The organism is Streptomyces sp. NPDC001348 (assembly GCF_053597535.1).
In genome coordinates, this window is record NZ_JBSFIK010000014.1 from 99,250 (window position 1) to 153,715 (window position 54,466).

Here is a 54,466-nt window from a genome sequence, read left to right on the forward strand (position 1 = left end):
CGGACGGAGAACCACGGGCCGGCCCCGCCCGTGCGGTGGGGGCCGGATGGGCTGAGGACCCGGGGCCGGGCCCGCCCGTGCGGTGGGGGCCGGATGGACGGAGAACCACGGGCCGGCCCCGCCCGTGCGGTGGGGGCCGGATGGGCTGAGGACCCGGGGCCGGGCCCGCCCGTGCGGTGGGGGCCGGATGGGCGGAGAACCACGGGCCGGGCCCGCCCGTGCGGTGGGGGCCGGACGGGCGGAGAACCAGGGACCGGCCCCGCCCGTGTGCCGGGGGTCGGACGCCGCGCAGGGTGTTCGTCTCGGGCCTACATTGGTCTCACGTCACCGTCGACCGCCCGGAGTGCGTCATGTCGGTCAGCCATACCCTCGAGGCCGATGTCCTGCGGCGGCAGGACCCCGAGCTGGCCGGGATCCTGCTGGGTGAGCTGGAGCGGCAGTCGACGACCTTGCAGTTGATCGCGGCGGAGAACTTCACGTCCCCGGCCGTGCTGGCCGCGCTCGGCTCGCCGCTCGCCAACAAGTACGCGGAGGGGTATCCGGGGGCCCGGCACCACGGTGGCTGCGAGATCGTCGACGTCGCCGAGCGCCTCGCGGTGGAGCGGGCCAAGGCACTGTTCGGGGCCGCGCACGCCAACGTGCAGGCGCACTCGGGGTCGTCGGCCGTGCTCGCCGCCTACGCCGCCCTGCTGCGGCCCGGCGACACCGTCCTCGCCCTCGGCCTGGCCCACGGCGGCCATCTCACCCACGGCTCGCCCGCCAACTTCTCCGGCCGCTGGTTCGACTTCGTCGGGTACGGGGTGGAAGCGGAGACCGGGCTCATCGACCACGACCAGGTGCGGACGCTGGCCCGCGCGCACCGGCCCAAGGCGATCGTGTGCGGGTCCATCGCCTACCCCCGCCACATGGACTACGCCTTCTTCCGCGAGGTCGCCGACGAGGCCGGCGCCTATCTCATCGCCGACGCCGCGCACCCCATCGGGCTCGTCGCCGGGAACGCGGCGCCCAGTCCGGTGCCGTACGCCGACATCGTGTGCGCCACCACCCACAAGGTGCTGCGCGGTCCGCGCGGCGGGATGATCCTGTGCGGCGCCGAACTGGCCGAGCGCGTGGACCGGGCGGTCTTCCCCTTCACCCAGGGCGGTGCACAGATGCACAGCATCGCCGCCAAGGCCGTCGCGTTCGGCGAGGCGGCGACACCGGCGTTCACCGCGTACGCCCACGAGGTGGTCGCCAACGCACGGGTGCTGGCCGCCGCACTCGCCGCCGAGGGCCTCGTCGTGACCACCGGCGGCACCGACACCCACCTGATCACCGCCGACCCGGCCCCGCTCGGCGTCGACGGGCGCACCGCGCGGGGCCGGCTCGCCGCCGCCGGGATGGTCCTGGACTGCTGTGTGCTGCCGCACGGCGACGCACGCGGCCTGCGCCTGGGCACGGCCGCGGTGACCACACAGGGCATGGGCGCCCCGGAGATGACGCGGATCGCCAAGCTGATCGCCGGGGTGCTGCGCGGTGAGACGGATCCCACGGCGGCACGGGACGAGGTGCGCGAAACGGCGGGCACGTTCCCGCCCTATCCAGGCCGTATCCCCGCCGATCGTGGGTAGGCGCACCCGGGTGGACAGCGATGTGCGCCCGGGCACACAGCCACACGTGCAACCATCGTCGCTACCCGTCAGTCCCCACAGTTATGCGCACCTCGCTAGGGTGTGGGGCTGAGATGGCCAGCGAGACAAGTGGGGTTGCCCGTGCGTGAATACCTGCTGACGCTCTGCATCACGGCCGCGGTGACGTACCTGCTGACAGGGCCGGTACGGAAGTTCGCGATCGTGGCCGGAGCGATGCCGGAGATCAGGGCCCGAGACGTACACCGGGAACCCACTCCGCGGCTCGGCGGGATCGCGATGTTCTTCGGACTGTGCGCGGGCCTGCTGGTCGCCGACCACCTGACGAACCTCAACGAGGTGTTCGCGAAGTCGAACGAGCCGCGGGCGCTGCTCTCCGGGGCCGCCCTGATCTGGCTGATCGGCGTCCTGGACGACAAGTTCGAGATCGACGCCCTGATCAAGCTGGGCGGCCAGATGATCGCCGCCGGTGTGATGGTCATGCAGGGTCTGACGATCCTGTGGCTGCCCATCCCCGGCGTCGGCAACGTGGCGCTGACCCAGTGGCAGGGCACGCTGCTGACGGTGGCGCTGGTCGTCATCACGATCAACGCGGTCAACTTCGTCGACGGTCTCGACGGCCTCGCCTCCGGCATGGTCTGCATCGCCGCCGCCGCGTTCTTCCTGTACGCCTACCGGATCTGGTACTCGTACGGCATCGAGGCCGCCGCCCCCGGCACCCTGTTCGCGGCGATCCTCATCGGCATGTGCGTGGGCTTCCTGCCGCACAACATGCACCCGGCGCGGATCTTCATGGGCGACTCGGGCTCGATGCTGATCGGCCTGGTGCTGTCGGCGGGCGCGATCTCCATCACCGGGCAGGTCGACCCGGACGCGCTGGCCCTGTTCACCGGCTCCGAGAAGGCGGCCGTGCACCAGACGGTGCCCGTCTACATCCCGCTGCTGCTGCCGCTGACCATCATCGCCGTGCCGGCCGCCGACCTGGTGCTGGCGATCGTGCGCCGCACCTGGCGCGGCCAGTCGCCGTTCGCCGCCGACCGCGGCCACCTGCACCACCGGCTGCTGGAGATCGGCCACTCGCACAGCCGGGCCGTGCTGATCATGTACTTCTGGTCGGCGCTGATCGCCTTCGGCGCGCTCGCCTACTCCGTGAACTCCGCCTCGATGTGGATCGTGCTCGGGGTGGTCTTCCTCAGCGCGATCGGCCTGGTGCTGCTCCTGCTGCCGCGCTTCACCCCGCGTGCCCCGCGCTGGGCCGAGCACTTCGTGCCGCCGCGTTACCGGCGCCGCCGGGCGGCCGCAACGCACGTGCGGGCACTGGCCGTTGAGGCCGACGGCGAGGCCCGGGACGCGTCCCACGAGGATGCCGGGGAACCCGCCGCGAAGCCTGCCGCGAACCCCGCCACGAAGCCTGCTCCGGTGAGCGCGGGAGTGACCCGGGTCAACGGTGCGACCGCCATCGGAGCCCGTTCCCGCTTCCATGTCGGCGACGGCTCAAGGTAAGAATCTGACTAGAGCATTGCCAAGTCGTGGGGGTAGAAAGCCCCCTAATACCAGACAAATGGGCCCGGTTTTTGCGCAGACGTGCACTGTCACTCTCATGTGTGACAGCAAGCACACCCAACAGGTAAAGACCTCATCAAATAGTTTGTGATACGGTTCACGAGAACCCCGGATAGAGACGAAGGACCGCAGTGCGACGGTCCGGGACCGTGAGGTCTCCAGCACTCGGACCGGGACTACGCTCGTCCATGACGACACCCTGCCCCCTGTGAAAGCGGAGTTGCCGCCATGCCGTCCAATGACGTCCGGATCCTGGCCCAGGCCGCCGTGCCCACGGCTGTCGTCGGTGCGCTCGCCACCGTCGTCAGCGGTGTGGTCGCCGGCGGCAAAGGCGCGATCGGGGCGGTCGTCGCGACGCTTGTGGTGATCCTCTTCATGGGGATCGGGCTCTACGTGCTCCAGCGCACCGCCAAATCGCTTCCGCACTTGTTCCAGGCGATGGGGCTGATGCTCTACGCGGCGCAGCTCCTGCTGATGTTCGTCTTCGTCGCCGCGTTCAAGAACACGACGCTGTTCCACCCCCGGGCCTTCGCCCTCACGCTCGTCGTCGGCACCCTGACCTGGATCGCCGCGCAGACGCGCGCCCATATGAACGCCAAGATCCTCTACGTCGAGCCCGACTCGAGCACTTCTCCGAACGGTGACAAGCCCGAGAAAACAGGGCACTCGTCGTGAGAGGTAGGCCCGGGATAAAGGCGCACGAGAGATCCTGCTATCGTCCGGTGCCAACTGCGGCATCGCGGGCGCGGGCATCCGAGCTGACGCCTGTTCACACGCGAGGCGAGATGCCCCCCAGCCGCCCCCACATCCGTAACACCAGTCCCGTGCCGAACCGCGGCTCCGTGCCGCGCCGACACAACGAGGTTGCCGTACCCATGCGCCACGATGAAGGAGCCCGCAGTGAGTGCTGACGCGACGCAGTCGCTCGCTTTCGACTCGAGCTGCCACCTGTTCAACGGGTGCGGTTTCGACACCGTCGCTCCGGGCCTGAACTCGTTCCTCTTCAAGCCGCTCTGGGGCGACACCGAGGGCGTCTACTTCAACAAGCCGATGCTGCTGGCCCTGCTGGGCTCCATCATCGTGGTGGGCTTCTTCTGGGCCGCGTTCGGCAAGCCCAAGGTCGTCCCGGGCAAGCTGCAGATGGTCGCCGAGGCCGGGTACGACTTCATCCGCCGCGGTGTCGTCTACGAGACCATCGGCAAGAAGGAAGGCGAGAAGTACGTCCCGCTCGTCGTCTCGCTCTTCTTCTTCATCTGGATGATGAACCTCTGGTCGATCATCCCGGTCGCCCAGTTCCCGGTGACGTCGATCATCGCCTACCCGGCCGTCCTGGCCGCGATCGTCTACCTCGTGTGGGTTCCGCTCACGTTCAAGCGGCACGGTTTCGTCGGCGCCTGGAAGAACATCACCGGCTACGACAAGTCGCTCGGCGGGGTGCTGCCGCTCGCGATGACCATCGAGTTCTTCTCGAACCTGCTGGTGCGGCCCTTCACCCACGCGGTGCGACTCTTCGCGAACATGTTCGCCGGTCACACGCTGCTCGTGCTCTTCACGGTCGCCAGCTGGTACATGCTGAACGGCATCGGCATCGCCTACTCCGGTGTCTCGTTCATCATGACGATCGTCATGACCGCCTTCGAGCTGTTCATCCAGGCCGTCCAGGCGTACGTCTTCGTCCTGCTGACCTGCTCCTACATCCAGGGCGCACTCGCCGAGCACCACTGAGCACCCCTGCTCCGCACCCCAAAGCCGTCCGGTGGCCAACCCCCACCGGTCCGTAAAGAAAAGGAAGAACTGGCATGTCCCAGACCCTTGCCGCTGTCACTGGCTCGCTCAGCTCCGTCGGTTACGGCCTGGCCGCCATCGGCCCCGGTGTCGGCGTCGGCATCATCTTCGGCAACGGCACCCAGGCTCTCGCCCGTCAGCCCGAGGCGGCCGGTCTGATCCGCGCCAACCAGATCCTGGGCTTCGCGTTCTGTGAGGCGCTGGCCCTGATCGGCCTCGTCATGCCGTTCGTCTACAAGTAAGACGAACGACAGCCCTAATCGACGAAAGGCACTGAGATGACCCACTCATGGGTTCAGTTTGCGGCGGAACAGGAGAACCCCCTGGTTCCGCCGTGGCCGGAGCTCGTCATCGGCCTGATCGCCTTCGTCATCGTCTTCGGCTTCCTCGCCAAGAAGCTCCTCCCGAACATCAACAAGGTTCTGGACGAGCGTCGCGAGGCCATCGAGGGCGGTATCGAGAAGGCCGAGGCCGCGCAGACCGAGGCCCAGAGCGTCCTTGAGCAGTACAAGGCACAGCTCGCCGAGGCCCGCCACGAGGCCGCGCGCCTGCGCCAGGAGGCTCAGGAGCAGGGCGCCACGCTCATCGCCGAGATGCGCGCGGAAGGCCAGCGGCAGCGTGAGGAGATCATCGCCGCCGGTCACGCCCAGATCGAGGCCGACCGCAAGGCCGCCTCGTCCGCGCTCCGTCAGGACGTCGGCAAGCTCGCCACCGACCTGGCCGGCAAGCTCGTCGGCGAGTCCCTCGAGGACCACGCCCGCCAGAGCCGTGTGATCGACCGCTTCCTCGACGAGCTCGAGGAGAAGGCAGAGGCGACTCGATGACAGCGCACGGAGCGAGCCGCGAGGCACTCGCCGCCGCCCGGGAGCGTCTCGACGCACTGACGGACGCCACGTCCGTGGACGCGACGCAGCTGGCCGACCAGCTGGCTGCCGTCACGGCGCTGCTCGACCGCGAGGTCGGACTGCGCCGGGTCCTGACCGACCCGGCGCAGTCCGGTGAGGCGAAGGCCACCCTGGTCCAGCGCCTGATCGGCGGCCAGGTCAGCGGCGCCACCGCGGACCTGGTGTCCGGCCTGGTGCGCTCCCGCTGGTCGCAGACCCGCGATCTGGTGGACGCGCTGGAGGAGCTGGCGGCCATCGCCGACCTCACCGCCGCACAGCAGGCGGGCACGCTCGACGACGTCGAGGACGAGCTGTTCCGGTTCGGCCGGATCGTCTCCTCGAACACCGAGCTGCGCGCCGCGCTGACCGACCGGAAGGCCACCACCGCCGCCAAGGTCGAGCTGCTGCACCGGCTGCTCGGCGGCCGGGCCAAGGCGACCACCGAGCGCCTGGTGACGCGCCTTGTGACCGCGCCGCGGGGACGTAGCCTGGAGGCGGGACTCGAGTCCCTGTCCAAGCTCGCCGCCGAGCGGCGGGACCGGGCGGTCGCCGTGGTCACCTCGGCGGTGCCGCTGAGCGACCCGCAGAAGCAGCGCCTGGGCGCCGCCCTCGCGAAGCTCTACGGCCGCCGGATGCACCTCAACCTGGACGTCGACCCCGAGGTCGTCGGCGGGATCCGGGTGCAGGTCGGTGACGAGGTCATCAACGGCTCCCTCGCGGACCGGCTCGAAGACGCCGCCCGCCGCATGGCGAGCTAGCCGCAACTCAACAGCAAGACGTACACGACGGCCCTGGTTGGGCCGTGCAGAGGATTCACCTCTTATTGGGGGGAGTCCCCCAACCCCCCAAGTGAAACTTCGGGCCCAACAAGGAGAGCAGGGAACCCAGATGGCGGAGCTCACGATCCGGCCGGAGGAGATCCGGGACGCGCTGGAGAACTTCGTCCAGTCGTACCAGCCGGACGCGGCCTCGCGCGAGGAGGTCGGCACGGTCACCTTTGCCGGCGACGGCATCGCCAAGGTGGAGGGTCTTCCCTCCGCCATGGCCAACGAGCTGCTGAAGTTCGAGGACGGCACCCTCGGCCTCGCCCTCAACCTCGAGGAGCGCGAGATCGGTGCCATCGTCCTCGGTGAGTTCAGCGGTATCGAGGAGGGGCAGCCGGTCACCCGTACCGGTGAGGTTCTCTCCGTCGGAGTGGGCGAGGGTTACCTCGGCCGCGTCGTCGACCCGCTCGGCAACCCGATCGACGGCCTCGGCGAGATCGAGACGTCCGGCCGCCGCGCCCTCGAGCTGCAGGCTCCGGGCGTCATGGCCCGTAAGTCGGTGCACGAGCCGATGGAGACCGGCTACAAGGCCGTCGACGCGATGACCCCGATCGGCCGTGGTCAGCGTCAGCTGATCATCGGTGACCGCCAGACCGGCAAGACCGCCCTGGCCATCGACACGATCATCAACCAGCGCGACAACTGGCGCTCGGGCGACCCGAAGAAGCAGGTCCGCTGCATCTACGTCGCCATCGGCCAGAAGGGTTCCACCATCGCCGGCGTGCGCCGCGCGCTGGAGGAGAACGGCGCCCTGGAGTACACGACCATCGTCGCCGCCCCGGCGTCCGACCCGGCCGGCTTCAAGTACCTTGCGCCGTACACCGGTTCGGCCATCGGCCAGCAGTGGATGTACGACGGCAAGCACGTCCTCATCATCTTCGACGACCTGTCGAAGCAGGCCGACGCCTACCGCGCCGTGTCCCTGCTGCTGCGCCGCCCGCCGGGCCGTGAGGCCTACCCGGGTGACGTCTTCTACCTGCACTCCCGGCTGCTGGAGCGCTGCGCCAAGCTCTCCGACGAGATGGGCGCCGGCTCGATGACCGGTCTGCCGATCGTCGAGACCAAGGCCAACGACGTCTCGGCGTTCATCCCGACCAACGTCATCTCCATCACCGACGGCCAGTGCTTCCTGGAGTCCGACCTGTTCAACGCCGGCCAGCGTCCGGCCCTGAACGTCGGTATCTCGGTCTCCCGGGTCGGTGGCTCCGCCCAGCACAAGGCGATGCGCCAGGTCTCCGGCCGACTGCGCGTGGACCTCGCCCAGTTCCGTGAGCTCGAGGCGTTCGCCGCCTTCGGTTCCGACCTGGACGCCGCGTCCAAGGCGCAGCTCGAGCGCGGCCAGCGCATGGTCGAGCTGCTGAAGCAGGCCCAGTACGAGCCGATGGCCACCGAGGACCAGGTCGTCTCCGTGTGGGCCGGCACCACCGGCAAGATGGACGACGTCCCGGTCGCCGACATCCGCCGCTTCGAGCGCGAGCTGCTCGAGCACCTGCACCGCAAGGAGCAGGGCCTCATGACCTCCATCAAGGAGGGCGGCAAGATGTCCGACGACACCCTGACGGCCATCGCCGACGCCATCGCGGAGTTCAAGAAGCAGTTCGAGACGTCGGACGGCAAGCTGCTCGGCGAGGACGCCCCGGCCACCTCCGGCAAGTGACGACGGAAGGGACCTGACTCATGGGAGCCCAGCTCCGGGTCTACAAGCGTCGCATCCGATCCGTCTCCGCGACCAAGAAGATCACGAAGGCGATGGAGATGATCGCCGCCTCGCGCGTCGTCAAGGCGCAGCGCAAGGTGGCGGCCTCCACGCCGTACGCGACCGAGCTCACCCGAGCGGTCACGGCGGTCGGTACCGGTTCGAACACCAGGCACCCGCTCACCACGGAGGCGGACAACCCGGTCCGTGCCGCGGTCCTGCTCCTCACGAGCGACCGCGGTCTGGCCGGCGCCTTCAACTCCAACGCCATCAAGGCGGCGGAGCAGCTGACCGAGCGCCTGGAGCGCGAGGGCAAGGAGGTCGACACCTACATCGTCGGCCGCCGCGGTGTCGCCCACTACAACTTCCGCGAGCGCAAGATCGCGGAGTCGTGGACCGGCTTCACCGACGAGCCCTCGTACGCGGACGCCAAGAAGGTCGCGGCGCCGCTGATCGAGGCGATCGAGACGGAGACGGCGGATGGCGGCGTGGACGAACTCCACATCGTCTACACCGAGTTCGTCTCGATGATGACGCAGACGGCGCTCGACGCCCGGCTGCTGCCGCTGCGCCTCGAAGAGGTGGCGGAGGAGAAGCCGCAGGGCGAGATCCTTCCGCTGTACGACTTCGAGCCGTCGGCCGAGGACGTCCTCGACGCCCTGCTGCCGCGGTACGTCGAGAGCCGTATCTACAACGCGCTGCTCCAGTCGGCCGCCTCCAAGCACGCCGCCACGCGGCGCGCGATGAAGTCGGCCACGGACAACGCCGGTGAGCTCATCGAGACGCTCACCCGGCTTGCCAACCAGGCCCGCCAGGCCGAAATCACCCAGGAAATCAGCGAGATCGTCGGTGGCGCGAGCGCTCTCGCCGACGCGACCGCGGGGAGTGACCGCTAATGACCACCACTGTTGAGACCGCGACGGCTACGGGCCGCGTCGCCCGGGTCATCGGCCCGGTCGTCGACGTGGAGTTCCCCGTCGACGCGATGCCGGACATCTACAACGCCCTGCACGTCGAGGTCGCGGACCCGGCGAACGCGGGCGAGAGGAAGACGCTGACCCTGGAGGTCGCCCAGCACCTGGGTGACGGCCTGGTCCGCGCGATCTCCATGCAGCCCACCGACGGCCTGGTCCGCCAGGCCCCGGTCGTCAACACCGGCGAGGGCATCACCGTCCCGGTCGGCGACTTCACCAAGGGCAAGGTGTTCAACACCCTCGGCGAGGTGCTGAACGTCGACGAGTCCTACGACGGCGAGCGCTGGTCCATCCACCGCAAGGCCCCGGCGTTCGACCAGCTCGAGTCGAAGACCGAGATGTTCGAGACCGGCCTGAAGGTCGTCGACCTGCTGACCCCGTACGTCAAGGGCGGCAAGATCGGTCTGTTCGGTGGCGCCGGTGTCGGCAAGACCGTGCTGATCCAGGAAATGATCATGCGTGTCGCCAACCTCCACGAGGGCGTCTCCGTCTTCGCGGGCGTCGGTGAGCGCACCCGTGAGGGCAACGACCTCATCCAGGAGATGGAGGAGTCCGGCGTCCTCGACAAGACCGCGCTGGTCTTCGGTCAGATGGACGAGCCCCCGGGCACCCGTCTGCGCGTCGCCCTGGCCGGTCTGACGATGGCGGAGTACTTCCGCGACGTCCAGAAGCAGGACGTGCTGTTCTTCATCGACAACATCTTCCGCTTCACCCAGGCCGGTTCCGAGGTCTCCACGCTGCTCGGCCGTATGCCGTCCGCGGTGGGTTACCAGCCGAACCTGGCGGACGAGATGGGTCAGCTCCAGGAGCGCATCACCTCGACCCGCGGTCACTCGATCACCTCGATGCAGGCGATCTACGTCCCCGCGGACGACCTGACCGACCCGGCGCCGGCCACCACCTTCGCCCACCTCGACGCGACGACGGTGCTCTCCCGTCCGATCTCGGAGAAGGGCATCTACCCGGCCGTGGACCCGCTGGACTCCACGTCCCGGATCCTGGACCCGCGCTACATCGCGCAGGACCACTACAACGCGGCCATGCGCGTGAAGACGATCCTGCAGAAGTACAAGGACCTGCAGGACATCATCGCGATCCTCGGTATCGACGAGCTCGGCGAGGAGGACAAGCTCGTCGTCCACCGTGCCCGTCGTGTGGAGCGCTTCCTGTCCCAGAACACCCACGCCGCCAAGCAGTTCACCGGCGTGGACGGCTCGGACGTCCCGCTGGACGAGTCGATCGCCGCGTTCAACGCGATCTGCGACGGTGAGTACGACCACTTCCCCGAGCAGGCGTTCTTCATGTGCGGTGGCCTCGAGGACCTGCGCAAGAACGCCAAGGAGCTGGGCGTCTCCTGACCCCCGCGCTCGCTGTGAGAGGGGCGGGGGCGCACCCTGCGGGGTGTGGTCCTGCCCCTCTCGCCACGCCTACTAGAATTGACCCCAACACCCGGCACTACCGCCGGGTGGTGACCCGAGGAGCCTCCCTTGGCTGCTGAGCTGCACGTCGAGCTGGTCGCCGCCGACCGCCAGGTCTGGTCCGGCGGGGCCACCCTGGTCGTCGCGCGCACCACGTCCGGCGACATCGGCGTCATGCCCGGTCACCAGCCGCTGCTCGGTGTGCTGGAGTCGGGCCCGGTGACCATCCGTACGAGTGATGGTGGAACGGTCGTCGCCGCGGTGCACGGCGGTTTCGTCTCGTTCGCGGACAACAAGCTGTCGTTGCTGGCCGAGACCGCCGAGCTGTCGGACGAGATCGATGTCCAGCGCGAGGAGCGCGAGCTCGAGCGCGCGAAGGCGGAGGGTGACGCCACCGCCGAGCGCCGTGCGGACGTCCGACTGCGCGCGGCGGCGGCGCGCTGAATCCAGTACGCCGTGTGATGACGTAACTCAGCCGCGGCTGGGACCGGAGTGATCCGGTGCCGGTCGCGGCTGAGGTGAATCCGGGTGTTTTTTACGTTCCGTTACCTAGGAGACGAGGAGGTCGGTGCCGGTGGTCCTCGCTCTGACTGTGTGCGGGATCGTGGTCGCGCTAGTGGTGGTCGGACTGTTCCTGTTCGGTCTGCGCCGCAGGCTGATCCAGCGCTCCGGCGGCACCTTCGACTGCTCCCTGCGCTGGGACCTGCCGGAGAAACCCGACACGGGCGGCAAGGGCTGGAGCTACGGCGTCGCCCGCTACAACGGCGACCGCATCGAGTGGTACCGCGTCTTCTCGTACGCCTACCGCCCGCGCCGCGTCCTGGAACGGGCGCAGATCGAGGTGTCCGGCCGCCGTCTTCCCGAGGGCGAGGAGGAGCTGGCCCTGCTCTCCGACGCCGTCGTCCTGGCCTGTACGCACCGGGGCACGCGCCTGGAACTCGCCATGAGCGAGGACGCGCTGACCGGTTTCCTCGCCTGGCTGGAGGCGGCTCCGCCCGGTCAGCGTGTCAACGTGGCCTAGCGAATCCTCTTACGAAAGCCCGCTGTTGATGGCGCTCACCAGCTCACCGCTCGCGGTGTCTCCGCTGAACTCCCAGAAGAACGCGCCGCCCAGACCCTGCGACTTGGCCCACGCCATCTTGGTCCCGATGGTGGCCGGGGTGTCGTAGGACCACCAGTTGCCGCCGCAGTGGGCGTACGCCGTGCCCGCGACGGTGCCGGTGACCGGGCAGGACGTCCTGAGCACCTTGTAGTCCTCGATGCCCTGCTCGTACGTACCGGCCGCCGGTCCCGTGGCCGTGCCGCCGGGGGCGTCCTGGGTGACGCCGGTCCAGCCGCGACCGTAGAAGCCGATGCCGATGAGCAGCTTGCTCGCGGGCACGCCCTTGGCCTTGTACTTGGCGATCGCGTCGGCCGTGGTGAAGCCGGCCTTCGGGATGCCGCTGTACGAGGTCAGCGGGGAGTGCGGGGCGGTGGGGCCCTGGGCGTCCCAGGCGCCGAAGAAGTCGTACGTCATCACGTTGTACCAGTCGACGGAAGCCGAGGCGCCCGCGTAGTCGGCCGCGTCGATCTTGCCGCCGGAGGAGCCGTCGGCGGTGACCGCCGCGGTGACCAGGTTCTTCGAGCCGAACTTGGCGCGCAGCGCGGCCAGTACGTTCTTGAAGGCCGCGGCCCCGCTGGTGTCGCAGCTCAGGCCGCAGGCGTTCGGGTACTCCCAGTCGATGTCGATGCCGTCGAAGACGTCGGCCCAGCGCGGGTCCTCGACCAGGTCGTAGCAGGACTGCGCGAAGGCGGCGGGGTTCTTCGCCGCGTCCGCGAAACCGCCGGACCAGGTCCAGCCGCCGAAGGACCACAGCACCTTGAGCTTCGGGTACTTGGCCTTCAGCTCGCGCAGCTGGTTGAAGTTGCCGCGCAGCGGCTGGTCCCAGGTGTCGGCGACCCCGCTGACGGACTGGTCGGCGGTGAAGGCCTTGTCGTAGTCGGCGTAGGAGTCGCCGATCGCGCACTTGCCGCCGGTGACGTTGCCGAAGGCGTAGTTGATGTGCGTGATCTTCGACGCGGAGCCGGACGTCACCAGATTCTTGACGTTGTAGTTGCGTCCGTAGATGCCCCACTCGGTGAAGTACCCGAGCTTGACCTTGCTGCCGCCGGTGGGCGGGGGAGTGGTGCCGCCGGTGGTGTGCACGGCGACCGCGCCGCTGACCGGGCCGGTCTGGTCGGCGGTGTCGCGGGCCTGGACGGTGTAGGAGTAGTCGGTGCCGGCGCTCAGGCCGGTGTCGGTGTACGAGGTGCCGGTCACGGTGGCGACCTTCGACCCGTCCCGCAGGACGTCGTAGTTCTTGACGCCCTTGTCGTCGGTGGCCGCGCTCCAGCCGAGCGTCACCGAGGTGTCGGTGATGTTCGAGGCGGTCGGTGTGCCGGGCGCGGAGGGGGCCGCGTCGCCGGGGACCGTCGTGCCGTCGCAGCTGTCGCCGTTCAGTTTGCAGTTGGAGGGGGAGCCGGAGCCCGCGCCGTTGAAGCCGAAGGAGACGGAGGCGCCGGGGGCGAGGGTGCCGTTGTAGGACTTGTTCTTGGCGGTCCAGTGGGTGCCGGAGGACGTGACGTCGGCGTCCCAGGCGGAGGTGACCGACGTGCCGGAGGGGAAGTCCCACTCGACGGTCCAGGAGCTGATGGCCGTGGTGCCGGTGTTCTTCACCGTCCACCTGCCCTCGAAGCCGGTGCCCCAGTCCTGCGTCTTGGCGTAGGTGGCGGTGGCGGTCGTCGCGGCCTGGGCGGGGCCGGCGAGGCCGACCAGTCCTGCCATGGGGAGCAACAAGGTCGCCAACCCTGCCGCGGCTCTGTGTGCGAAGCGCATGCTGCGCCTCCTCTGTGGGGATGTCAGGGGCATGACTGAGCCTTCATGCCCACGGTGTCGCGAGAATAGAAAGGTCTGGACCATCGGTCAATAGGTCTGGACCACTCGGTCCCGTGCTGCGCTAGAGCCCCAACTCCTGAGCCAGAACGGCCGCTTGGACCCGGCTGCGTAGCTCCAGCTTCGCCAGCAGCCGGCTCACGTGGGTCTTCACGGTCCCCTCGGCCATCTCCAGCCGCGCCGCGATCTGGGCGTTCGACAGCCCCTCACCGACGCACGCCAGCACCTCGCGCTCCCGGCGCGTCAACGCCTCCAGCACCGCCGGTTCGACGGACGGCTCCCGCACCGGCCGGGCGGCGAACTCGGAGATCAGCCGCCGGGTGACCGCCGGGGCGACGATCCCCTCCCCGCGCGCCACCGTCCGTACGGCCTCCAGCAGGTCCCTCGCCTCCGCGTTCTTCAGCAGGAAGCCGGCCGCCCCGGCCCGCAGTGCCCCGAAGACGTACGCGTCGAGGTCGAAGGTGGTCAGTACGAGCACGTCCGCGAGCCCCTCCGCCACCACCTCCCGGGTCGCCGACACCCCGTCGAGCCGGGGCATCTGCACGTCCATCAGCACCAGGTCCGGCCGGAGTTCCCGGGCCAGGGCCACCGCCTCCCGGCCGTCCGCCGCCTCCCCGACCACCTCGATGTCGGGCGCGGTGCCCAGGATGAGCACCAGTCCGGAGCGGACGGCCGACTGGTCCTCGGCGACCAGTACACGGATCACTCGGGGTCTCCTCCGGTCACGGGAAGGGCGGCGCGTACGGTCCACCGCGCGCCTTCGGGCCCGGCTTCGAAGCTGCCGCCCAGCAGCGTGGCCCGCTCCCGCATCCCGGCCAGGCCGGCGCCGGAGCCGGGTGCGCGGGGCCGGCCACCGTCGCCGTACGGGCTGGTCACGCGGACCAGCAGGGTACTGTCGGCCTGCTCGAGGACCACGTGCACGCGGCCCCGCGCGGCATGCTTGAGCGCGTTGGTCAGCGATTCCTGCACGATCCGGTAGGCGGCCAGCCCGACCGGGGCGGGCACCCGGCCGGGGTCGGCGTCCAGCCGGACGTCGAGGCCGTTGGCGCGGGCGCCGTCGACCAGGGCGTCGAGGCCGTCCAGGGTCGGGGTCGCGGCCGGCGCGTCGTCCCGCTCGCGGAGGATCTCGATCAGCCGCCGCATCTCGGCGAGCCCCGCCACGCTGTTCTCGCGGATGACGGACAGGGCCTTGTTCGAGGTGTCCGGGTCGTCGAGGGACAGCGCGGCCGTGGAGTGGATGGCGATCGCCGACAGGTGGCCCGCGACCATGTCGTGCAACTCCCGTGCCATCCGCGCCCGTTCGGCGGTGACCGCCTGGACCCGGTCCATCTCGGCGAGCAGTGCGGTCTGCTCGGCGCGCAGCCGGGCGGCCTCGGCGGCTTCGCGGTGATTGCGCACGACCCAGCCGGTCTCGGCGGGGGCGAGCGCCACGACACCGACGCCGACGCCGATCAGCAGTCCCTGCGGGTCGCGCCACAGCGCGGCCGGCACCACTCCGCCGATGACCGTGAGCAGCCCGGTGATCCACGGGATGCGGCGGGCGGAGGCGGCGCTGCCGTACAGGACGGCCGCGTACACCAGGTCGGTGTACATCACGACCGTGGCGATGCTGCCCCGGGTCACCGTGTCCGCGGCCAGCGCCGCCGTGCCGATCAGCAGTCCGGTCCGGGGCCGGGTGCGGCGCAGCGGCTCGCAGGCGGCGGTCACGGCCAGCGGCACCAGGGCCGCCCAGCGCTCGGGCCACAGCACCAGGCCGTCCGCGGGCACCCGCGGAAAGATGCCGAGCCCCCACAGCAGCAGCCCCCCGAGCAGCCCGCCCACGGCGATGAACACGTCGTCGCGGTGCGGACGGGGGAGCGGCATGGGCATGGCCCCATCCAACACGGGCCACGCAGTGCCCGCGTGCTCCTCCCGAAGGGTTTCCGGCTGCATCTTTCGATTACCGCGGATTCGTCACCGGCGACGACGACCCGCGCGGCCGTCCGGGCGAGCCTGGTGGGGTGAGCGAAGGGAGCGAGCCGTGATCGTCGGACTGGTCGTCGCCTGCGAGGTGGCCTTCTGGGTGCTGCTGGCCGCGGGGCTGGTGTTCCGCTACGCCTTCCGGATGCCCCGAACGGGCCTCGCGCTGCTGCTGTGCGAACCGCTCCTGGAGGTCGTGCTGTTCGTCGTCACGGCGATCGACCTGAAGAACGGCGCCGAGCCCGACTGGCGGCACGGCCTCGCAGCCGTGTACATCGGCTTCACCGTCGGCCTCGGTCACTCCACGATCAAGTGGGCGGACGCCCGGGTCGCCCACCGTTTCGCGGGCGGTCCGCCTCCCGTCCGGCCCCCGAAGTACGGCACGGCCCGCGCCGTCCACGAATGGAGGGTCGCGGGCCGCTGGATCCTGGCCTCACTGGTCGCGCTCGGGTTGCTCCAGGCCGCGGTCTGGTACGTGGGCGGCGACGGTGACATCGGCTCGCTACGGGAGTGGCAGCAGCGGATGCTGTGGCTGATCGGCATCAACGTGGTCATCGCCGCGAGCTACACAGTGTTCCCGAAGCGGGAGCCGGCGCGCCGACGCTGAGGCCTCCAGCCGCCCGAAGTGCGTACATTGGCGGCATGGACGACCCCGTATCCGAGACGGAGTACGACGCGCTGGAGGAAGCCGCCGACGCACTGCTCGCACGCAAGGCCATGCGGACCCTGAGCGAGGAGGGCGACGCGCCGCGTGCCTCGCTCGCGGACGTGCTGGCGGACATTCTCGGACCGCCCTCCCCAGGCGCGGCGTAAGCAGGCCCCGAACCGGCGAGGCGAGAGCTAGCGCTCCCCGCCCGGCACCCACAGCACGTCCCCCGTCTCCTTGTTCGCCGTGCGGGCCAGGATGAACAGCAGGTCGGAGAGGCGGTTGAGGTAGGTGGCCGTGAGCGGGTTCATCACCTCGCCGTGGGCCTCGAGGGCGGCCCAGGTCGAGCGCTCGGCCCGGCGCACGACCGTGCACGCCTGGTGCAGCAGGGCCGCGCCCGGTGTGCCGCCCGGGAGGATGAACGACCGCAGCTTCTCCAGCTGCTCGTTGAAGCGGTCGCAGTCCGCCTCCAGCCGGTCGATGTAGAACTGCTCGACCCGCAGCGGCGGGAATCCGGGGTTCTCCACCACCGGCGTCGACAGGTCCGCGCCCACGTCGAACAGGTCGTTCTGGACGCGGGTGAGGACCTTGACGATCTCCTCGTCCAGGTTCCCCAGCGCGACCGCCGTGCCGATCACCGCGTTCGCCTCGTTGGCGTCCGCGTACGCGGAGATCCTGAGGTCGGTCTTGGCGACCCGGCTCATGTCGCCGAGGGCGGTGGTGCCCTGGTCGCCGGTCCTGGTGTAGATGCGCGTCAGATTGACCATGTGGCCAGCCTAATTACGCTCCGGACGTCCGGAAGACCCGTGTGCCCACCGTCACGGCCGGCGCGGCGAAGCCGACGGCCACCAGGGCGCCGTACAGCATGTGCGCGGTGGCGTACGAACCCACGTAGGCGTCGCGCACCGCGTCCACCAGATAGCGGAACGGCATGAAGTGGGAGAGCACATTCAGCCAGGCCGGAGCGAGGGTCATGGGCAGCATCAGGCCGGACAGCAGCATGGACGGCATGGTCAGGGCGTTGATCGTGGGCCCGAACGTCTGCGGGGTGCGGACCTTCATCGCCAGCGCGTACGACAGCGACGCCAGGGAGATCGTCAGCAGCGCGACGAACGCGAAGCCGACGAGGACACCGGCCAGCGGTGCGCGCAGGCCCATGACCACGGCGGCGAGCACCAGCAGCACCGCCTGGAACACGAAGACCGTGGCCTCGCGCAGCACGCGCCCCAGGAGCAGTGCGAGCCGGCTGACCGGAGTCACCCGCATGCGTTCCACCACCCCGTGGCCGTTCTCGATGATGATCGAGAATCCCGCGAAGGCGGCCCCGAACAGGCCGAGTTGGAGCAGCAGCCCGGGCACCAGCAGCTGCCAGGAGCTGCCCCGCCCGCCGAGCGGCAGACCGGTGAGCAGCGGGCCGAAGAACAACAGGTACAGCAGCGGCGTCAGCACGCCGAAGAGCAGTGCGAAGCGGGAGCGCAGGGACTGGCGGAGGTAGCGGCCGTAGATCAGCGCGGTGTCGTGGAGAAGCATCCTGGTGGTCCTATACGGCTACGGGTGCGGTGTCGGCCGGGGCCGGACCGCGACCGGTGATGGCGAGGAAGGTGTCCTGCAGCGAGGCGTCGACCGAGCCGCCGTACCGGAGCTTGAGCGCGCCCGGTGTGCCCTCGGCCGCGACCACGCCCTGGTCGACGATCACCAGCCGGTCGGCGAGGGCGTCCGCCTCGTCGAGGTAGTGAGTGGTGAGGAAGACCGTCGTGCCGAGGTCGTCGCGCAGGCGGCGCACGAGGGCCCACAGGTCGGCGCGGCTGCCGGGGTCGAGGCCCGTGGTCGGTTCGTCGAGGAAGAGGACCTTCGGGCGGTGGGTGAGCCCCATCGCGATGTCCAGACGGCGCCGCTGACCGCCGGAGAGGGCGCCCGCCTTGCGGTCCAGTAACCCGGTGAGGTCCAGGTCGCGGGCCAGCTCCTCGGCCCGCCGCGCCGCCTGGTGCTTCGTCAGCCGGTAGAGGCGGCCCTGGGTGACCAGCTCCTCGTACACGGAGATCTGCGGGTCGACGCCGCCGGACTGGGCCACGTACCCGCATGCCCCGCGCACCCCGGCCGGGTCGGTGGCGAGGTCGTGGCCGGCCACCGTGGCGGTGCCGCCGGTGGGGGTCAGGAGGGTCGTGAGCATCCGGAGCGTGGTGGTCTTGCCGGCGCCGTTGGGGCCGAGGAAGCCGAGGATCTCGCCCTCGCGGACGGTGAGGTCGATGCCGCGCACGGCCTCCACCGGGCCGCGCTTGGTCTGGAAGGTGCGGGCCAGTCCGGCCGCGCTGATGACTGCTGTCATGCCGACCAGAAAAACAGAGACTCTGAAAATTTGCAATGACCCCAAAAATTAAGTGAGCCCAGCGAAGCTAGGATGGGGGCATGGCCGAGGGACTCAGGGAGCGGAAGAAGCGGCAGACCCGGCAGTACATCTCGGATGTCGCCACGGGCCTGTTCGTCGAGCGCGGATTCGACGCGGTGACCGTCGCGGAGATCGCCGAGGCCTCCGACGTCTCCGTCAACACCGTCTACAACTACTTCCCGGCCAAGGAGGACCTCTTCTTCGACCGCTCCAACGGCGTGGTCGACCGGCTGGCCCGCTGGGTGCGCGGCCGCGGCAAGGGGGAGTCGGCCGCCGCGGCCGTCCTGCGGGAACTGCGCGAGGAGGTGAGGGTGGTTTCACCCCGGGTCGGCCTGATGCCTGGATATGCCGACTTCATGCGGGTCATCGAGGAGGCGCCGGCGCTGCGCTCGCGCCTGTGGGCGATCGCCCAGGAGGTCCAGTCGAACCTCGAGGACGCCCTGCGCGAGGAGACCGGCGCGGCGGGCGACGACAAGCTGCCGCACCTGATGGCCGGTCAGATCGGCTGGATCCACAGCACGGCCATGTCGGTCATCCGGTGCGAAATGCTCAAGGGGCGTAATCCGGCCGAAGTGTCACGAGAGGTGCTGGTGCTCCTCGACGACATGGAGGAGTTGTTGAGCGAGAAGGTGCTCAACTACGCCGTCCGAGGCGAGATCTGACCCCTGTCGGTGTGACGTCCGTCAAATGGGACGTGACGCGCATTACTTACCGGTCACACAGCCCCTCACGAGCGCTATGGTCCGCCGAAGAGGCAACCGTAAACAGCGTGTAAGGGGAGTCGGAGTGGCACGGAAGCTCGCCGTCATCGGGGCCGGTCTCATGGGGTCCGGCATCGCCCAGGTCTCCGCTCAGGCGGGCTGGGAGGTCGTCCTGCGGGACGTCACCGACGAGGCACTCAAGCGTGGCACCGACGGCATCAAGGCCTCGTACGACAAGTTCGTCGGCAAGGGCAAGCTGGAGGCGCACGACGCCGACGCGGCCCTCGCCCGCATCACCGCGACCACAGACCTGGACGCCGCCGCCGACGCGGACATCGTCGTCGAGGCCGTCTTCGAGAAGCTCGAAGTGAAGCACGACATCTTCCGCACCCTGGACAAGATCGTGCGCGACGACGCCGTCCTCGCCTCCAACACCTCCGCCATCCCGATCACCAAGATCGCGGCCGTGACGGAGCGCCCGGAGCGCGTCGTCGGTACCCACTTCTTCTCCCCGGTCCCGATGATGCAGCTGTGCGAGCTGGTGCGCGGCTACAAGACCAGCGACGAAACCCTCGCCACCGCGCGGGAGTTCGCCGAGTCCGTCGGCAAGACCTGCATCGTCGTCAACCGGGACGTGGCCGGCTTCGTCACCACCCGGCTCATCTCCGCCCTCGTCGTCGAGGCGGCGAAGCTGTACGAGTCGGGCGTCGCCAGCGCCGAGGACATCGACATCGCCTGCAAGCTGGGCTTCGGCCACGCCATGGGGCCGCTCGCCACGGCCGACCTGACCGGCGTCGACATCCTGCTGCACGCCACCAGCAACATCTACACCGAGTCGCAGGACGAGAAGTTCGCCCCGCCGGAGCTGATGCGCCGGATGGTGGACGCCGGTGACATCGGTCGCAAGAGCGGGCAGGGCTTCTACAAGCACTGAGCTGGCGTCACCCCTGCGGGTGAATTCGGTATCGGTTCGCTCACAGACGGCAACCTCTGACCGACGAACGCCGTCAGAGGTTGCATCACCAGACAACACCGAGCACGAGACGCACTCACGGGGAGCGCATATGTACATCAGGGGCGACCACGCCGAGCTGGTCGTCGGGGGCCGCCTCGACGTCCACAGCGCGGCGGACGCCCGTACGGTCCTGCACTCGGCCGTCGACGACGGAGCCGGCGACCTGGTGCTGGACCTGTCCGAGCTGGAGTTCTGGGACGCCACCGGACTCGGGGTGATCATGGGTGCCCACCGCCGGGCCGGCCGCTGCGGCCGGCGCCTGGTGCTGCGCGGCGTACCGCCGCAGATGCAGCGCCTGCTGGTGGCCACCCGGCTGCACCGGATCCTGGCGATCGAGGGCGGCATCGGCGTGGAGTCGCTGCCCCGGGTGTGACCCCCCGCCCCCCTGTACGGGACGCCCCGTTCCGGGTGTGAAAACGGCGACGCGGGAGACCCGGCGGACGAGCCGAGCCGCACGTCACACGCAATCCTCACGAGATGGTGACGTCTCGGACCGCGCGGCACCCCGGACTGTCGTAGATACTGTGCGAAGGTTTAGGGTTCGGTCGCCCGCTGCCTCGCAACCCTCGAGCGGGACCGGACCAGAAGCGACAGCGCGGTGTGCTAGGCCGGGAGGGGCCGGACACGGGCACACGACGCTTTTGGGGGGCTAGGAAACCTATGGACCCGATCAACCGGGGACCCGGGGAGCACGGCCAGGACACAACGGACGGCAACGCGCCGCGTCAGCGCCCGCCCAGGGATTCCCTCACCACCGACTTCCAGAACGCGCCCGCACTCGCCCGCACGGTGCGGATCGTCACCGGCGACTTCCTGCTCACCGTCAACCCGGTCGACGGCAGCGAGATAGAGCCCTGCCCGCCGGCGGAGCAGCCGGGCAGTCCCGCGAAGCTCGCCGCCGCCGAGCGCGCCGCCTCCGACCGCGCGGCCCGGCCCGCCGTACCGCCCGGCCCGGCCCAGCCGACGCTGCACCTCCTGGAACGCCAGGACGAGCGCGAGCGCCTGGTCCGTCTGCTCGCCCGCGGCCGCTCCGTGCGTCTCACCGGGCCCGCGGGATCCGGCCGCACCGCCCTGCTCGACCTGGTCGCCGAGGACTGCGCGGACCTCGCCCCCGACGGCGTGGTCCGCCTCACCGGCTTCCACCGCACGACGACCGACCTGCTGCACGACCTCTGCCACGCCGTCCACGACGCACCCCTGCACCGCCCCGGCCCGGACGAGTTGCTCGACCTGGTCCGGGAGATCGGCGCGGTCGTCGTCCTGGACGACATCGAGTTCGGCGGCGCGGCCCTCGACGAACTCATCGACGCCACCCCGGAGTGCGCCTTCCTGATCGCCGCCACCCCGGACGTGCCCGCCCCGTCCGCCGACTCGGCGATCGAGGAGGTGTTCCTCGGCGGCCTGGACCGCGCCGGCGGTGTGGAGATCCTCGAACGCGCCGTCGGACGCGTCCTCACCGAGGAGGAGGCCAACTGGGCCGGCGACCTCTGGTTCGAGTCCGAGGGCCTGCCCCTGCGGTTCGTCCAGGCCGGTGCCCTGCTCAGGCAGCGCGACCAGCTGCGCGCCAGCGCGGGCGCCGTGGACGAGTTCGGGGTCTTCGAGGACGTACGGCACCCCGTCGACGCAGCCTTGGGCGCCCCGCTCGACACGGCCGCCGACGACGGCGAGGACATCCCGCTCCCCTCGCTCGGCGAGGCCGCCGCACCCGCACCGCTGCTCGCCGCCCGGCTGAGCGCCTCCGCCCGCGCCACCCTGCGCATCGCCGTCGCGCTCGGCGGCGAGGTCCCGCACCAGGCGCACCTGCCCGCGCTGGTCGGGGACACCCACGCGGACGCCGCCCTGGGCGAACTCGCCGCCTGCGGACTGGTCACCCCGGTCGGCTCCCGCTACCGCCTCGCGACCGGCGTGCAGACCCAGCTGGAGGCCGCCGGATACGCCGACGACGCCGCCGCGAGCGCCCTCGCCGCCGCCCGGCACTACACCTGGTGGGCCGGTCACCCCTCCGTCACACCCGAGAGGGTGTGCGCCGAGGCCGACGCCGTGCTCGCCGCGCTGACCGCCCTGGTGCCGGCCACCGCCGAGTCCGCCGCCCCGCCCGGGCAGGAGGAGCCCTCGTCACCGCCCGAAGACGGGGACGAGAGCGCCTGCGTCCGGCTGGCCCGCACCGCCGCTCCGGCCTTCGCCGCAGGGCTGCACTGGAGCGCCTGGGAGCGCGCGCTGCGCGCCGGAGCCGAGGCCTCCCGACTCGCCGGAGAGGTCGCCGAACAGGCCTACTTCCACCATGAACTGGGCGTCCTCGCCCTGTGCGGCGGACAGCTCGAACGGGCCCGCGCCGAGTTGGAGACCTCCATCGGGCTGCGCGGCGCCCTCGCCGACAAGCGCGGCACCGTCGCCGGCCGCCGTGCCCTCGCCCTGGTCGCCGACCGCGCGGGCGACGTACCCGGGATCGGCGCCATGGCGGGCGAAGAGGTGCCCGACGCGCGCTACGAGGAGCCGGCGTCGCCCCCGCGCGGGACCCCGGCCCCCTTCCCCCAGCTCCAGCTGCCCACCGACGACACACTGGTCACCCACCGGGCCGCGGCGACCGCGCCGCTGCCCAGGGCCCAGGGTGGCGGCGTCCGGCGGCCGGTCCGGCGCAACCTCGTCGCGACCGGTTCCGGCGTACTGCTCGCCGCGGTGCTGGGCACGATCGTGACCCTCGGCATGACCTCGAACGACGACGCGGACAAACCGGCCAAGAACGTGAGCGTCCAGCCGTCCGCGAGCGAGGACACCGAGGGGGGCGACCTGGGTGCGGACACACCGAGGAGGAACGGCGGCGGGGGCGGCGGTGACACCGGCGTGGCGGTGAGCCACCCGACGGACCCCGGCCCGGGCAGCACCGCGGACGATCCGGCGCCCACCGCCACCGGGGCCCAGCCGTCGGACGACCCGAGCGGGACGAAGGGGTCGGGCGGGGACGGTTCGCCGAGCACACCGTCGAAGCCGACGACGACCAAGCCGTCGACGCCGGACTCGAGCCCGCCGAAGACGCCGCCGACCGGTTCTTCGACATCGCCGACGGGTTCGCCGACCGGTTCGACGACCTCGCCGACCGGAACTCCCACGGGCACGGCCACCTCGACCGCCCCGTCCACGACCGACAGCGCCAGCGGTCCCTCCTCCAGCGCCCCCGCCGCGTCCAGCAGTTCGGCGAGCGCCCCCCGGAGCGGAGGCACGGGCCCGCTGATCTGACGTACGTGAGGGCCGGCCCCACCCGGGGTCCGGCCCTCGCCGACGTACGTACGCCCGCACTCCTCAGAACAGCCGCAGTTTGTCGTCCTCGATGCCCCTGAGCGCGTCGTAGTCCAGCACCTGGCAGCCGATGCCGCGGTCCGTGGCGAGGACGCGGGCCTGCGGCTTGATCTCCTGCGCGGCGAAGACGCCGCGGACGGGGGCGAGATGCGGATCGCGGTTCAGCAGTTCGAGGTAACGGGTGAGCTGCTCCACGCCGTCGATCTCGCCGCGCCGCTTGATCTCCACGGCCACCGTTCGGCCCTCGGCGTCCCGGCACAGGATGTCGACCGGGCCGATCGCCGTCATGTACTCGCGCCGGATGAGGGTGTAGCCCTCGCCCAGTGTCTCGATGCGGTCGGCGAGCAGTTCCTGCAGGTGCGCTTCCACGCCGTCCTTGATCAGACCCGGATCCACGCCGAGTTCGTGCGAGGAGTCGTGGAGGACCTCCTCCATGGTGATGATCAGCTTCTCGCCCGCCTTGTTGACGACGGTCCACACGCCCTCGTCCTCACCGGAGCCCTCCTTGAGCGTGCACGGAGGCGACATCCAGTTGAGGGGCTTGTAGGCCCGGTCGTCCGCGTGGATCGAGACGCTGCCGTCCGCCTTGACCAGGATCAGGCGGGGGGCCGAGGGAAGGTGGGCGGTGAGCCGGCCGGCGTAGTCGACCGAGCACCGGGCAATGACGAGACGCATGGTCGGCAACGCTACTCGACGTCCCGCGCCTCACGCGATTCGCCCGCCCGACTCCCGCCACCGCCGTCAACGGGGGAACTCCGGACCGCCCCTTTTGCTTTGGAAACTCTTGTTCATCCCTGGCCGATTGTGAGCCCAACGGGACCGGCCCATGTACGCATTCTCCTGGTGCGGTCACCGTCCGTTGCCTACCGTAGTGAACGGGAGGTCGCGATACGTGTACTGAGCGTGTCCGGTGTCGCGAACGCCCTTGACCTGTCCGGCAACCCCTGCTGTCCGGGGGTGCGAGAGGAGTACCCATGTCGCTCGACGTCTCACCGGCCCTACTCGAACAGGCCGAGCGAGGCGAGGTCGACGAAGCTGCCTTCGTCGACTGCGTCCGGACCTCCCTGCCCTACGCATGGGAGATGATCAGCTCCCTGGTGGCCCAGCTGAAGGTGGACGGCGGAGACTTCGCCGACAACCGGACGCCCCCGCCGGACGAGCAGGCACGCGGTCAGCTGCTGCGCGCGCTCGCCAGTGACGCGATTCGCGGCGCGCTGCAGCGGCACTTCGGTGTGCGACTGGCGTTCCAGAACTGCCACCGGGTGGCGGTGTTCCCGCTCGACGCCTCGGCCGACGAACGACTGGCCCGCTTCACCTCGATACGCGGTCAACTGCTGAACCAGTCCCCGGAACTCAGGGACTGCTGACGCGGAGCCCACCGACCGCTGACGCGAAGCCCACCGACCGCTGAAGCGGGGCCCGCCGACCGCTGAAGCGGAGCCACGAACCGCTGACGCGGTGAACGCTTGCTTGCCGCTCCACCCGCGGGTGCACCCAGCACCGGAGCGGCAAGCCCTCGCCGGCCGGGGAGGCACGGCTCTCAGCGCAGCTGGGGCAGCACCTCGGCACCCAGCCGCCGGACGTTCTCCTCCGTGGCCGCGAGATCACCCGAGCCCTCGACGAGCAGTGCGAAACGGGAGATGCCGGTGCGCTCCGAGGTGGCCGCCAGGCGGTCGGCGCACAGCCGGGGGGAGCCCACCGGGTGCAGCCCGCAGAGCAGTTCGGTGTAGGCCAGGGGGTCGCGCATCGCCCGTACCCGGCCGTCCACCGTCACATGGGCTTCCAGGCCCTGCTTGAGCCAGCCCGGCATCGCCTTCAGCAGGGTCTCCGCCGCGTCGGTGCGCCGGTCCGCGATCTGGCAGACGCCGGCCGACACATGGGCCGCGCCGGCGATCTCCTCCGCCGGCCGTCCGGCCGTCCGTGCGTGCTGCCGCCACAGGGCGACCATCTCGGCCTTCTCCTCGTCCCCGACGTGCATCCCGAGCAGCATCGGCAGTCCGCGCTCGGCCGCCAGCCGCACGGTCGCCGGGGAGGTGCAGGCGACGACGACCTCGGGGCCCGGGGGGGCGTCGAGCGCCTCCGAGGGGCGGGGCACGACGGGGACCTCGCGGAAGGAGAACCGTTCGCCCGACGCCGCCACCGCCGGTTCGCGCAGCCAGCGCACCAGCAGATCGAGTGATTCCGGGAAGCCCTGCTCGTAGGCCTTCAGGCCCGCGCCGAACACCTCCAGATCCACCCACGGCCCCCCGCGCCCCAAACCGAGCGTGAAGCGGCCGCCGCTGGTCACATGCAGCAGCGCGGCCTGCTCGCCCAGGGCGACCGGGTGGGCGGTGGGCAGCACGCTCACCGCCGTGCCGACCCCGATGCGGCTGGTGCGGCCCAGCAGCAGGGCGGCCAGGGTGACCGCGGACGGGCACGTGCCGTACGGGACGAAGTGGTGCTCGGCCAGCCAGACCGCGTCGAGACCCGCCTCCTCGGAAACCTGCGCCGAGCGGACCGCCCGGTGCAGCGCCTCCCCCTGGCCCTGCCCAGGGAACTGGGCGGCCAGCACAAAACTACCTACACGCATTGCTTTTCCTGCTTCCTCGGCTCCGACGCGGAGCTCCCCCACCGGGCATAACCGTGTGACACGTGCCGAGGACACGGCCTGGCGAAGGGATTTGCGGATTGTCTGCAGAATGAGTCGGCCGACGGCGGGACTTGTGGCGGTTGGTCCCCTACGCGTACCCCTGCCGGTGGCGCGTAGGCTGGTTACAGCCCGTGCTTCCTGTATAGCCCCGTGAGGTGTCCCGTGTCCCCGCGTCGCAACCGTCTCAAGGGCCCCAAGGGCACGGCCGCGTCCGGACGGAGCGCCGAGGACGACCGCTCCGGCCGGTACGGCGGCTGGCAGTCCACGGAGAGCTGGCGGGGCGAGGACTGGAGCGTGCGGCACGTGGCCGGGTCCGGCGCGGAGGGCAAGACGTACCGCTGCCCGGGCTGCGACCAGGTGATTCCCTCGGGCGTCCCGCACGTCGTGGCCTGGCCGGAGCACTCGGGCGTCGACGACCGCCGCCACTGGCACAAGGCGTGCTGGAACGCCAAGGACCGCCGCACCACGCGGGTGCAGCGGTCCCGTAACGCGCCGAGGTTCTGAGCGCTCTAGACGACCCGGGGCCTCACACGTCTCGCTGCTGCAGCAGCGCGAAGGCCGCGGCGGACACGGCGGCCGTCACGCCCAGCATGATCCACAGCGGGTCCCAGCCGGACGGGCCGGACTGGCTGAGGGAGTTGGAGTAGAAGACGCTCAGCTGGTTCGGGATCGAGTACTCGACCAGCTTCTCGCGCACGGACGACAGCGACTCGGAGAACATGAACAGCGCGATCACCAGCGGGGCGAGCACGGCGCCGATCATGATGGTGATGGCGCCCGCCGAGTGCCGGATGATCGAGCCGATCGCCAGCGAGAGCAGCCCGAGGAGGGCGAGGTAGAGGCTGACACCGACCGTGGCCTTCATCCACTCCCCGCCGGACGGGTCCTTGGCGCCGGTGCCGTCGAGCATGGACACCTGGGCCATGGCGACGAGGGAGGCCGACGCCAGCGTGACCACGAAGGCCACCCCGAAGAACACGATGGCCTTGGCCGCGAGCACGCGCCCCCGGCTGGGGCAGGCCACCATCGTCGTGCGGATCATGCCGGTGCCGTACTCCGAGGCCGTGGTCAGCACGCCCAGCGTGATGAGGCACATGCTGCCCAGCAGCAGCCCGAAGAAGCCCAGACCGAGCGGGTTCTGGTTCTCCATGCTCCCGTCGGAGGAGTCGTTCGACACCAGTGCGCCGGCGGCCAGCCCGATGCCGACCACCAGCAGCACGAACACGCCCAGCGTCCAGATCGTGGAGCGCACCGACTTGATCTTCGTCCACTCGGAGGCGAGCGCGTGCCCGAGGTGCGTGCGGACCACCGGGATCGGCGAGGTGTAGCCGGGGTACGAGGCTCCGGGCGCCGCCTGCCACTCGGGCGCGGCGGCTGCTGCCTGCGGCATCGGGGGCTGATGGGTGCTCATCGGGCGTCCTCGGGCTTGGTCGGGTTGGCGGGGGCGGATGCGGCGGGCTCGGGCGACTCGGCCGCCGGGGGCGCGGCCGGCGCCGGGCCCGAGGCCGGCTGCTGCGGCGCGGGCGGGGTCGCCGGGGCGGCGGGCGCCTGCGCGGGCGGCTGGGCGTAAGGATTCGGCCGGCCGGCGCCGGGAGCACCGTAGGCGTGGGGCGCGCCGGGAGCGCTCCCCGGAGTGCCGTACGCACCCGCGGCCGCCGCGGGGCCCCCGTACGGCCCCGCGGGCGCCCCGCCCTGCGGCACCGGCTGCCCCTGGGGCGCCCCGAACGGCTGGCCGCCCTGCTGGGGCGGCGGCGGCGCGTACCAGCCCGGCTGGCCCTGGCCCGGAACCGGCATGGGCGGCTGGGCGCCCGGCGGCAGCGGCTGCTGGAGGCCCGCCTTCTGGTCGATGGTCGAGCGGTAGTCCACGGCGCCCTGCGTCATCCGCATGTACGCCTCCTCCAGCGAGGCCTGGTGCGGCGAGAGCTCCCACAGCCGTACGTCCGCCTCGTGCGCGAGGTCGCTGATGCGGGGCAGCGGCAGCCCGGTTACGCGCAGCGCGCCGTCCTGCTCCGGCAGCACGTGCCCGCCCGCCTCGGTGAGCGCGGAGGTCAGCTTCTCCCGCAGTTGCGGCTCGGTGTCCGGCGTGCGCACCCGGGCGAAGTCGGCGGAGTTGGCGGAGATGAAGTCCGTCACGCTCATGTCGGCGAGGAGCTGGCCCCGCCCGATGACGATGAGGTGGTCGGCGGTCAGCGCCATCTCGCTCATCAGGTGGCTGGAGACGAACACGGTCCGCCCCTCGGCCGCCAGCGCCTTCATCAGATTGCGCACCCAGAGGATGCCCTCGGGGTCGAGCCCGTTGACCGGCTCGTCGAAGAGCAGCACCTGCGGGTCGCCGAGCAGCGCGGCCGCGATGCCGAGCCGCTGGCCCATGCCGAGGGAGAAGCCCTTGGAGCGCTTCTTGGCCACGTCCTGCAGGCCGACGACTCCGAGCACCTCGTCCACCCGCCGGGCCGGGATGCCCGACAGCTGGGCCAGACACAGCAGATGGTTGCGGGCGTGCCGGCCGCCGTGCACGGCCTTGGCGTCGAGCAGTGCACCGACCTGACGGGCCGCGTTGGGCAGCTTGCGGTACGGATAGCCGCCGATGGTCACCGTGCCCGCGGTCGGGTTGTCCAGGCCGAGGATCATCCGCATGGTGGTCGACTTGCCCGAGCCGTTGGGCCCGAGGAAGCCGGTGACGGCACCCGGTCGCACCTGGAAGGAAAGGTTGTACACGGCGGTCTTGTCGCCGTAGCGCTTGGTCAGGCCGACAGCCTCGATCATGCTCCGCACCCATCGAAATGTTCAGGACAGCGGGGCACACGCCCCCGTAAGGGTTAGGAGGATATCCGGGCGCTGACGGTTCCGCCCAAGGGGAAGTAAAGCTGCGTGCGGCGGGAGGGGCCGGCCGGTACGGCGGGACAGGGCGAGGCCCCCTGCCGACGGGGGAGTGGCAGGGGGCCTCGTGGGTGTCCGGGGTTACCGGGACTGCTGAGCCGGGACCCCGCGGGAGATCGGCTCGTCCTCGGCCGGCGACCCGGTGGCGGCCACCGCCGCGCCCGTCAGCGTGGCGAGCATCTCGCGGACGTTCGTCAGCTGGGCGTTGATGCTGTCGCGGCGGTTGGTCAGCGCGGCGAGCTCGCGCTCGGATTCCGAGCGGATCCGGTCGGCCTTGGCGTTGGCGTCGGCCACGATGTCCTCGGCCTGGCGCTGAGCGGTCTCGACCGTCTGGCGGGCGCGGCGCTCGGCGTCGGTGCGCAGCTTCTCCGCCTCCAGGCGCAGCTGCTCGGCGCGGTGCTCGATCTCCGCGAGGCGCTTCTCGGCCTTCTGCTGACGCGAGGCCAGGTCGCGCTCGGACTGCTCGCGGCGCTTGGCGAGGTTCGTCTCGAAGTCGGCGGCGGCCTGCGCGGCCTTGGCGCGGGTCTCCTCGAAGAGGGCGTCCGCCTCCTCGCGCTTGGACTGCGCGTCCTTCTGCGCCTCGGTGCGCAGCTGCTGGGCGTCACTCTTGGCCTTCTCGACGATCCGGACGCCCTCGTCCTCGGCCTTGGCCTTGCGTTCCGCGGCGAACGACTCCGCGTCGTTGCGCACCTGCTGGGCCGCCGACTCCGCGAGCTCGCGGTGCTGCTCGGCCGCGCGCCGGGCCTCCTCACGCAGATCCTTTGCCTCCTCCTCGGCGAGGCGGAGGATCTTCTCGACCCGCGCGCCGAGACCCGCGTACGACGGCTCGGCGTCGCTGATCTGGGCCTGGGCGTTCTGGGTTTCGAGATGGAGCTCCTCGATGCGCTTTTCCAGAGCGGTGATGCGGGCGAGAGCGCTGTCACGGTCGGAGACGAGCTTGGAGATCCGTTCGTCCACCTGAGCGCGGTCGTATCCACGCCGCACAAGCTCGAAGCCGTAGGGGGAAGTGTCGCTCATGGGGTTCCTGTCGAATGAGACCGGTGAGGTGATAGGTGGAATCCTAGGGGCCGAAGCGGTGTGTCATCGAGCGGATACGTGTTTGATCTGGAGAATGACACCTCTTTTGAACATTCGACCCCCGGACGACCAGCCCATCATGTCGCCGAAGACGTGGTCAAAGCACCCAGAAGACATCAGAACCCACCCTGTGCGCTAGCTGTCTGACGACTTGCCACCCGATCGAGGGGGCCCCACGGTGGCGCCCGCCTTGACTCCGTTGTCCTTGCCGGACGACGGGGCCTCGAAGGACTCCAACGCCTCCAGCACGTCCTGGACACGGGAGATCTCGGCGTTGATGTCCTCGCGCCGGCGCACCAGGACCTCCAGCTCGCGCTTGCCCTCCTCGACGGTGCGCCGGGCCTCGCGGATCGCCTCGGCCTTGAGCTCCTCGGCCTCCCTGACGAGCGAGGACTTCTTCTGCTCGGCCTCCTTGAGGAGACCCTCCGCCTTCTTGACCGCGGCGATACGCACCTTGCCCGCCTCGGAGTTGGCCTCCGAGACGATCTCCTTGGCCTTGGCCTGCGCCTTGGCGAGCTGCTCCTCCGCGGCCTTGATGAGCGCGTCGCAGCGGTCGCCGGTCGACTTCATCGTCTCGGCGGCCTCGCGGCGGGCCCGCTCGTGCAGCTCCTCGATCTCGGCCGTGATGCGGTCGCGCAGTTCCTCCGCGCGCTCCCTGATCGCGGTCGCGTCCCGGCGGGCCCCGACCAGCAGCTCGTCCGCGTCCGTACGGGCCTTCTCCACCGTCGAGTTGCCCTCGACCCGGGCCTCGGACACCAGGCGCTCGGCCTCCTGCCGGGCGACGCCCACCATCGTGTCGGCCTGCGACTCGGCGTCCGCGGTGGTCTTCTGCGCCTGCTGCTGCGCCTCGGTCAGCAGCTTGTCCGCCTCGGCGGTGGTCTCCGTGATCAGCTTGTCGACCTGCTCGGCCGCCTCCGAACGCCGCTTGTTGGCGTCCTTGCGAGCCTCGTCCAGCGTCCGGTCGGCCTCCTCGCGGGCGGCCGTCATCAGCCGCTCGGCCTCCGCCTCCGCGTCCGCCCTGACCCGCTGCGACTCGGTGCGGATCCGCTCCGCCTGCTGCTGCGCCGAACCGACCGTCTCGGCCGCCTCGGCCCGCAGCCGCTCCGCGTCGCCGGAGGCGTCCGCGATCAGCCGCTCGGCCTTGGCGACCGCCTCGGCCCGCACCCGGTCGGCCTCGGCGGCCGTCTCCGACTGGAGCCGCTCCGCCTCGGCGATCGTCTCGGTCTGCAGCCGCTCGGCCTCGTTGCGCGCCTCGGTGATGAGGGTGTCCGCCTGGGTCGCCGCGTCCGAACGGATCCGGTTGGCGTCCTCCCGGGCCTCCGCACGGGTGCGCGCCGCGGACTGGTCGGCCTCCGCCAGCGCGTCCGACGCCTCGGTACGCACCCGCTGGGCGTGCGCCGCGGAGTCGGCGCGCAGCCGCTCGGCCTCGGCCATCGCCTCCGCCATGGTGCGCTCGGCGAGCGCCTTCGCGGCCTCGGACTCCTCCTGCGCCTCCCGGCGCAGCCGGCCCGAGTCCTCGCTCGCCCGCTCCCGCTCGGCGTAGGCGTCGGCGCGGACCCGGTCCGCCTCCTCCTGTGCCTCCCGGCGGGTGCGGTCCGCCGCGTGCTCGGCGGCGGAGCGCAGTCCGGCGATCTCCTCCTGCGCCTGCTCGTGCAGCCCGGCGACGGAGTCCCGTACCTGCTGGGCGTGGAGCTCGGCCGCCGACACCATCTCGGAGGCGCGCCGGTCGGCCTCCTCCACCAGCCGGATCGCCTCGGCCTGCGCGTCCTCCACACGCCGGCGAGCGGACGCCAGCAGCTCCTCGCTCTGCTCGCGGGCCCGCTCACGCTCCTGGTCGGCCTCGGCGCGCGCGGCACCGAGCAGTTCCTCGGCCTCGCGACGGCGGCGGGCGGCCTCCTCCTGGGCGGCGGCCAGCGTCTCGGACGCCTCCGCGGCGAGCCGCTCGGCGGCGCCCTGGGCCTCCGCCCGCACCCGGTCGGCGGTGTCCTGGGCCTCCGACTTCAGCCGCTCGGCCTCGGCCGAGGCCTCCGACCGCAGGCGTACGGCGATGGCCTCGCCCTCCGCCCGGGACGCGGACGCGTCCGCCGCGGCCTCGTCCCGCAGCCGCTCGGCCTCCGTCTCCGCCTGCTGCTGGAGCGTACGGATCCGGTCGGCGGCCTCCGCGCGCAGCCGCTCGGTCTCCTCGCCGGCCTCCCGGCGGATCCGCGCGGCCTCCTCCCGGGCGTCCGTCAGCGCCTGCTCGGCGGACGCCAGCCGCGCCTCGGCCTCGCCGTGCAGCCGGGTCAGCTCGGCGGCGGCCTCCGCCTGCCGGGCCTCGACCGCCCGCTCGGTCTCCTCGCGCAGCTCGCGGGCGCCCTGTTCGGCGTTCGAGGTGATGGTCTCGGCGAGCTCCACCGCCTCCTCGCGGGAGCGCTCGTTCTCCGCGCGGGTGCGCTCCAGGACCTCCTCGGCCTGCCGGCGCAGCGTCGTGGCCCGCTCGATGGCCTCGGTGCGGACCTTCTCGCTGTCCGCGGTCGCCTTCTGGCGCAGTTCGTCCGCGTCGGCCTTCGCCTTGGACAGCAGTTCCTCGGCCGAACGGGCGGCCTCCTCGATCTGCTGGACGGCTTCCTTGCGGGCCTCCGCGCGGATCTTCTCGCCCTCGGCGACCGCGTCGGAGCGCAGCTGCTCGGCCTCGCCGCGCAGCCGGCGGGCCTCCTCCTGCAGCTCGACCGTCTTGGCGCGGTACTCCTTGGTGTCGTCCTTGGCGGCGCCCTTGAGCTGCTCGGCGATGTCGTGCGCCTCGGCGCGCAGCCGGTCCGCCTCCGTCTCGGCCTCGCGCCGGATCCGCTCGGCCTCCTCGGCCGCGGCCTTGGTGGTGTTCCGGGCGTCCTCGGCCGCCTTGTTCAGCACGTCCTCGGCGGTCTTCGCCGCCTTGGACAGCTGGGTCGCGCTCTCCTCGGCGGTGAGCGTGCGGGCGTTCTCGGCGGCCTCCGCGACGATCCGCTCGGCCTCGGCACGGGCGTCCGCGACCAGCTGCTCGGCCTCGGACCTGGTGTTCTCGGCCTCCTTGGTGGCCTCCTCGACCAGCCGGGCGACCTGCTCCTTCGCCGTGCGCGTGCGCTGCTCGTTGGTGGACTCGGCGCTGGAGAGGGCCTTGGCGGCGGCCTCCTTGGCCTCCGTGACCAGCTTCTCGGCCTCGGTCTGCGCCTTGCGCAGCGCCTCCTCCGCCTCGGCCATGCGCTGCTCGGCGGCCCGGCTCAGCTCGCCGGCCTGGCGGCGGGCGGCGTCCGACTCCGTCGCGGTGGAGGTCCGCAGCTGCTCGGCGTGGTCGGTGGCCTCCTGGGCCTGGGTGGAGGCGGCGTTCAGCAGCCGCTCGGCGTCCGCGCGGGCCCGGCGCAGCAGCTGCTCGGCCTCCGCGCGGGCCGCCTCGGCGTCGCTCTGCAGCCGCTGGCGGGCCTCGGAGGTCAGCCGTTCGGCCTCCGCGCGGGCCGCGGCCATGGCCTGCTCGGCCTCCGCACGGGACTCGTCGAGGAGCCGGCGGGCCTGGGCCTCGGTGCGGGCGCGCAGCTGCTCGGCCCACGCCACGTTCTCGTTGACGTGCGACTCGACCGTCTGCCGGCGCTCGGCCAGCTCCTGGTCCAGCTGCTGGCGGCGGGCCACCGCCTCGGCGTGCAGCTCGGCCTGCAGCCGGGCCGCCTGCTCGGCGTGCTCCTGCAGGATGCGCTGGGTCTGCGCGCGGGCCTGGCTCAGCTCCCGCTCGGCGTCCTGGCGCAGCTGGTCGGCCTGGATCTGGGCGTTGCGCAGCAACTGTTCGGCCTGGTAGCCGATGTCACCGCCGTCGAACGCGGGCCGGGACATGATGGTGCGCCGCGCCTCGTGCAGCTTGGCGCGCAGCACCTCGACCTGGTAGCCGAGGTCCTCGGCATGCTGGATCGCCTTTTCCCGCTCGGTCTTCAGCCGCTTCATCTCGGCCTCGAACCGAGAGAGGTGGTCGACGTCAGCCGCCGGCTCTCGCTCCTGGCTCTCGTAGCCCCGCACTGCGCGGTCCCATCCGTCCCCTGGTCGCAAGCCTGTCCAAACGAGCTCCGTCCATCCGCCGGACGGGGCCCCCGGGGAATGGTGTCAGATCAACGGCGGAGCACGGGCTGCTGCCCCGACGCTCGTCCCCCGAAACCTGGACCCCGGTGGTCCTGCCCCTGACGGCAGGACCGGGTCGTCCCCTGTTCGGGGACGACCGCCCCCAACCCTACCGGCCCCTTTGTACGAGGGTCAGTGCTCAGGTGTCTCAACGGGCGCGGATGTGACCAGTTCTGTCAGTACGCCATGGCAGTCCTTCGGGTGCAGGAAGGTGATCCGCGACCCCATGGAGCCGCGTCGTGGCTCCTCGTACAGAACGCGTACGCCCTTCTCCCCGATGGCGGCGGCGTCCTGGTCCACATCCGCCGTACCGAAGGCGATGTGGTGGACGCCCTCCCCGTTCTTCGCCAGCCACTTGCCGACCGCGGAGTCCTCGCGGGTCGGTTCCAGCAGCTGGAGGTACGAGGCCCCGCCGTCGGACGTCTCGTTGATCTTGAGCATGGCCTCGCGCACGCCCTGCTCCTCGTTGACCTCGGTGTGGAACACCTCGAAGCCGTACGTGGCCCGGTAGAACTCGACGGTCGCGTCGAGGTCGTGGCAGGCGATCCCGATGTGGTCGATTCGCGTCAGCATGGTGTCAGTGCATCGCTCCTCGGAGGGTTACGCAACGTGCGAGCGATCACACCGACAGCCAGATGACGGGGTGCCGTACCGGTCAGTACATTCGAAGTAAACCCTCGTTCACTCCTCAGCTGGTGCAGCTGAAAGGGGATCCCACCTCATGTCAGGATCGAACAGCACGACCTCCGTCATCGTCGCGGGTGCCCGCACCCCGATGGGGCGGCTGCTCGGCTCGCTGAAGTCGTTCTCCGGAGCCGACCTGGGCGGCTTCGCGATCAAGGCCGCCCTCGACCGTGCGGGGATCGGCGGCGACCAGGTGCAGTACGTGATCATGGGCCAGGTGCTGCAGGCCGGTGCGGGCCAGATCCCGGCACGCCAGGCCGCGGTCAAGGCGGGCATCCCGATGAACGTCCCGGCGCTCACCGTCAACAAGGTGTGCCTGTCCGGCCTCGACGCCATCGCCCTCGCGGACCAGTTGATCCGTGCGGGTGAGTTCGACGTGGTCGTCGCCGGCGGCCAGGAGTCCATGACCAACGCGCCCCACCTGCTGCCGAAGTCCCGCGAGGGCTTCAAGTACGGCGCCGTCGAGATGCTCGACGCCATGGCGTACGACGGCCTGACCGACGCCTTCGAGGGCATCGCCATGGGCGAGTCCACGGAGAAGCACAACACGCGGCTCGGCATCAAGCGCCCCGAGCAGGACGAGATCGCCGCCCTGTCGCACCAGCGGGCCGCCGCCGCGCAGAAGAACGGCGTCTTCGAGGCCGAGATCACCCCGGTGGAGATCCCGCAGCGCAAGGGCGAGCCGGTCGTCTTCAGCAAGGACGAGGGCATCCGCGGCGACACCACGGCCGAGTCCCTGGGCAAGCTGCGCCCGGCCTTCGCCAAGGACGGCACGATCACGGCCGGCTCCTCTTCGCAGATCTCCGACGGCGCCGCTGCCGTGGTCGTGATGAGCAAGGCCAAGGCGCAGGAACTGGGCCTGGACTGGATCGCCGAGATCGGCGCGCACGGCAACGTGGCGGGGCCGGACAACTCGCTGCAGTCCCAGCCGTCCAACGCGATCCTGCACGCCCTGAAGAAGGAGGGCCTGGAGGTCTCCGACCTCGACCTCATCGAGATCAACGAGGCCTTCGCCGCCGTCGCGGTCCAGTCGATGAAGGACCTCGGAGTGTCCACCGAAAAGGTGAACGTCAACGGTGGCGCCATCGCCCTCGGCCACCCCATCGGGATGTCCGGCGCCCGTCTGGTGCTGCATCTGGCGCTGGAGCTGAAGCGCCGGGGCGGCGGGGTCGGCGCGGCCGCGCTGTGCGGCGGCGGCGGCCAGGGCGACGCGCTGATCGTGCGCGTCCCCAAGGCCTGAGCGCACCCTCGGGGTAGGCCCTACCGGTGTAGGCCCTACCAGGTCCCTTTCGCGAACGGAGCTGTGATGCAGGACGTCTCCTCACTGGTGGACCGGGCCAGGGAAGGCCGACCGCGGGCCGTGGCCCGGCTGATCTCCCTGGTGGAGGGGGCATCCCCGCAGCTCAGGGAGGTCATGGCGGCCCTGGCGCCGCTGACCGGGAACGCGTACGTGGTCGGTCTCACCGGCTCCCCGGGGGTCGGCAAGTCGACATCCACCTCGGCGCTGGTGACCGCGTACCGCAAACAGGGCAAACGGGTGGGGGTCCTCGCGGTGGACCCCTCCTCGCCGTTCTCCGGCGGCGCCCTGCTCGGCGACCGGATCCGCATGTCGGACCACGCCTCCGACCCCGGCGTCTACATCCGCTCCATGGCCACGCGCGGCCATCTGGGCGGCCTGGCCTGGGCGGCCCCCCAGGCGATCCGTGTGCTGGACGCGGCGGGCTGCGACGTGATCCTGGTCGAGACGGTGGGCGTCGGCCAGTCGGAGGTGGAGATCGCCTCCCAGGCGGACACCTCCGTCGTCCTGCTCGCGCCGGGCATGGGCGACGGCATCCAGGCGGCCAAGGCGGGCATCCTGGAGATCGGCGACGTGTACGTCGTCAACAAGGCCGACCGCGACGGCGCGGACGCCACGGCCCGCGAGCTCAACCACATGCTGGGCCTCGGCGAGTCCCGCGGCCCCGGCGACTGGCGCCCGCCCATCGTCAAGACGGTCGCCGCCCGCGGCGAGGGCGTCGACGAGGTCGTCGAGGCACTGGAGAAGCACCGCGCCTGGATGGAGGAGCGCGGCGTCCTGTCCGAACGCCGTCTCGCCCGCGCGGCGCGCGAGGTGGAGAGCATCGCCGTCACCGCCCTGCGCGAACGCATCGCCGACCTCCACGGCGACCGCCGCCTCGGCGCGCTGGCCGAGCGGATCGTCGCCGGGGACCTGGACCCGTACCGGGCGGCGGACGAGCTGGTGGCGGGGCTGACGGAGGGCTGAGCGGGGCCCTTTCCGGGGCGCCGTTCCGACGGGGGCAGGGGGCGCCACGCCCCCGGCGGCCTGGCCGGCGGAAACGATCGGCGCTTGCCGCCGCGGCGGGGCGGAGCCCTGAGCGTCCACCGTGTGCCCCGTGCCCGCAGGCCCCGCGGCGGGCCGGGTACCGGGGGCGGCGGGCGCGTTGGCCGTCCGGCCCGCTGGTTCCTGGCGGGCCGGAAAAGCACGTGGCCACCAAGGCCCCGCGGCGGGCCGGGTACCGGGGACGGCGGGCGCGTTGGCCGTCCGGCCCGCTGGTTCCTGGCGGGCCGGAAAAGCAGGTGGCCACCAAGGTCCCGCGGCGGGCCGGGTACCGGGGGCGGCGGGCGCGTTGGCCGTCCGGCCCGCTGGTTCCTGGCGGGCCGGAAAAGCACGTGACCACCGGTCGCCCCCCTGCTAGCTTGACCGGCATGTTCCTCCTCCTGGCATAGAGCGCGCACCGCACCCGCGCCCGGCAGGCCGATCGGCCGTCGGCGGCGCGGGGCTTCGGTGTCCCCTCATCCGCCTCCAGCCGAGGAACCGACTCATGTCCGCGCTCACTTCGTCGCGCCCTTCCCCCACGCCCCGGCCGTCCTACGCCGCCGTCCTGCGCGTCCCGCACGCCCGCCGCACCTTCGCCGCCGCGCTGACGGCCCGCCTGTCGTACGGCACGGTCGGACCGGCCGTGCTGCTGGCGGTGACCCGGGCGACCGGCTCGTACGCCGTCTCCGGAACGGTGATGGCCGTGTTCGGCGCCGCCACCGTCTTCCTCATGCCGTTACGGGCGGCCCTGGTCGACCGGCACGGCCCGCGCCGGGCCCTGATCCCCATGGCGTCGTTGTACGGCGCCCTGCTGTGCGCCCTGGCGGCACTCACCTGGCGTCCGGGCGCCCCGCCGGTCCTCCTCGCCGCGGTCGCCGCCCTCGCCGGCGCCTGCGCGCCCCCGCTGGGCCCCACCATGCGTACCGTGTGGGCCGAACTGGTCGACGATCCCGGGCTCGTGCAGCGGGCCTACAGCCTGGACGGGGTCGCCGAGGAACTGCTGTTCGTCTCCGGCCCGGCGCTGGTCGGCGTACTCGTCCGCTTCGCCCCACCGGCGGCCGGGCTCGCCCTGAGCGCGCTGCTGATCGTGGCCGGGACCCAGGCGTTCGCGACCTCCCCGGCCATGCCGGGGCCCCGCGCCGCCGCGCCGAAGGACAGGCCCGGGCGCCGGTTCGAGCGCGGGCTGCTCTCCCCGGTCGTCGTGGCCGCGGGCATGGGCCTCGCGCTCAGCGGCGCCGAGTTGCTGGTGATGGCCCTCGCGACCGAGCGCTCGTACGACGCCGCCCTGGTCCCCTGGATCCTGGCCGCGCTCTCGGCGGGCAGCGCGGTGGGCGGACTCCTCAACGGGGCCGTCGGCTGGCGCAGGTCCACCCGGACGCGCCTGGCCGGTTTCGCCGCCGGCCTCGGCCTGGTGCTCGCCGTCACGGGCCTCGCCCCCGGCCCGTGGACCCTCACGGCGGCCGTCGCGACCGCGGGCCTGTTCGTCGCCCCGGCCCTGACGACGGCGTACCTCCACGCCGAGGAGACGGCGGCCCCCGGAGCCCGGACGCGGGCGGGGGCCTGGGTGAACACCGCGGTGAACGCGGGCGGCTCGAGCGGTTCCCTGCTGACCGGGATGCTGATCGGCCGGGTGCCGGTCGCCGTGTGCTTCGTGCTGGCGGGCGGGGTGGCGCTGTCGGCCGGCGTGGTGTGCCTCCTGGCCCCGGGCGCCGGTCAAAAGGGAGCGGCAGGCGAGACCTGAACACCCGCCTGCCGCTCCGGCGCCCCGACCGAGGTCAGGGACGTCCTCGTTGCCCCCGCAGATGCTCGGCGATCGGCTTCAGAGCCTTGTCCAGCTCCAGCAGCGCCTCGGGCGAGAGCAGGTCGATGAAGTGCTTCCGTACGGACGCCACATGGTGCGGGGCGACCTTCTTCATGGTCTCCATGCCGTGCTCGGTGAGCACGGCGTAGAGGCCGCGGCGGTCGGACTCGCAGTTCTCCCGGCGCACCAGGTTCGCGTTCTCCATGCGTGTGATCTGGTGCGAGAGCCGGCTCTTGGACTGGAGGGTCGCGGAGGCGAGGTCGCTCATCCGCATCCGCACGTCCTCGGACTCGGAGAGGTTCACGAGGATCTCGTAGTCGTTCATTGTCAGTCCGAACGGCTGCAGATCCCTCTCGAGCTGGTACGTCAACAGCCTGTTGACCTCCAGGTGGGTGCGCCAGGCGCACTGCTCCGCATCGGTCAGCCAGCGCGTGGCCGTTTCGGTCTCCATGAATGAAGTCTACCTAAAATGTTGAAAAACGAACTAACGAGGGTCGTGTGACAGTGCGCACGCGTTCGACGTCACACTCCGCAGACTACCGCTCACAGCCCGAAGCGACGCTGGAGGTCCCCCAGCTGTCCGGGAAGACGCGGTGCGGCCGACGGTTGCGCTCCGTGTCCGCCGGGCGCCCCTGCGCCACCACCGGGCACTCCCGGCTCGTGCGGAACAGCCCCTGTCGCCTGCTCCGCCATCAGCGTCTCGGTCGACTGCAGCAGCACCGTCCCGGCCCCCACGAACTCGAACTGGTGCTCCTCCCCGGAGGCCCCGCCGAGCCCCGTCATCGCACGTAGACCGCCCATGACGCCCGTCAGGTACCCGTGGTCGTAGTGATGGCACGGGGACGGACAGTCGGCCCAGCCGACGAGCGCCTGCGGGTCCACCCGGATGGGGGGCTCCATGAACACCACCGGGCCGTTAGATGCGGCCACGAACTTCCCGGTTCCGATGAGTGTCAGAAAACCCGGCACGATCGACTGTTTGAGAGCGAGACTTGGCTGAAAAGCGAGCAAGTTGCCCGAGCGAATGGTCAGGTTGCCGTCGTCCAGGTCGTAGGAGTTCACATCGAACGCCCGGTCGGCGAGGAGCATCTTCCCCGAGCCCTCCGCCACCACCCAGTCGCTCGCGTGCAGAGGCGAATGAAACGAAGTACGGACAAGACGGTCGAGCCCGCCGTGCCCGACGCCGTTGAACTCGATCGCCCCGTAGTACGCGATCATCTTCCCCTTCTGCAGGAACCACTGCGCCCCCTTGAGCTCGACGCAGAAGGTGTACTTGTTGACGTTGTCGTCGACGGGCAGCGTCATGGGGTCGTACACCACGGGCCCGCCGGGGGCTCCGTACCCGGGCCCACCGGGGATTCCGTACCCGCTCACAGCTTCTCCTCCGAGGCCTGGACGAACACCGTGCCGCTTCCGCTGAGCTCCAGCTGGAACGCCTCGCCCGAGCCGCGCCCCACCATGTCGCGCCAGCCGAGCGCGGTGGACAGCTTGTTGCGCAGGTCGCCGTGGTGGGCGACGTACGCCTGCGGATCGACGTGGACGGGCCGCTGCGGCGTGACGGGGATCTCGAAGACCCCGCCGTGCGCCATCACCGCCACCGCCCCGTGCCCCTTCAGGGTGGTCGTGAACAGGCCCTGTCCGGTGACCTGCCCCCGCACCATCCCCATCACCCCGCCCTGCGAGCCCATGAACATCGTCCCCTGCTGGAGCGTGCCCTCGAAGGCCAGCAGCCGGTCCGCCTCCACGTACAGGGTGTCGCCGGAGAGATTGATGACGTGCACGTGGTGGCCGCCGTGCCCGAAGAAGACGGTCCCGCTGCCCTCGACGGACATCAGGGGAGTGGCCTCCCCGGCGACCCGCCGCCCGATCATCGACATCAGTCCCCCCTGACCGCCCTGGATGTTCGGGGTGAAGGAGACGTTCCCCTTGTAGGCGAGCATCGCTCCGCGCTGACTGAACAGCCGCTGCCCGGGCAGCACGGTGGCCTCGACCATCTTGGAGTTGACCTCACGCAGCGCCATGTCACACGTCCCCCGCGATCGTGTTCCGCTCACTGGGCTGGACGTACACCAGCCCGTCCCCCTCGAACCGGATCTGGAACGCCTCGCCGCCGCCCTCACCGAGGAAGGTGCGGAAGGTCACACCGGACTGGAAGGACTGCCGGACGTTCCCCTGGTGGGCGATGTAGGCCCCCGGGTCCACGATCAGCGGGTACTGGGGGCTCACCCGCAGCACCACCGCCGGCCCGTCCGACATGATCGCGGCCTGCCCGTGGCCCTCGACGGTCGTCGTGAACAGCCCGTTGCCCTGGGAGGCGCCACGCAGGCCCGTGAACGTCGTACCGGTCCTCAGCCCGGCGTCCGTCGCGAGCAGGTTGCTCGACTCCACGTACAGCTTGTCCCCCTGGAGGGCGACGAGATTGATCTCCGCGGCCCGGTCGGCGAACCAGCACGTCCCGTGCCCCTTCACCTCCATCACCGTCATCTGCTCGCCGGTGAGCCGCCGGGTCACCATCCCCCGCAGACCCTCACCGCCTCCGCTCAGCTTCTTGAAGGCCATCTGCCCGTCGTACGCGACCATGGAGCCGTTCTTCGCCTTGACGGCATCACCGGTCATGTCGACGGCGAGCACCTTGCTTCCCTGCAGTCGGAACATCGCCACGGGGTGAAGGTAGCGGCGGACCGAAGGGTGCCGACAGACCCCTGCCGTCGGGCAGGGGTGTTCGTTTGCCACAATGGGGCGACGATTGTGCTTCCGTTCACAAGGCGACCGCGTCGCCGGCGACTCTCCACCGAAGGTGATCAGTGGACCTCAAGACAGCCTCCGCCATCCGCCGCCTGCGCCTGGTCTCCGTGCCGGAGGGCATCTCCTGGATCGTGCTCGCGGCCTGCACGGTGATCAAGTACACGGTCGCCTCGGGCTTCGACGTGGCCCCCGTGCTGGGCCCGATCCACGGCGTGCTGTTCATCCTCTACGTGCTCTTCTGGCTCGACGCCTGGAACCGCACCAAGTGGGCCAAGGGCAAGGCCGCCGTCTACTTCGCCTACTCGATCATCCCGGGCGGCGGCTTCATCGCCGAGCGCAGGCTCCGCCGCGAGTCCGAGGACGCGGTCATCGCCGCCCGCGCCCGCAAGGAAGGGGTCGTGAACGCATGATCGTCGCCTTCTCCGTGACGCCGCTGGGCGTCGGCGAGGACGTCGGGGAGTACGTCGCCGACGCCGTCCGCGTGGTGCGCGAGTCGGGCCTGCCCAACCGCACCGACGCCATGTTCACCTCCGTCGAGGGCGAGTGGGACGAGGTCATGGCCGTCGTCCGGCGCGCCGTCGCCGTCGTCGAGGAACGGGTTCCCCGGGTGTCGCTGGTGCTCAAGGCGGACATCCGTCCCGGGGTGACCGACGGCCTCACCTCGAAGGTCGAGACCGTCGAAAGGCATCTGGCCGGCTAGCCGCTGCCGGGGCACCAGGGCGGCGTGGCGCCCCCGTGGCCGCTCCGGTGGCTCCCGGGGAGACCGAAGGCCGAGACGGAGCTGACCGGAATGTGACCGGCGGGTAGGGTCTGATGACGTGCCGAAGCCTCTCAGTCTTCCCTTCGACCCCATCGCCCGTGCCGACGAGCTCTGGAAGCAGCGGTGGGGAAACGTGCCGTCGATGGCGGCGATCACCTCGATCATGCGGGCGCACCAGATCCTGCTGGCGGAGGTCGACGCGGTGGTCAAGCCGTACGGGCTGACCTTCGCGCGGTACGAGGCACTGGTGCTGCTCACCTTCTCCAAGGCCGGGGAACTGCCGATGTCCAAGATCGGTGAGCGGCTCATGGTGCATCCCACCTCCGTGACGAACACCGTCGACCGGCTGGTGAAGTCCGGGCTGGTGGCCAGGCGGCCCAACCCGAACGACGGGCGCGGCACGCTCGCCACCATCACGGCCAAGGGACGCGAGGTGGTCGACGCGGCCACCAGGGACCTGATGGCGATGGACTTCGGGCTCGGCTGTTACGACGCCGAGGAGTGCGCGGAGATCTTCGCGATGCTGCGGCCCCTCAGGATCGCGGCGAACGACTTCGACGAGGACTGAGCCGAGGGCCGGGCGGGGCAGGGCGGGGGGCCGAGCCGAGGACTGAGCCCACGGCCGCCCGGCGGCGCACCCGGGACAAGATCTCCCGGAACGGGCGGTTACGCTCGACGGCATGAAAAAGAACGTGCTGACCCGCTACCGCGTCATGGCCTACACCACCGGTGTGCTGCTGGTGCTGCTCTGCCTGAGCATGATCGCGAAGTACGGGCTTCACATGGACGGCGCCGCCGACTTCACCCGCGTCGTCGCCATCGCCCACGGCTGGCTGTACGTCGTCTACCTGGTCGTCGCCTTCGACCTGGGTTCCAAGGCGAAGTGGCCGGTCGGCAAGCAGCTGTGGGTGCTGCTCGCGGGAACCATCCCGACCGCCGCCTTCTTCGTCGAGCGGAAGATCAGCCACGAGCTGGAGTCGAAGGTCGCGGACCAGGCACCGGCCGCCGTCAAGGCGTAGTACCGCCCCACCGGACGGGTCACGATCCGCCGGACGGGTCACGTTCCACCGCCGCCCGAGACTCGCGCGGCGGTCAGCCGTCGACATTTACTAGGACGTCCTAGTAAATTCGAAGGTATGGACGCTGACGCCATCGAGGACGGCCGCCGACGCTGGCAGGCCCGCTACGACGCCGCGCGCAAGCGCGACGCTGACTTCACGACGCTCTCCGGCGATGCCGTCGAGCCCGTGTACGGCCCCCGGCCGGGGGACAGGTACGACGGTTTCGAGCGGATCGGCTGGCCGGGGGAGTACCCCTTCACACGCGGCCTCTACCCGACCGGCTACCGCGGGCGTACGTGGACCATCCGGCAGTTCGCCGGGTTCGGCAACGCCGAACAGACCAACGAGCGCTACAAGATGATCCTGGCCGCCGGCGGCGGCGGTCTCTCGGTGGCCTTCGACATGCCGACGCTGATGGGCCGCGACTCCGACGACCCGCGCTCGCTGGGCGAGGTCGGGCACTGCGGGGTGGCCATCGACTCGGCGGCGGACATGGAGGTCCTGTTCAAGGACATCCCGCTGGGCGACGTGACGACGTCCATGACCATCAGCGGGCCGGCCGTGCCCGTCTTCTGCATGTACCTGGTCGCCGCCGAACGGCAGGGCGTGGACCCGTCCGTCCTCAACGGCACGCTGCAGACCGACATCTTCAAGGAGTACATCGCCCAGAAGGAGTGGCTCTTCCAGCCCGAGCCCCATCTGCGGCTGATCGGCGACCTGATGGAGTACTGCGCGGCCGGCATCCCCGCGTACAAGCCGCTGTCCGTCTCCGGCTACCACATCCGCGAGGCGGGATCGACGGCCGCGCAGGAACTGGCGTACACGCTCGCGGACGGCTTCGGCTACGTCGAGCTGGGCCTGTCGCGCGGCCTGGACGTGGACGTCTTCGCGCCCGGTCTCTCCTTCTTCTTCGACGCCCACCTCGACTTCTTCGAGGAGATCGCCAAGTTCCGGGCCGCCCGGCGGATCTGGGCGCGGTGGATGCGGGACGTGTACGGGGCGAAGAGCGAGAAGGCGCAGTGGCTGCGCTTCCACACGCAGACCGCCGGGGTCTCGCTGACCGCCCAGCAGCCGTACAACAACGTGGTGCGCACGGCGGTGGAGGCGCTGGCGGCGGTGCTGGGCGGCACGAACTCGCTGCACACCAACGCGCTGGACGAGACCCTCGCGCTGCCCTCCGAGCAGGCGGCGGAGATCGCCCTGCGCACCCAGCAGGTTCTGATGGAGGAGACCGGCGTCGCCAACGTGGCCGACCCGCTGGGCGGTTCCTGGTACGTCGAGCAGCTCACCGACCGGATCGAGGCCGACGCCGAGAAGATCTTCGACCAGATCAAGGAGCGCGGCCTGCGGGCCCACCCCGACGGCCGGCACCCGATCGGTCCGATCACCTCCGGCATCCTGCGCGGAATCGAGGACGGCTGGTTCACCGGCGAGATCGCCGAGTCCGCGTTCCGCTACCAGCAGGCGCTGGAGAAGGGCGACAAGAAGGTCGTCGGCGTCAACGTCGCCACCGGCTCCGTCACCGGCGACCTGGAGATCCTCCGGGTCAGCCACGAGGTGGAACGGGAGCAGGTCCGCGAACTCGGGTCCCGGAAGGCGTCCCGTGACGACACCCGGGTACGGACGGCCCTGGACGCCATGCTGACCGCCGCCCGCTCCGGCGCCAACATGATCGAGCCCATGCTGGACGCGGTCCGCGCGGAGGCGACGCTGGGGGAGATCTGCGGGGTGCTGCGGGACGAGTGGGGGGTTTACACGGAGCCGGCGGGGTTCTGACGGGAGTTCACTCGGCGGACGCGGCGGGAGCCGCGAGCGGCACACCTACGAGGGGGTGTCCCGCGTCGCTCCCGCCAGTCCCAGCAGCAGTACCCGGGTGAAGCCGCGCACCCACTCCTCGTCCGCCGGTTTGCCGCTGACCAGGGTGCGGTGCACCACCGCGCCCGCCACCATGTCGAAGATGAGGTCGACCGTCCGGGCGGCTTCGCCGGGGTCGGCCTCCGGCGGCAGTTCGCCGCGGGTCTGGGCGCGGGCGCGGCCCTCGAGGACCAGCCGCTTCTGGCGGTCCACTATCGACGTGCGGATGCGCTCCCGCAGGGCGTCGTCGCGGGTGGATTCCGCGACCGCCGCCATCAGTCCGCTCTTGGCCTCCGGGCGGGCGAGGATGGCCGCGAACTGCAGGACGACGCCCTCGATGTCGGCGGCGAGGCTGCCCCGGTCGGGGAGTTCGAGTTCGTCGAAGAGCTCGGCCACCGCGTCGACGACGAGTTCGTTCTTGCCCGCCCAGCGGCGGTAGAGCGTCGTCTTCGCAACCCCCGCCCGCGTGGCCACGTCTCCCAAGGTGAGCTTGGACCAGCCGAGTTCCACCAGCGCCTCCCGGGTCGCGGCCAGGATCGCGGCGTCCGCGGCGGCGTTGCGCGGGCGTCCGGGGCGGCTGGCGGGGGTGCGGCTCTCCATGCCCCGACCATAACCGGCCGTTCCTGTGAGGCCGTGAGGGAGATCACCGGGGCGGGCTGTCGTCCGCACCGCCGAAGGTATTACGCTACGACTCGTAGCGTAAGCGACGACCATTCGGCGCTGGGTGGGGACCCGGCGCCGCAAGCGCTTCACAACGCTTTTTCACACACGCGCGGGAACGGGGGAGGATAGACGCATGCAGCCACGGAACATGTCCATGAGCGGCGTCGTCGACCTCGCCGCGGTGAAGGCGGCCCAGGAGGCCAAGGCCAAGGCCGAGCAGACGCGCGCCGAAGCCGCCCGGCAGGGCGGCGGCGCCGGGGCCGTCTCCCCGGCCGATCTCGTCATCGACGTAGACGAGGCCACCTTCGAACGCGATGTCCTCCAGCGGTCCGCCGAGGTACCGGTCGTCATCGACTTCTGGGCCGAGTGGTGTCAGCCCTGCAAGCAGCTGAGCCCGGTCCTGGAGCGGCTGGCCGTCGAGTACAACGGCCGTATCCTCCTGGCGAAGATCGACGTCGACGCCAACCAGATGCTGATGCAGCAGTTCGGGGTGCAGGGCATCCCGGCCGTCTTCGCCGTAGTCGCGGGCCAGGCCCTGCCGCTCTTCCAGGGGGCCGCCGGCGAGGCGCAGATCCGCCAGACCCTCGACCAGCTGGTGCAGGTCGCCGAACAGCGCTTCGGGCTCACCGGCCTGAGCGTCGACCCGGACGCCGCGCCCGGCGACGGAGCCACGCCGGAGGCGAGTGTGCCGGCGGGCCCGTACGACGCCTTGCTGGAGGCGGCCGTACAGGCTCTGGACGCCGGGGACCTCGGCGGCGCGGTCCAGGCGTACCGGAACGTACTCAACGACGACCCGGCCAACACGGAGGCCAAGCTCGGCCTGGCGCAGGCGGAGTTGCTGCAGCGGGTGCAGGGCGCGGACCCGCAGCAGGTGCGCAGGGACGCGGCCGACAGGCCGAACGACATCGAGGCGCAGATCGCCGCCGCCGACCTGGATCTGGTGGGCGGGCACGTGGAGGACGCGTTCGGACGGCTGATCGAGACCGTGCAGCGCACGGTGGGTGACGACCGGGACACCGTACGCCGCCGCCTGCTGGAGCTGTTCGAGGTGGTCGGTCCGGAGGACCCGCGGGTCGTGGGTGCGCGGCGGGCGTTGGCGAGGGCCCTGTTCTGAGGCGGCCGTTGACCAGTCGCTAAACGTCCGGCCATGTGTTGCCGGAGTGAAAAATTCGCCAGTGAGGCGTCGAGGCGGCCGCACTTTGCCAAAACTTGGTAATCGCGGCCGCTGTTACTCCCAGTAAAACAAGGCTGTTGATGTGTCTGGTTCCGTCCAGGGATCAACAGCTTTGTTCTGCCCTTGGATGACACCGAGAGTCGCTCTCCGAGACCGGTGGGTCGTCCCACGGTTATCCGGCCGTTACTAGTCAGTAACGAAGCCCCTTGTGCGGGCGGCGAGAATGCACCACGATCGGCCACGCTCGGTCCATTTCCGTACCCCGACAGCCGGTCGGGTCACGTGACAATCTGGGTCCCCACCGAGCAGAGCCGGCGGCAGTGGAGCCGGCTCTGGGACAGGGGGGTCTTCGCCCACGGCGAAGCCTGTCCAGCAGGGTTGTGCGTGATGCGTGTCAGGCGCGACCAGTGGTTGTCGCTCGGGGGTGATCGCCGGTGCTTCGGTCGCGATTCGCGCCACCGAGATGCGGGCGCTCCCCTACCCGAGGACGTAGCACTTCTCCCATCCCTGCCCGGCTGAGCCGCTGACTCGGTGGCGAGCGAGGGCCAGGAGATGTACGTCCGAGAAGGAGGAAATATGGAGTCCCAGGTGCGTGGCGGGACCAGATGGAAGCGGTTCGCTGTGGTCATGGTGCCCAGCGTCGCCGCTACGGCCGCGATAGGTGTCGCCCTTGCGCAGGGTGCTCTCGCCGCGTCGTTCAGTGTGTCGGGGCAGAACTTCAAGGTGAGTGCCGACAAGCTCGTCGGCCAGGGGTTCTCCCAGTACGGCTCCATCGACTCAGGCAAGAGCCTTGATGGCAAAGAGAACCAGGCGCACCCGGTGGCGGTGTCGGCGTTCACACACGCCAACATCACCAAGATGTGCCAGTCCGTGGTCACCCCGATCCCGTTGCTGGGCAAGAACGTCACGCTCAAGCTGACCGCGGGCGACAAGGGCACGGACGTCGAGGCCGACCACCTCTACATCGATGTCGACACCCTCGACTCGACCGAGGCCGTGTTCCACGGCATGGACATCGGCGTAGCCGCCGGCAGTGTCAAGGGTGAGAAGCCCAAGTCGGGCGAGAACACGAGCCCGTACGGGTTCGCGCAGCAGGCCGACGACGCCACGCTGACCGGCGTGCATCAGACGGCATGGGCCACCACGGCCGGCACCTTCAAGCTCTCCAACCTGCACATGGGTCTGAGCTGGGGCAGCGGCCCGGGTATCGAGTGCTACTAGGCGCTCAGTGACGGGCGGGGGAGCCGGTACGGTCCCCCGCCCGTCACCGCTTGGCCCTCGCCTTCACATCCCCCCACATTTCCATCGCACCATCACCCTCACCACAGCAACGCCGCACCAGGGAGCTGTTTTCCATGAGCGCCGAGACTCCTGCTGCACCCGGCCAGTTCACTCACCGGAGGCAGCAGTTCCGCGCCTGGCGGGGCAATCGGCCGTTCTGGGCCGGCCTGTTCGTCTTGCTCGGCGGCTTTCCGATCATGTACTTCCCGTACGCCCGCATCAAGTTGGGCGCCCTGACGCTGGCGATGTCCACCACGGCGGGAGCCGGGTCGCTGATCATCGGCGTGCTTCTCGTCGTCCTGGGCATCAGCCTCTGGTTCCAGAAGCACGTACGGGTCTTCGCGGGCGTGGCGGCGATCCTGTTGGCGCTGGTGTCCATCCCCGTGTCCAACTTCGGGGGCTTCGTCGTGGGCTTCCTGCTCGCTCTGATCGGCGGAGCGCTTGCCGTCTCCTGGGCGCCGGGCACGGCCCCGCAGCCGGAGCCGCAGGCACCGGACGCACCGGGCGCGGCCGGCGACCCTGGGGCCGCACCGCTGTTCGGCAAGGGTCTGGACGGGGCGGGCGAGTCGAACGACCTGTCGGGAACGAGCCCTGCCAACGGGGCGAACGGGAGGCACAGTGCCGGCTGACGAGGTGACCCACGGGACCGATGTGGACGGGTCCCGCGCGAGAACCGGGCCCCGCCACGCGGCACCCAAGAAGCCGCTGTTCAGATTCCACATGCCGGCCGGCAAGGCGATAGCCACCGTGGCGATGCCGACGGCGGTGCTGATGGGCCTGGGCGTGACGTCCTCGCTCGCCCTCGCGGACAGTTCCGGCACGTCCAACAGCCAGAAGGCCGCGGAGTACAAGGACTGCGTCAAGGCGCTCGACGGCTCCGACGACGCATCGTCCTCGCCGTCGCCGTCGGCGAGCGAGTCCACCGGCACGGCGACGCCGACTCCCTCGGCATCCGCCGATACAGGCAAGGACACCAGCAAGGGCAAGACCAAGGACTCGGGCGGCACCTCTTCGTCGGATTCAGGTACCGACGACAAGGCCACGCCCAAGCCGACCGCGACCTCCGGCTCCTCCGACACGGGTTCCGGCTCGGGCTCCGGCAGTGGTGACACGCCCTCGCCCGCTCCGTCGGCCTCCCAGAGCAGCGGTGGCGGCCTGCTGGACACCATCGGTGACACGGTCGGAGACATCCTCACCGGCGGCGCGAAGGACTCCGGCACGACCGCGAGCCCGACGCCCTCCGCGTCCGAGTCGTCGTCCCCGGCTCCCTCGTCCTCGTCGGGCACGTCGTCCTCGTCCGGCTCCGCCGACAAGGGCAGCGCCACCGACACCGTCAAGGACACGGTCGACAAGGCCACCAAGACGGTCGGGGACACCGTGAAGGGCACCACCGACAAGGTGTCCAAGACGGCCCAGGACGCCACCAAGACGGTCGAGGACGCCACCAAGGGGGCCAAGGACGCGGCCGAGTCGGCCACACCCGACCCGTCCGCCAGTTCCAGCACGTCTCCGGACGACTGCCCGGCGGCCACCGACAAGGTCGCCGGCGTCGACAACAAGGTGTCGGTGGCGGACGACCCCTGGTACCTGGACGCCAGCTATCTGACGCTGAAGGGTGCCGACTACCAGGGCATCGTCGAGGTTCGGACGGCCAGCGGCGCCACGAAGAAGGTCCTCAAGTACGTCATCAACGACGGCACCGACATCGGCGACCTGCACCAGATGGTGAAGGACAAGCAGGCGGGCAAGACCTACCACGTGCAGAGCGCCAAGGGTCAGAAATCCACCATCACCGGCGGCAAGACCACGATGTACACCGAGAGCATCTCGGGCAACCTGCTGGGCCTGGTCCCCGTGAAGTTCAGCCCGGACAACCCGCCGCCGCTGAACATCCCGCTGATCTACATGACCAACGTCAAGGTGGTCCAGGCGGCCCAGTTCGGCGGCAACCTGACCATCCCCGGGATGCGTCAGTACACGACCGACTGAGCGGCCGCACAGACGGCGGTGAGGGCCGCGAGCAGTTCATGCAGACGCTCGGCTGGGGTTTCCCCGGCCGAGCGTTTCGCGTGGGCGCCGGGCGGACACCGAGCCGGCTCGGCGGCATTTCCTCGACGAGACCGAACCCGGACTGCCCTCTCAGGGCGCCCGGTTCAGGTGGGCGTCGAAACCTGCCGGGGTCGCGGCGCCGGAGAGGTAGCGCTCGAGCATCTCCCGCCGCAGCGCGAGTTGCTGTTCCTGGTGCGCGAGCTGGTCGCGGACCTGCCGCACGCGGGCGAGTAGTCCGGTGCAGTCGCCCTGGGGGTGCGCGGATCCGGCGCAAGGCAGGATCTGCCGGATGATCTCGGAGGACAACCCCGCGCGGTAGAGATCCTGGATGAAGGCGACCACGCGCACTGCCTGCTCGTCGTAGTCCCGGTATCCGTTGGCGCCTCGGCTTACGGGCAGCAGTCCTTGTTCCTCGTAGTAGCGAAGCGACCGCGTGCTGACGCCGGTGGCCTTGGCGAGTTCTCCGATGCGCACGCCGTCTCCTCGAGTGGACCAGGCTTGACATTCACGTCAATGTCAAAGTTTAGCGTTGCCATCATGAAGATCGCGAAGATGGAACCGACCAGGCAGGGCACCGCGCTGGTCACAGGCGCCACGACTGGCATCGGGGCGGCGATCGCCGAGCGGATGGCTCGGGAGGGCATGGACCTGGTACTGGTCGCTCGCGACGCCGCGCGGCTGGAAGCCGCAGCGAAACGGCTACGCGCCGACCACGGCGTGGAGGTGCTGGCCGTCCCGCTGGACCTGTCGCACGAGCAGGCTCCCGCGCAACTGGCCGAGCGGCTCGAGGATGCGCGCGTCGAGGTCGAGGTTCTGGTCAACAACGCCGGAGTCGCCCAGCTCGGGTCGGTCGCCGACGCGAATCCGGCACGGATGCGGGCACTGGTGGACGTGAACGCCAGAGCTGTGGCGGAACTGACCTCGTTGCTGCTGCCCGACATGCTCGCCCGTGGACACGGAGCGATCGTGAACATCGCCAGCACCGCCGCGTACGCACCGGCGCCGTACAACGCCGCGTACGGCGCTTCGAAGGCGTTCGTGCTCTCCTTCACCCGGGCCGTGTGGGAGGAGACGAAGAGGACCGGGGTGCGGGTGGTCGCGGTCAGCCCCGGACCGACCGAGACCCCGATGAACAGCCGCCCACTCCCCGGCAAGCGTCAGCCGGAGCAGGTGGCCGAAACCATGATGAAAGCCCTGCGAGGCCGTGGTCCCGCCGTCGTCGACGGTCGTCTCAACACCGTCCAGGCCTTCGTCTTCGGCCGCTTGCTGCCAACCCGGACGGCTGCCCGGATCAGCGGGCAGTTCTTCCGCAAGGCAGCCTCGGAAAGCTGACCTCAGCGGTCACTCCGGCTGCCGGGTGTGGGGACATGCGGGTCCGTCCAGCCGGAGCCGGCTGGCGGCGGCTTCGGCCAGGCGCTCACTCTGGACAGACGCCCAGTTCACTGCTTGAGCGATGCGACGAAGGGCGCCCAGGCGGCGCCGCTGATGACGATGGCAGGACCTTGGAGCACCTTGGAGTCTCGGACGGGGACCAGGCCGGGGATGTGGTCGGCGACTTCTAGGCAGTCGCCGCCGTCGCCGTTGCTGTAGCCGGACTTGCGCCAGAGAGCGGCGCCTGGGAAGTCGCTGGCTACCTCGACGCACTCCCCGCCGTCCCCATTGCTGTAACTACTCCTCAGCCAGAGCGCGTCACTCAAGTCGATCCGGTTGCTTGCCATTTCGGTAATCCTCTGCGGCGGCCTTGATCATGGCGAGGGACGTGTCTGGTGACAGCGCGACGGCCCTGAGCCGATCGTATGCCTTGCGGTACTGCTTCACGAGGGCCGGATCGTCGATGGTGTCTCCGCTGTAGGACGCCTCCGTATAGATCAACGGCGGGGCGTCCGAGAAGGTCATGATCATGATGGAGGCGGCCATCAGGGGATACGCGCCGCACCTCCGCGGAACGATTTGCGGAGTGATTCGGCGCCGGTCTGCCAGCTTCGCAATGCGGTCGAGCTGTGCGGTCATGTCCTGTGGCGACACGATTGGGTCCGAGAGCAACGACTCGTGCAGGATGGCCCAGTACTCAGGCATCGGGTTGTCGTTCTCAAGGAGACGGGCACGGTCGAGCCGGGCCTGTACCTTCTCCTCGACCCAATCGTCTGCGGCCGACGGGTGGGCGGACTGAACAAGCGCCCGTGCGTATGGAGCGCTTTGCAGCAGTCCGGGCAAAATGCTCGGAGACCACAACTCGATCGACTCGGCATGTTTCTCAGCTTCCAGGGCCTTCTCGAAGTACGCGGCATGTGGCCCCCGCCTGGCCCTCCGCACATCCTCGCAACGCCGCTCGAAGAACCCGTCAGTGCCCAGCACCCGATCCGCATGCCGGGCCAGATCGACCGGCATGCGTCGCTCCCCGCGCTCGATGTCGCTGAGGTACGTCTTGCCGTAGAAGCTGCCCTGGAGGAACGCCTCCAATGACAGCCCCGCCGCCTCCCGCTTCCACCGCAACTCCTTTCCGTAGAAGTCGGGGACGCTGATCGAACCGTCGATGTCCTTGCGTCGGACCATGCGCTCACCGCCATAACTCACTGTCCCGTTTCCACGGTTCACGTCGCGGACGCGAACCGTATTCCACGCTAGCGAGCTCGGCGACATTCTGTGAGGGATTAGTCACACACCGCACAGAAGGCTGATGCGCCCCATGTCTGACCGCTCCCCGACCGCATACGACGTCACCCTCTGCGTAGAGAACCTCCGCGCCGCCCTCGCTCTGCATGACATCACGCTGCCGTCCCTCCGCGCCGACCTGCCGAGCTTCGCGGGCGTATACGCACCACCGGCCGGCCTTGTCGCGCTCGGAAACTGCAACACGGCCACGGCCCACGCACTCGCCACCGCCCTGCGGAAGACGGCGGCCGAGCGATGACGTTCGAACTCAGCCTGCTCGCGACCCCGAAGGTCGTACCCGAACTGCGCCACCGCCTTCGCGCACTCGACTTCGAAGCCCGTCTATGCGTCACAGAGTTGCTCACAAACGTGATCGACCATCTCGGCGAGGGCACACCCGTGACCGTCCGCGTCACCGGCACGGACCTCGGCCATACCCGCATCGAGGTCACCGACCCGGACCCACGCGTGCTGCCCACCCTCCTCTCCGCCATCGAAACGGCCGAGTCCGGCCGCGGCCTGACGCTGGTCGACGCACTTGCCCAGCGCTGGGGTGTGGAGCAGGCGGCAGACCGCAAGACGGTCTGGTGCGAGCTGGCCGAACCGGCGCGGCAGCCAGTCACGCAGAACGAGAGAGTTGCTCGCGTACCCATGCGGGATCGGGATTGACGTGCGGCCGACCGTCGACGAAGACGGTCGGCACGGTCTCGTTACCCTCGTTGACCGCCCTCACGGCTGCAGCCCCGGCCGGGTTGCGCCAGATGTTGACCCAGTGCACCTGACGACTGCGATAGCCCAACCGCATGCGCATGCGCATGCGCAGACAGTACGCACAGCCCGGCCGCCAGAATACGACGGGCCGGCCGTCGGCTACGCTGCGCTTCCGCGGCTCCGACCGACCTCGGGAAGACGAGAGGCGAGTTCAGGGCGGCGATCAGCGCGAACGCCAGAAGTGGTGCTATGGCAGCGCCAGGTTCCCCCTTCAGGGCCAGCGCGGTCGCGATGACTGAGCCGCTGAGGACGATCAGCATCGGCAGGATCC

The 54,466-nt window shown here is 70.5% G+C and carries 56 protein-coding genes and 1 pseudogene (1 of these 57 cut by a window edge); 35 read left to right on the forward strand and 22 right to left on the reverse strand.

Annotation, left to right across the window (positions count from 1 at the left end):
* Positions 1-350 precede the first annotated feature (350 nt).
* From ACWC21_RS17170 to ACWC21_RS17225, 12 genes are all read left to right on the forward strand, one after another.
* A complete protein-coding gene (locus ACWC21_RS17170) occupies positions 351-1,610 on the forward strand; it encodes a serine hydroxymethyltransferase (RefSeq protein WP_450882534.1) in 1,260 nt (419 codons plus the stop codon).
* Positions 1,611-1,751: 141 nt separating this feature from the next.
* On the forward strand, positions 1,752-3,131 hold the full coding sequence (locus tag ACWC21_RS17175; RefSeq protein WP_450882536.1) for an MraY family glycosyltransferase: 1,380 nt from the start codon (positions 1,752-1,754) through the stop codon (positions 3,129-3,131).
* A gap of 288 nt (positions 3,132-3,419) precedes the next feature.
* Positions 3,420-3,866, forward strand: coding sequence for a hypothetical protein (locus ACWC21_RS17180; protein ID WP_450882538.1), 447 nt, complete (start codon positions 3,420-3,422; stop codon positions 3,864-3,866).
* Positions 3,867-4,076: 210 nt separating this feature from the next.
* Positions 4,077-4,916, forward strand: a complete 840-nt coding sequence (gene atpB / locus ACWC21_RS17185) for a F0F1 ATP synthase subunit A (protein ID WP_450882540.1) — start codon at positions 4,077-4,079, stop codon at positions 4,914-4,916.
* Positions 4,917-4,990: 74 nt separating this feature from the next.
* Positions 4,991-5,218, forward strand: a complete 228-nt coding sequence (gene atpE, locus ACWC21_RS17190) for an ATP synthase F0 subunit C (protein ID WP_285563327.1) — start codon at positions 4,991-4,993, stop codon at positions 5,216-5,218.
* 36 nt (positions 5,219-5,254) lie between these two features.
* On the forward strand, positions 5,255-5,800 hold the full coding sequence (locus ACWC21_RS17195) for a F0F1 ATP synthase subunit B (protein ID WP_450882542.1): 546 nt from the start codon (positions 5,255-5,257) through the stop codon (positions 5,798-5,800).
* Positions 5,797-6,618, forward strand: coding sequence for a F0F1 ATP synthase subunit delta (locus ACWC21_RS17200; protein WP_450882544.1), 822 nt, complete (start codon positions 5,797-5,799; stop codon positions 6,616-6,618). Before ACWC21_RS17195 ends, ACWC21_RS17200 begins: the two co-directional genes overlap by 4 nt.
* Positions 6,619-6,748: 130 nt before the next feature.
* Positions 6,749-8,341, forward strand: a complete 1,593-nt coding sequence (gene atpA / locus ACWC21_RS17205) for a F0F1 ATP synthase subunit alpha (protein WP_450882546.1) — start codon at positions 6,749-6,751, stop codon at positions 8,339-8,341.
* A gap of 20 nt (positions 8,342-8,361) precedes the next feature.
* On the forward strand, positions 8,362-9,276 hold the full coding sequence (locus tag ACWC21_RS17210) for a F0F1 ATP synthase subunit gamma (RefSeq protein WP_450882548.1): 915 nt from the start codon (positions 8,362-8,364) through the stop codon (positions 9,274-9,276).
* A complete protein-coding gene (gene atpD / locus ACWC21_RS17215; protein WP_450882550.1) occupies positions 9,276-10,712 on the forward strand; it encodes a F0F1 ATP synthase subunit beta in 1,437 nt (478 codons plus the stop codon). The genes ACWC21_RS17210 and atpD overlap by 1 nt, the downstream gene beginning before the upstream one ends.
* 129 nt (positions 10,713-10,841) lie before the next feature.
* Complete coding sequence (locus ACWC21_RS17220) at positions 10,842-11,216, forward strand: F0F1 ATP synthase subunit epsilon (RefSeq protein ID WP_450882552.1); 375 nt, start codon at positions 10,842-10,844, stop codon at positions 11,214-11,216.
* Between the two features lie 130 nt (positions 11,217-11,346).
* Complete coding sequence (locus tag ACWC21_RS17225) at positions 11,347-11,793, forward strand: DUF2550 domain-containing protein (protein WP_450882554.1); 447 nt, start codon at positions 11,347-11,349, stop codon at positions 11,791-11,793.
* A 9-nt stretch (positions 11,794-11,802) separates the two neighbouring features.
* Here the strand turns inward: ACWC21_RS17225 and ACWC21_RS17230 are convergent, their stop codons facing one another.
* The 3 genes from ACWC21_RS17230 to ACWC21_RS17240 all read right to left on the reverse strand — a co-directional run bounded on the left by ACWC21_RS17230 (position 11,803) and on the right by ACWC21_RS17240 (position 15,552).
* Positions 11,803-13,626, reverse strand: a complete 1,824-nt coding sequence (locus ACWC21_RS17230) for a glycosyl hydrolase family 18 protein (RefSeq protein ID WP_450882556.1) — start codon at positions 13,624-13,626, stop codon at positions 11,803-11,805.
* Between the two features lie 121 nt (positions 13,627-13,747).
* The gene (locus ACWC21_RS17235; protein WP_450882557.1) at positions 13,748-14,389 is read right to left on the reverse strand and encodes a response regulator; all 642 of its coding nucleotides are present in this window, start codon (positions 14,387-14,389) and stop codon (positions 13,748-13,750) included.
* Positions 14,386-15,552: a sensor histidine kinase gene (locus ACWC21_RS17240; protein WP_450882559.1), complete on the reverse strand. Its 1,167-nt coding sequence runs from the start codon at positions 15,550-15,552 to the stop codon at positions 14,386-14,388. The genes ACWC21_RS17235 and ACWC21_RS17240 overlap by 4 nt, the downstream gene beginning before the upstream one ends.
* A gap of 151 nt (positions 15,553-15,703) precedes the next feature.
* Between ACWC21_RS17240 and ACWC21_RS17245 the strand changes: the two genes are divergently transcribed.
* Positions 15,704-16,249 (forward strand): hypothetical protein, encoded by a 546-nt coding sequence (locus ACWC21_RS17245; RefSeq protein WP_450882561.1) that lies wholly within the window; start codon positions 15,704-15,706, stop codon positions 16,247-16,249.
* 35 nt (positions 16,250-16,284) lie between these two features.
* A complete protein-coding gene (locus tag ACWC21_RS17250; protein ID WP_450882563.1) occupies positions 16,285-16,455 on the forward strand; it encodes a hypothetical protein in 171 nt (56 codons plus the stop codon).
* A 27-nt stretch (positions 16,456-16,482) separates the two neighbouring features.
* Here the strand turns inward: ACWC21_RS17250 and ACWC21_RS17255 are convergent, their stop codons facing one another.
* Genes ACWC21_RS17255 through ACWC21_RS17265 form a run of 3 tightly spaced genes read right to left on the reverse strand, consistent with a single transcriptional unit; the run spans position 16,483 to position 18,614 of the window.
* Positions 16,483-17,055, reverse strand: coding sequence for a cob(I)yrinic acid a,c-diamide adenosyltransferase (locus tag ACWC21_RS17255; protein ID WP_450882565.1), 573 nt, complete (start codon positions 17,053-17,055; stop codon positions 16,483-16,485).
* 13 nt (positions 17,056-17,068) lie between these two features.
* On the reverse strand, positions 17,069-17,818 hold the full coding sequence (locus ACWC21_RS17260) for an ABC transporter permease (RefSeq protein ID WP_450882567.1): 750 nt from the start codon (positions 17,816-17,818) through the stop codon (positions 17,069-17,071).
* A gap of 10 nt (positions 17,819-17,828) precedes the next feature.
* Positions 17,829-18,614 (reverse strand): ABC transporter ATP-binding protein, encoded by a 786-nt coding sequence (locus ACWC21_RS17265; protein WP_450882569.1) that lies wholly within the window; start codon positions 18,612-18,614, stop codon positions 17,829-17,831.
* A gap of 80 nt (positions 18,615-18,694) precedes the next feature.
* Between ACWC21_RS17265 and ACWC21_RS17270 the strand changes: the two genes are divergently transcribed.
* From ACWC21_RS17270 to ACWC21_RS17285, 4 genes are all read left to right on the forward strand, one after another.
* Entirely contained in the window at positions 18,695-19,336 is a 642-nt protein-coding gene (locus ACWC21_RS17270) for a TetR/AcrR family transcriptional regulator (protein ID WP_450882571.1), read from the forward strand.
* A 124-nt stretch (positions 19,337-19,460) separates the two neighbouring features.
* Positions 19,461-20,309, forward strand: coding sequence for a 3-hydroxyacyl-CoA dehydrogenase family protein (locus tag ACWC21_RS17275; protein ID WP_450882573.1), 849 nt, complete (start codon positions 19,461-19,463; stop codon positions 20,307-20,309).
* 130 nt (positions 20,310-20,439) lie between these two features.
* Positions 20,440-20,763: an STAS domain-containing protein gene (locus tag ACWC21_RS17280; protein WP_388802037.1), complete on the forward strand. Its 324-nt coding sequence runs from the start codon at positions 20,440-20,442 to the stop codon at positions 20,761-20,763.
* A gap of 287 nt (positions 20,764-21,050) precedes the next feature.
* Positions 21,051-23,624, forward strand: a complete 2,574-nt coding sequence (locus ACWC21_RS17285) for an ATP-binding protein (RefSeq protein WP_450882575.1) — start codon at positions 21,051-21,053, stop codon at positions 23,622-23,624.
* A gap of 63 nt (positions 23,625-23,687) precedes the next feature.
* Here the strand turns inward: ACWC21_RS17285 and nucS are convergent, their stop codons facing one another.
* Entirely contained in the window at positions 23,688-24,359 is a 672-nt protein-coding gene (gene nucS / locus ACWC21_RS17290) for an endonuclease NucS (protein ID WP_450882577.1), read from the reverse strand.
* A gap of 299 nt (positions 24,360-24,658) precedes the next feature.
* Between nucS and ACWC21_RS17295 the strand changes: the two genes are divergently transcribed.
* Positions 24,659-25,051: an SCO5389 family protein gene (locus ACWC21_RS17295; RefSeq protein ID WP_388802045.1), complete on the forward strand. Its 393-nt coding sequence runs from the start codon at positions 24,659-24,661 to the stop codon at positions 25,049-25,051.
* A gap of 173 nt (positions 25,052-25,224) precedes the next feature.
* Here the strand turns inward: ACWC21_RS17295 and ACWC21_RS17300 are convergent, their stop codons facing one another.
* Entirely contained in the window at positions 25,225-26,253 is a 1,029-nt protein-coding gene (locus tag ACWC21_RS17300) for an LLM class flavin-dependent oxidoreductase (RefSeq protein ID WP_450882579.1), read from the reverse strand.
* A gap of 222 nt (positions 26,254-26,475) precedes the next feature.
* Between ACWC21_RS17300 and ACWC21_RS17305 the strand changes: the two genes are divergently transcribed.
* Positions 26,476-26,817, forward strand: a complete 342-nt coding sequence (locus ACWC21_RS17305) for an ATP/GTP-binding protein (protein ID WP_450882581.1) — start codon at positions 26,476-26,478, stop codon at positions 26,815-26,817.
* Positions 26,818-26,839: 22 nt separating this feature from the next.
* On the opposite strand, the gene ACWC21_RS17310 is transcribed toward ACWC21_RS17305, so the two are convergent.
* The 5 genes from ACWC21_RS17310 to mce form a co-directional block, all read right to left on the reverse strand.
* Positions 26,840-27,724, reverse strand: coding sequence for an ABC transporter permease (locus ACWC21_RS17310; RefSeq protein WP_450882583.1), 885 nt, complete (start codon positions 27,722-27,724; stop codon positions 26,840-26,842).
* On the reverse strand, positions 27,721-29,076 hold the full coding sequence (locus ACWC21_RS17315; protein WP_450882585.1) for an ABC transporter ATP-binding protein: 1,356 nt from the start codon (positions 29,074-29,076) through the stop codon (positions 27,721-27,723). Before ACWC21_RS17315 ends, ACWC21_RS17310 begins: the two co-directional genes overlap by 4 nt.
* A 195-nt stretch (positions 29,077-29,271) precedes the next feature.
* On the reverse strand, positions 29,272-30,207 hold the full coding sequence (locus tag ACWC21_RS17320) for a cellulose-binding protein (protein ID WP_450882587.1): 936 nt from the start codon (positions 30,205-30,207) through the stop codon (positions 29,272-29,274).
* 195 nt (positions 30,208-30,402) lie between these two features.
* Positions 30,403-34,284 (reverse strand): polarized growth protein Scy, encoded by a 3,882-nt coding sequence (scy, locus tag ACWC21_RS17325; protein ID WP_450882589.1) that lies wholly within the window; start codon positions 34,282-34,284, stop codon positions 30,403-30,405.
* Between the two features lie 231 nt (positions 34,285-34,515).
* Positions 34,516-34,956 carry a methylmalonyl-CoA epimerase gene (gene mce / locus ACWC21_RS17330; protein WP_388802065.1) on the reverse strand — a complete coding sequence of 147 codons (441 nt, stop codon included), beginning with the start codon at positions 34,954-34,956 and terminating at the stop codon, positions 34,516-34,518.
* A gap of 148 nt (positions 34,957-35,104) precedes the next feature.
* Between mce and ACWC21_RS17335 the strand changes: the two genes are divergently transcribed.
* The 3 genes from ACWC21_RS17335 to ACWC21_RS17345 all read left to right on the forward strand — a co-directional run bounded on the left by ACWC21_RS17335 (position 35,105) and on the right by ACWC21_RS17345 (position 39,125).
* Positions 35,105-36,307, forward strand: a complete 1,203-nt coding sequence (locus tag ACWC21_RS17335; protein ID WP_450882592.1) for an acetyl-CoA C-acetyltransferase — start codon at positions 35,105-35,107, stop codon at positions 36,305-36,307.
* A gap of 66 nt (positions 36,308-36,373) precedes the next feature.
* Positions 36,374-37,330 (forward strand): methylmalonyl Co-A mutase-associated GTPase MeaB, encoded by a 957-nt coding sequence (meaB, locus tag ACWC21_RS17340; protein WP_450882594.1) that lies wholly within the window; start codon positions 36,374-36,376, stop codon positions 37,328-37,330.
* Positions 37,331-37,889: 559 nt separating this feature from the next.
* The gene (locus ACWC21_RS17345) at positions 37,890-39,125 is read left to right on the forward strand and encodes an MFS transporter (protein ID WP_450882596.1); all 1,236 of its coding nucleotides are present in this window, start codon (positions 37,890-37,892) and stop codon (positions 39,123-39,125) included.
* Between the two features lie 34 nt (positions 39,126-39,159).
* Here the strand turns inward: ACWC21_RS17345 and ACWC21_RS17350 are convergent, their stop codons facing one another.
* From ACWC21_RS17350 to ACWC21_RS17365, 4 genes are all read right to left on the reverse strand, one after another.
* The gene (locus ACWC21_RS17350) at positions 39,160-39,636 is read right to left on the reverse strand and encodes a MarR family winged helix-turn-helix transcriptional regulator (protein ID WP_389151794.1); all 477 of its coding nucleotides are present in this window, start codon (positions 39,634-39,636) and stop codon (positions 39,160-39,162) included.
* Between the two features lie 92 nt (positions 39,637-39,728).
* The gene (locus ACWC21_RS17355; RefSeq protein ID WP_450882687.1) at positions 39,729-40,490 is read right to left on the reverse strand and encodes an AIM24 family protein; all 762 of its coding nucleotides are present in this window, start codon (positions 40,488-40,490) and stop codon (positions 39,729-39,731) included.
* Positions 40,491-40,555: 65 nt separating this feature from the next.
* Entirely contained in the window at positions 40,556-41,206 is a 651-nt protein-coding gene (locus tag ACWC21_RS17360) for an AIM24 family protein (protein WP_450882598.1), read from the reverse strand.
* A 1-nt stretch (position 41,207) separates the two neighbouring features.
* On the reverse strand, positions 41,208-41,840 hold the full coding sequence (locus tag ACWC21_RS17365) for an AIM24 family protein (RefSeq protein ID WP_389152248.1): 633 nt from the start codon (positions 41,838-41,840) through the stop codon (positions 41,208-41,210).
* A gap of 149 nt (positions 41,841-41,989) precedes the next feature.
* Here ACWC21_RS17365 and ACWC21_RS17370 point away from each other — a divergent pair, with 149 nt between their 5' ends.
* The 5 genes from ACWC21_RS17370 (at position 41,990) to ACWC21_RS17390 (ending at position 45,527) form a co-directional block, all read left to right on the forward strand.
* A complete protein-coding gene (locus ACWC21_RS17370; RefSeq protein WP_389151800.1) occupies positions 41,990-42,340 on the forward strand; it encodes a DUF3817 domain-containing protein in 351 nt (116 codons plus the stop codon).
* Positions 42,337-42,630, forward strand: coding sequence for an MTH1187 family thiamine-binding protein (locus ACWC21_RS17375; RefSeq protein WP_450882600.1), 294 nt, complete (start codon positions 42,337-42,339; stop codon positions 42,628-42,630). The genes ACWC21_RS17370 and ACWC21_RS17375 overlap by 4 nt, the downstream gene beginning before the upstream one ends.
* A gap of 118 nt (positions 42,631-42,748) precedes the next feature.
* A complete protein-coding gene (locus ACWC21_RS17380; protein ID WP_389151806.1) occupies positions 42,749-43,258 on the forward strand; it encodes a MarR family winged helix-turn-helix transcriptional regulator in 510 nt (169 codons plus the stop codon).
* Positions 43,259-43,370: 112 nt separating this feature from the next.
* A complete protein-coding gene (locus ACWC21_RS17385) occupies positions 43,371-43,709 on the forward strand; it encodes a DUF3817 domain-containing protein (RefSeq protein ID WP_450882602.1) in 339 nt (112 codons plus the stop codon).
* A 117-nt stretch (positions 43,710-43,826) separates the two neighbouring features.
* Positions 43,827-45,527: an acyl-CoA mutase large subunit family protein gene (locus ACWC21_RS17390; RefSeq protein WP_450882604.1), complete on the forward strand. Its 1,701-nt coding sequence runs from the start codon at positions 43,827-43,829 to the stop codon at positions 45,525-45,527.
* Between the two features lie 45 nt (positions 45,528-45,572).
* Here ACWC21_RS17390 and ACWC21_RS17395 read toward each other — a convergent pair whose 3' ends face one another.
* Complete coding sequence (locus ACWC21_RS17395; protein WP_450882606.1) at positions 45,573-46,205, reverse strand: TetR/AcrR family transcriptional regulator; 633 nt, start codon at positions 46,203-46,205, stop codon at positions 45,573-45,575.
* Positions 46,206-46,401: 196 nt separating this feature from the next.
* Here ACWC21_RS17395 and ACWC21_RS17400 point away from each other — a divergent pair, with 196 nt between their 5' ends.
* The 4 genes from ACWC21_RS17400 (at position 46,402) to ACWC21_RS17415 (ending at position 50,712) form a co-directional block, all read left to right on the forward strand.
* Positions 46,402-47,382: a tetratricopeptide repeat protein gene (locus ACWC21_RS17400; protein ID WP_450882608.1), complete on the forward strand. Its 981-nt coding sequence runs from the start codon at positions 46,402-46,404 to the stop codon at positions 47,380-47,382.
* A 636-nt stretch (positions 47,383-48,018) separates the two neighbouring features.
* Positions 48,019-48,663 carry a DUF6230 family protein gene (locus ACWC21_RS17405; protein WP_450882610.1) on the forward strand — a complete coding sequence of 215 codons (645 nt, stop codon included), beginning with the start codon at positions 48,019-48,021 and terminating at the stop codon, positions 48,661-48,663.
* A 134-nt stretch (positions 48,664-48,797) separates the two neighbouring features.
* Positions 48,798-49,352: a DUF6114 domain-containing protein gene (locus ACWC21_RS17410; protein ID WP_450882612.1), complete on the forward strand. Its 555-nt coding sequence runs from the start codon at positions 48,798-48,800 to the stop codon at positions 49,350-49,352.
* On the forward strand, positions 49,342-50,712 hold the full coding sequence (locus ACWC21_RS17415) for a hypothetical protein (RefSeq protein WP_450882614.1): 1,371 nt from the start codon (positions 49,342-49,344) through the stop codon (positions 50,710-50,712). Before ACWC21_RS17410 ends, ACWC21_RS17415 begins: the two co-directional genes overlap by 11 nt.
* A 150-nt stretch (positions 50,713-50,862) precedes the next feature.
* On the opposite strand, the gene ACWC21_RS17420 is transcribed toward ACWC21_RS17415, so the two are convergent.
* Positions 50,863-51,246, reverse strand: a complete 384-nt coding sequence (locus ACWC21_RS17420; RefSeq protein WP_450882616.1) for a MerR family transcriptional regulator — start codon at positions 51,244-51,246, stop codon at positions 50,863-50,865.
* A gap of 24 nt (positions 51,247-51,270) precedes the next feature.
* Between ACWC21_RS17420 and ACWC21_RS17425 the strand changes: the two genes are divergently transcribed.
* Positions 51,271-52,104, forward strand: a complete 834-nt coding sequence (locus ACWC21_RS17425; protein WP_450882618.1) for an SDR family NAD(P)-dependent oxidoreductase — start codon at positions 51,271-51,273, stop codon at positions 52,102-52,104.
* A gap of 107 nt (positions 52,105-52,211) precedes the next feature.
* Here the strand turns inward: ACWC21_RS17425 and ACWC21_RS17430 are convergent, their stop codons facing one another.
* Together ACWC21_RS17430 and ACWC21_RS17435 are read right to left on the reverse strand one after the other, a co-directional pair.
* Complete coding sequence (locus ACWC21_RS17430; protein ID WP_450882620.1) at positions 52,212-52,490, reverse strand: DUF397 domain-containing protein; 279 nt, start codon at positions 52,488-52,490, stop codon at positions 52,212-52,214.
* Positions 52,462-53,325, reverse strand: a complete 864-nt coding sequence (locus tag ACWC21_RS17435; protein ID WP_450882622.1) for a helix-turn-helix domain-containing protein — start codon at positions 53,323-53,325, stop codon at positions 52,462-52,464. Before ACWC21_RS17435 ends, ACWC21_RS17430 begins: the two co-directional genes overlap by 29 nt.
* A gap of 133 nt (positions 53,326-53,458) precedes the next feature.
* Between ACWC21_RS17435 and ACWC21_RS17440 the strand changes: the two genes are divergently transcribed.
* Together ACWC21_RS17440 and ACWC21_RS17445 are read left to right on the forward strand one after the other, a co-directional pair.
* Positions 53,459-53,683, forward strand: coding sequence for a hypothetical protein (locus tag ACWC21_RS17440; protein WP_450882624.1), 225 nt, complete (start codon positions 53,459-53,461; stop codon positions 53,681-53,683).
* A complete protein-coding gene (locus ACWC21_RS17445; RefSeq protein ID WP_450882626.1) occupies positions 53,680-54,093 on the forward strand; it encodes an ATP-binding protein in 414 nt (137 codons plus the stop codon). Before ACWC21_RS17440 ends, ACWC21_RS17445 begins: the two co-directional genes overlap by 4 nt.
* Here the strand turns inward: ACWC21_RS17445 and ACWC21_RS17450 are convergent.
* Positions 54,044-54,466 (reverse strand): annotated as a pseudogene (locus tag ACWC21_RS17450) (glutaredoxin domain-containing protein); it runs 13 nt beyond the window's last position. The gene ACWC21_RS17445 and the pseudogene ACWC21_RS17450 sit on opposite strands and share 50 nt — an antisense overlap.

Bases quoted from the DNA above. Each gene is read 5' to 3' on its own strand.
- ACWC21_RS17170 (WP_450882534.1), top strand. From the start codon at position 351: ATGTCGGTCAGCCATACCCTCGAGGCCGATGTCCTGCGGCGGCAGGAC.
- ACWC21_RS17180 (WP_450882538.1), top strand. From the start codon at position 3,420: ATGCCGTCCAATGACGTCCGGATCCTGGCCCAGGCCGCCGTGCCCACG.
- atpB (WP_450882540.1), top strand. From the start codon at position 4,077: ATGAAGGAGCCCGCAGTGAGTGCTGACGCGACGCAGTCGCTCGCTTTC.
- atpE (WP_285563327.1), top strand. From the start codon at position 4,991: ATGTCCCAGACCCTTGCCGCTGTCACTGGCTCGCTCAGCTCCGTCGGT.
- ACWC21_RS17195 (WP_450882542.1), top strand. From the start codon at position 5,255: ATGACCCACTCATGGGTTCAGTTTGCGGCGGAACAGGAGAACCCCCTG.
- ACWC21_RS17200 (WP_450882544.1), top strand. From the start codon at position 5,797: ATGACAGCGCACGGAGCGAGCCGCGAGGCACTCGCCGCCGCCCGGGAG.
- atpA (WP_450882546.1), top strand. From the start codon at position 6,749: ATGGCGGAGCTCACGATCCGGCCGGAGGAGATCCGGGACGCGCTGGAG.
- ACWC21_RS17210 (WP_450882548.1), top strand. From the start codon at position 8,362: ATGGGAGCCCAGCTCCGGGTCTACAAGCGTCGCATCCGATCCGTCTCC.
- atpD (WP_450882550.1), top strand. From the start codon at position 9,276: ATGACCACCACTGTTGAGACCGCGACGGCTACGGGCCGCGTCGCCCGG.
- ACWC21_RS17230 (WP_450882556.1), bottom strand. From the start codon at position 13,626: ATGCGCTTCGCACACAGAGCCGCGGCAGGGTTGGCGACCTTGTTGCTC.
- ACWC21_RS17240 (WP_450882559.1), bottom strand. From the start codon at position 15,552: ATGCCCATGCCGCTCCCCCGTCCGCACCGCGACGACGTGTTCATCGCC.
- ACWC21_RS17250 (WP_450882563.1), top strand. From the start codon at position 16,285: ATGGACGACCCCGTATCCGAGACGGAGTACGACGCGCTGGAGGAAGCC.
- ACWC21_RS17255 (WP_450882565.1), bottom strand. From the start codon at position 17,055: ATGGTCAATCTGACGCGCATCTACACCAGGACCGGCGACCAGGGCACC.
- ACWC21_RS17260 (WP_450882567.1), bottom strand. From the start codon at position 17,818: ATGCTTCTCCACGACACCGCGCTGATCTACGGCCGCTACCTCCGCCAG.
- ACWC21_RS17265 (WP_450882569.1), bottom strand. From the start codon at position 18,614: ATGACAGCAGTCATCAGCGCGGCCGGACTGGCCCGCACCTTCCAGACC.
- ACWC21_RS17270 (WP_450882571.1), top strand. From the start codon at position 18,695: ATGGCCGAGGGACTCAGGGAGCGGAAGAAGCGGCAGACCCGGCAGTAC.
- ACWC21_RS17280 (WP_388802037.1), top strand. From the start codon at position 20,440: ATGTACATCAGGGGCGACCACGCCGAGCTGGTCGTCGGGGGCCGCCTC.
- ACWC21_RS17285 (WP_450882575.1), top strand. From the start codon at position 21,051: ATGGACCCGATCAACCGGGGACCCGGGGAGCACGGCCAGGACACAACG.
- nucS (WP_450882577.1), bottom strand. From the start codon at position 24,359: ATGCGTCTCGTCATTGCCCGGTGCTCGGTCGACTACGCCGGCCGGCTC.
- ACWC21_RS17295 (WP_388802045.1), top strand. From the start codon at position 24,659: ATGTCGCTCGACGTCTCACCGGCCCTACTCGAACAGGCCGAGCGAGGC.
- ACWC21_RS17300 (WP_450882579.1), bottom strand. From the start codon at position 26,253: ATGCGTGTAGGTAGTTTTGTGCTGGCCGCCCAGTTCCCTGGGCAGGGC.
- ACWC21_RS17310 (WP_450882583.1), bottom strand. From the start codon at position 27,724: ATGAGCACCCATCAGCCCCCGATGCCGCAGGCAGCAGCCGCCGCGCCC.
- ACWC21_RS17315 (WP_450882585.1), bottom strand. From the start codon at position 29,076: ATGATCGAGGCTGTCGGCCTGACCAAGCGCTACGGCGACAAGACCGCC.
- ACWC21_RS17320 (WP_450882587.1), bottom strand. From the start codon at position 30,207: ATGAGCGACACTTCCCCCTACGGCTTCGAGCTTGTGCGGCGTGGATAC.
- mce (WP_388802065.1), bottom strand. From the start codon at position 34,956: ATGCTGACGCGAATCGACCACATCGGGATCGCCTGCCACGACCTCGAC.
- ACWC21_RS17335 (WP_450882592.1), top strand. From the start codon at position 35,105: ATGTCAGGATCGAACAGCACGACCTCCGTCATCGTCGCGGGTGCCCGC.
- meaB (WP_450882594.1), top strand. From the start codon at position 36,374: ATGCAGGACGTCTCCTCACTGGTGGACCGGGCCAGGGAAGGCCGACCG.
- ACWC21_RS17345 (WP_450882596.1), top strand. From the start codon at position 37,890: ATGTCCGCGCTCACTTCGTCGCGCCCTTCCCCCACGCCCCGGCCGTCC.
- ACWC21_RS17350 (WP_389151794.1), bottom strand. From the start codon at position 39,636: ATGGAGACCGAAACGGCCACGCGCTGGCTGACCGATGCGGAGCAGTGC.
- ACWC21_RS17355 (WP_450882687.1), bottom strand. From the start codon at position 40,490: ATGACGCTGCCCGTCGACGACAACGTCAACAAGTACACCTTCTGCGTC.
- ACWC21_RS17360 (WP_450882598.1), bottom strand. From the start codon at position 41,206: ATGGCGCTGCGTGAGGTCAACTCCAAGATGGTCGAGGCCACCGTGCTG.
- ACWC21_RS17365 (WP_389152248.1), bottom strand. From the start codon at position 41,840: ATGTTCCGACTGCAGGGAAGCAAGGTGCTCGCCGTCGACATGACCGGT.
- ACWC21_RS17375 (WP_450882600.1), top strand. From the start codon at position 42,337: ATGATCGTCGCCTTCTCCGTGACGCCGCTGGGCGTCGGCGAGGACGTC.
- ACWC21_RS17385 (WP_450882602.1), top strand. From the start codon at position 43,371: ATGAAAAAGAACGTGCTGACCCGCTACCGCGTCATGGCCTACACCACC.
- ACWC21_RS17390 (WP_450882604.1), top strand. From the start codon at position 43,827: ATGGACGCTGACGCCATCGAGGACGGCCGCCGACGCTGGCAGGCCCGC.
- ACWC21_RS17395 (WP_450882606.1), bottom strand. From the start codon at position 46,205: ATGGAGAGCCGCACCCCCGCCAGCCGCCCCGGACGCCCGCGCAACGCC.
- ACWC21_RS17400 (WP_450882608.1), top strand. From the start codon at position 46,402: ATGCAGCCACGGAACATGTCCATGAGCGGCGTCGTCGACCTCGCCGCG.
- ACWC21_RS17405 (WP_450882610.1), top strand. From the start codon at position 48,019: ATGGAGTCCCAGGTGCGTGGCGGGACCAGATGGAAGCGGTTCGCTGTG.
- ACWC21_RS17410 (WP_450882612.1), top strand. From the start codon at position 48,798: ATGAGCGCCGAGACTCCTGCTGCACCCGGCCAGTTCACTCACCGGAGG.
- ACWC21_RS17430 (WP_450882620.1), bottom strand. From the start codon at position 52,490: ATGGCAAGCAACCGGATCGACTTGAGTGACGCGCTCTGGCTGAGGAGT.
- ACWC21_RS17435 (WP_450882622.1), bottom strand. From the start codon at position 53,325: ATGGTCCGACGCAAGGACATCGACGGTTCGATCAGCGTCCCCGACTTC.
- ACWC21_RS17440 (WP_450882624.1), top strand. From the start codon at position 53,459: ATGTCTGACCGCTCCCCGACCGCATACGACGTCACCCTCTGCGTAGAG.
- ACWC21_RS17445 (WP_450882626.1), top strand. From the start codon at position 53,680: ATGACGTTCGAACTCAGCCTGCTCGCGACCCCGAAGGTCGTACCCGAA.